Source organism: Streptacidiphilus rugosus AM-16, assembly GCF_000744655.1.
Lineage (GTDB): Bacteria > Actinomycetota > Actinomycetes > Streptomycetales > Streptomycetaceae > Streptacidiphilus > Streptacidiphilus rugosus.
Window position 1 is genome coordinate 6,588,224 of sequence record NZ_JQMJ01000004.1, and the last position, 57,671, is coordinate 6,645,894.

The window sequence follows — 57,671 nt, forward strand, 5'->3', positions numbered from 1 at the left end:
CGGCGGGCAAGGAGGAGACGACCTCAGTGCTCTCCCCGGTCGCCTTCAGGCCGCGGAAGCCGAAGACGCCGACCAGCGCGCCGAGGGCGATCCAGATGAACAGCGCCCCGAAGCCGCGGTGCAGACCCTGGGTGAAGGCCGCGACCGGGTCCATGCCGTGCGCGACCAGGCTCGCGGTGCGGGTCTGCAGCACGGTCGCGGCGACCGTCAGACCCAGCGCGCCGCCGATCTCGCTCGACGAGTTGAGCAGCGCCGACACCACGCCCGCGTCCGACTCGGTGGCCTGGGAGGTCCCCACCATCGAGGCGGTGATCAGGCAGAGCACCAGACCGATGCCGAGCAGGGCGGTGACCGGCAGCAGCAGCGACCAGTAGCCGGCGTGCACCTTCGCGCCCAGCATCAGCGCCAGCGTCGCGCCCAGGGCCACCGTGCCGGCCAGGTAGAGGGCCCGCGGGCCGGTCTTGGCCACCATCTTCGACGCGGCCGGAGCCACGATCATCATGGCCAGGCTGGTCGGGATGTAGGCGAGACCGGTCTGCAGCGGGCTGTAGCCCAGCACCGTCTGCATGAACTGCGGCAGCAGGAAGAAGCAGGGCAGCATCACGCCGGCCGCCAGGATCTGGCCGAGCGCCGCCACGACGAGGCCCCGGCCGCGGAAGAGACGCAGCGGCACCAGCGGAGCGCTGCTGCGCTGCTCGACCAGGACGAAGACGACCAGCAGCGCCGCACCGCCCACGAGCGAGGCCAGGGTGACCGCGTCGCTCCAGCCGCGGCTGCCGATGGCGGTGATGCCGTAGACCAGCAGCAGCAGACCCGCGGTCGAGGTCAGCGCCCCCGCCAGGTCGGCCCGCTGACGCGGTCCGGTGCGGGCGGTCCGGCCGGGGATCAGCATCACCGCCGCGATCGCCAGCACCACGCCGATCGGGATGTTGATGTAGAAGGCCCAGCGCCAGCCGACGTCGATGATCGCGCCGCCCAGCAGGGTGCCGATGCTCGCGCCGATGCCGATGACCGTGCCCCAGATGCCGAAGGCCTTGGCGCGCTCCTGCGGGTCGGGGAAGCTGGTCACCATGATCGACAGTGCGGCGGGGGCGAGGCCTGCCGCGCCGAGGCCCTGCAGCGCCCGGGCGATCAGCAGCTGCTCGGTGCCGTGCGCCGTCCCGGCGAGGACCGAGCCGAAGATGAACAGCGCCATGCCCGCCAGCAGCACGCGCCGACGCCCGACGACGTCGGCGAGACGGCCGCCCATCAGCATCAGACCGCCGAAGAGCAGCACGTAGATGCTCATCACCCATTGGGTGTTGGCGATGGAGAGCCCGATCCCGCGCTGCAGCTGCGGCAGCATCACGTTCACGACCGTCGCGTCCAAACCGACCATGAACTGGACGGACGCCACGACGACCAGAATCCACCAGCGCCGCTTGTCGCCCTGGGCCGCACCTGCCTGGGCGACGAGCGGCGCAGTCCTCTCGTCGATACTCACGTTCGCTCCCTTCGCCCCGGCGCTCTGCCGGCGGCTTCGCCGCGACGGTGACACCCCCCGCTAAAGCCGCGGTTAGGCGACCTCCCGGGGCCCGCTGGGGCCCCGCCAGGGGCGCGGGGAACTGCGCGAGCAACCACCCTGCGCGGATGGCCCTGCGCGTTGAGGACCATCCGCACGCGGGTGGCTTGTCGCGCAGTTCCCCGCGCCCCTGAATGGTCGAGACGCCTCGCGCCCCCGAGGGGGTGCCACCGCTGGCTTCAGGGCCGCTTAAGGGCGTGTGCGTAGCGTCTCGGAGAGAGTGCGTCGCCGCACGGCGACCACCGACGGCACGTACCAGGAGGACTCCATGAAGGCCACCACGCTCTCCTTCCCGATGCACACCCAGCTGATCGCCTTCGGCCTGGAGCTGGCCGCGGTCGCCACCTACGGCGTCTGGGCCTGGCACAGCACCTCCGGCGTGCTGCGGATTCCGCTCACCGTCGCGTTCCCGCTGGCCATCGCCACCGCGTGGGGCACCTTCGCCACCGCCGGCGCGCAGGTCAGCGGGAAGACCGTGGTGGCCACGCCCGGGCCCGTGCGACTGGTGCTGGAGCTGGTCGTCCTCGGCGGCGCCGCATGGGCGCTGTTCGACCTGGGGGCCAAGACGCCCGCCGCGTTCTACACCGCCGTGCTGGTGCTGCAGCTGCTGATGACCCGCGACCGCCTGTGGTGGCTCGCGGGCCACTGACGCCGCGCCACCGACCGCTCCGGACAGCCCTCGCTTTAGCTCCGCCGCGCACCATCGCCCTGGCCCGGAGGCTCCGGGCGTCGGAGCACGGCGGAGGTAAGCACTGGTGAACATCAGACGGATCTTCTCGGCCGCGCCGCGGCCGCGCCTGCGCCCGCGTGCGCGGGTCACCGCAGAGACCACCGCAGCGGCCGCCCCGCCGTCGCGGGAGCCGCGGGTGTCGCCCGCGGCGGCCCCCACGCTGCGGCTGATCGTGACCGCCAGGGACGAACCCGCGGTCGGCATCGCCGCGTTCGAACTGCGCAGCGTCGACGGCGCGGAGCTCCCCTCCTGGGCGCCCGGCGCCCACGTCGAGCTGCTGCTGCCGGTGGACGGCAGGACGCTGCTGCGGCAGTACTCGCTGTGCGGCTCCCCCGCCGACCGCGACCGCTGGCGGATCGCCGTGCTGCGCGAGCCGGAGAGCCGCGGCGGCTCGGCCCAGCTGCACGACGCGGTGGCGGCCGGCGACGTGCTCGCGGTCCGCGGGCCGCGTGACGACTTCCCCTTCGCCGTCGGCGCACGGCATCTGTTCGTCGCCGGCGGCATCGGCATCACGCCGCTGCTGCCGATGATCGCCGCCGCCGAGGCCGCCGGGGCGGACTGGCGGCTTCTCTACGGCGGTCGCAGCCGCGCCTCGATGGCCTTCCTCGACGAACTGGCCGGCTACGGCGACCGGGTGCTGATCCACCCCCAGGACGAGCACGGACTGCTGGACCTGGACGCGGCCCTCGCCGATCTCGGCGAGGGCGCCGCCGTGTACTGCTGCGGTCCCGAACCGCTCCTCACCGCGCTGGAGCAGCGCTTCGCCGAGCTGCCCGACGCGGCGGACCGCGGCCTCTCGCTCCACGTCGAGCGCTTCGCCGCGGCGACGGCCGTGAACGCGGGACCGGGCGAGGAGTTCGAGGTGGAGCTGCGGCGCTCGGGCAAGGTCCTGCGGATCGCCTCGGACATGTCCATCCTGGACGCGATCGAGGAGGCCGGCGTGTCGACCTCCCCGTCGTGTCGTCAGGGCACCTGCGGAAGCTGCGAGACGACCGTGCTGGAGGGCGAGCCCGAGCACCGGGACAGCACCCTCAGCGAGGCGGAGCGCAGCGCGGGCGAGTCCATGCTCATCTGCGTCTCCCGCTGCCGCGGCGAGCGTCTGGTGCTGGACCTCTGACCCGGTCGACCTGACGCGCAAACGCTGTGAACCCCGGGCCGGAATTCCGGCCCGGGGTTCACCGTCTCACCAGGGAGACGTCAGCCGTCCGTGTTCACACGCGGCTGCCGGCGAGCGGGGTCGTCTCCGCGCCGACGGCCGGGACGCCGGTCTCCGCGGCGCTCGTGTGCTCCTCCTCCGGCTCACCGCCCTCGCTGACGCCGAACCGCTCGTGCAGCCTGCGCAGCGGCCCCGGCGCCCACCAGGCGCCGCGGCCCAGCAGCGCCATCACGGCCGGCACCAGCAGGGTGCGGACCACGGTCGCGTCGACCAGGACGGCGAAGGCCGCGCCGATGCCGAGCTCCTTGATGAAGGTGAGCCGCGAGATCCCCAGCGCGCCGATCGCCACGACGAAGAGCAACGCCGCCGAGGTGACGATGCCACCGGTGCGGGAGATGCCGACCGCGACGGCGGTGCGCTCGTCGGCGCCCTTGGCGCGGGCCTCCTTGATCCGGCCGAGCAGGAAGACGTTGTAGTCGGTCGAGAGGCCGAAGGCGAGCGCGAAGAGGATGACCGGCGAGGTCTCCTCCAGTGCGCCAGTCGCGGTGAAGTTCAGCAGGCCGCCGAGGTGGCCGTCCTGGAACACCCACACCAGCATGCCGAAGGCGGCGCCCACCGAGAGCGCGTTCATCAGCAGGCCCTGCACCGAGAGCCAGAGCGATCCGGTGAACAGGAAGAGCAGCAGCATGGTCAGCGCCGCCAGCAGCAGGCCGGCCGGCAGCAGGTGCGCGCCGATGCTCGCCCGCTGGGCCAGGAAGTCGGCGCTCGCGCCGGTGAACCTGGCGGTGGCCGGGGCGGGCACGTGCTCGAGCTGCTGCACGGTGGCCAGCGGACCGGCCTGGAGCGGCTGGCCGGAGAGCGAGGCGTCGATCTCCCAGTGGTTCGCGCCGAGGCGGACCGGCGCGGTCACGGCCCGGACGCCGGGGACCCGGCCGAGCGCGGTGGCGTAGTCGGCCATCGCGGCGGCGCTCGCGCCGTCGTCCAGCACGATCCGCGCCGAGGCGGGCTGCTGCGCGAAGGCGGTGGAGAGCTGCTGGGCCACCTGGCCCGAGCTGGTGGAGAGCGGCAGCACCGAGGAGTCGACGCCGCTGAACTTGATGCCGGCCGCCGGAGAGGCCACCAGCAGCAGCACCGCGACGCCGCCCACCGCGTAGAACGCCGGACGCCTCATCACGCCACGGGCCAGCCGCTCCCAGCGGCGCACCACGCGCTCGGCGCTCGTCGCCCGGCCGCGGCCGAAGGAGAGCGCGTCGATCCGGTGACCCAACGCCGCGAGCAGCGCCGGCAGCACGACCAGGGCGAAGAACGCGGCCGAGAGCACGGTGAGGATGCCGGCGCTGCCGAGCGAGCGCAGGTACGGCAGCGGGAAGACGAGCAGCGCGGACAGCGCCACGGCCACGGTGAAGGCGCTGAAGGCGACGGTGCGACCCGCCGTCAGCACCGTGCGCCGCACGGCCTCCCCGGTGCCCGCGACCTCGCGGGCGCGGTCGGCGGCCAGCTCCTCGCGGAAGCGGGAGACCATGAGCAGACTGAAGTCGATGCACAGGCCGAGTCCGAGCGCGAAGATCAGGTCCATGGCGCTCGCGGAGACCGAGGTGACGACGGTCAGCAGGCGGACCGCGGCCATCGCCAGCATCATCGCGAACACCCCGCCGAACAGCGGGATCAGCGCGGCGACCAGCCCGCGGAAGACGAAGAAGAGCAGGATCAGCAGGATCGGCATGGCGACGGCCTCGCCGAGCCCGAGGTCCTTGGTGGAGACCTGGGCGACCTGCACGTGGCCGGGGGTGGCCCCGCCCAGGAGCGTGGTGTCGCGCAGCAACGGATCGGCGGCGATCGCCTTCTGGAGCGCCGTCACCGCGTCGACGTCGTGCGGCGAGGCGATCGGGCCGACCTCGGCGACGACGGCGGTGCTGCGGCCGTCGGTGGAGATCAGTGCGGGCAGGTGTGCGCCGGCGTAGTCCAGCACCTGCTTCACCTCGGGCCGGGCGCGCAGCACCCGGATCGCCTCGGTCACCGAGGCGGGCACGGGCGAGTCCGCGCTGATCGGCTGGTCGGTGCGGACCAGCAGAACGTAGCCCTGCTGCGGGTCGATGCCCGTCGCGTGCTGGATCACCGTGCGCGCCGCGACGTTGCTGCCGCCCGGGTCGTCGTAGTCCGACGCCCCGTTGGTGAGCTTCTGCTGGAGCGAGCCGCCGACGGCGGCGGCCAGGAAGAGCAGGACCAGCGAGGCCAGCAGAGCCAGGCGGCGCCGGCGGTGGAGAACGGAGGCAAGTGTCTCGAACATGTCCTCAGCGCTTTCGTTCGGGGACAGTCAGTGCGGTCGGTCTTTGCATGCTTATGACAAGCAATGCCGGAAGGGCCGGGCACGGTGCGGGGGAACACCGTGCCCGGCCCTGGTCTCAGGCGGCGGTCAGTACGTCGTAGATGCCGCGCAGGCTGCGCTCGGCGAGCACCCGGCCCACCGGCACGCGGTTGCCGGTCTTCTTCTCCACCGCGGCGACCAGGCGCAGCGTCTGGAGCGAGTCCCAGGCGACGACGCGGTCGAAGTCGGACTCGAGGTCGCTCTCGGCGAGCGGCAGGGCCAGCTCGTCACGGACGAGCTCCAGGAAGGATTCCTCTGTGAGCATGGTTTACGACCCTCCGAGGGCGACGTCGAGCTGGACATAGGCGGGGGCTTCGGGCAGGTCGGCGAGCGCGTGGGTGAAGCCGAGCTCGCCCTCGTCGGTCGCGCTGGTCTGCTCGAAGCCGAGGGTGGGCCAGAAGTCCTTGACCCGGTGGTTCTTCTTGGTGGGGCGGTAGGCCGCGGTGGCCTCGGTCACCCCGAGGTGGTCGCGGGCGTGGGCGAGCACGGCCGCCACCGTGGACTGCTCGATGCCGCGCGCGAAGACCCGGCAGCTGAGGATCATGTTGTCGATGTGCAGCCGCTCGCCCTCGCGGTGCGCGAAGAGCGCGCCGACGACGCCGTTGTCGCCGAAGCGGTCCCCGGAGCGGACGGAGACGACCAGGTGCTCCGGGTCGTCGATCCTGGCCCGCACCTCCGCGGGCTGCAGGCGCTCGGTGGTGAGGTTGAACTGGTTGGTGCGGAGCGTCAGCTGGGCGACGCGGGCGAGGTCGCCGTCGCCGACGGCGGACACCTGGACCCGCACCCCGAGCTTGTCCAGGTACTCCTCCATGGAGCCGCTGCTGTCCAGCAGGTCCTGGCGGTCGGACTCGACCCGGTACAGCGCGGCCCGCTCACGGTCCTCCGCCGTCAGCTCCCGCACGTCGAACCAGCCGTCGGCGAGCAACCGCTCGATGTGCAGGGCCGGCTCCTCGTCGAGCCTGACCACCGCCACCTCGGGGAGGCTGGAGGCGACCAGTCCGGTCTCGAACGGCGAGTCGTCGACGAAGACGAAGCTGTCGACGCCCAGGTTGAGCCGGTCGGCGATGTCGCGGAGGTTGCCGTCCTTGGGATTCCAGTTGGCGTTGACCCGCACGAAGTCGGTGTCGCGCAGCTGCATGTCGGGGTGGGTGCGCAGCACCTCCAGCACCGGCTCCAGGTCGTTCTTGCTGCACACTGCGAGCAGCACGCCCTGGGAGCCGATCTGCTTGACGACCTTCTGGAAGTTGCCGAACGCCTCGCCGCGGAAGGTGGTCGCGGCGGCGATGCCGTCCGCGCCGTCGTCCCCGAGCACGCCGTCCCACATGGTGTTGTCCAGGTCGACGACCAGGACCTTCTTGGCCCGGCCCTTGAGCGTCCTGGCCAGGTGGCCGATCTCGCGGGCGTAGCGGCCGAGCAGTTCCTCGCCCAGGTTGGCCTTGGCGTACGAGGCCATCCGCGGCTCGTTCAGCGGGCCGCCGTGGGCGACCAGCGGGTCCAGGTCGACCACGACCAGACGCTCGTGGGTCGTGGCCAGCCGCAGCAGGCCCGCGTTGAACTCGCGCCAGGCCGCGCCGAGCACCGCGCGGGACCGCAGGTCGACCAGCTGGTGGGTGTGGTGCCGGTGCAGCGGCAGGGTGTTGAGGACCAGCGTCGCGCCGCCCTCGTGCGCGACGAAGCGCTCGACCAGCGTGGTCAGCTGCGCCAGTTTGGCGGCGGCGGCCTGCTCCAGGTCCTCCACCCGCCAGACGGGCGGCAGTTCGTCGAAGACGGCCTCCGCGTCCAGGACCACCAGCGCCAGGTCGAGGCCCGCCGCGTAGAGGTGGCTCCCGGTGTCCTGCAGCTCGCGCAGGTAGCCGTCGAAGTCGCCGAGGGCCAGCCGCAGCGCGAAGCCGTGCCGGGCCAGCTCGGCGGTGAGCGGGCCGGCGATCGGGCCGACGGTGGAGTGACCGGCCACGGCCACGCTGACGGTGGTGGTGCCCGGGTGCTCGGCCAGGATCTGCTCGGGGTCGAGCCGGGCCAGGAACTGCCCGGCGCGGGCCAGGTCGGCGGCGCCGTTCTCGCCGGAGGCGAGCTCGGCCAGCAGGCTCGGCAGCGCGGGGAAGTCGGCGGCGAGCCGGCCTGCCGCGTTCAGCTCACGGAGCCGGTCCATCGGAGCTGCCGGCTGCGGTGATGCCGGCCCGCTCGCCTCCGCGCCCGGCGGGGTGGTCGCGACCGTGGTCATGATGTGTGCTCTCCTCACGTCAGGAGTCGGATGGGCTCAGAGGTCGGATGGGCTCAGAGGTTCGACAGGCCGTCAGGCCGGGACGTCCAGCAGTTCGAGCAGGGCCGCGCTCCACACCACGCCGGTGCCGACGCCGATGACCAGCACCCGGTCGCCGACGGAGAGCGGTGCGGTTCGTACGAGGTGGTCGAGGTTGACGAACTGGTCGGCGGCGCCCATGTGTCCGAGGCCGCACCCCCAGTCGTGGACGGTCCGTTCAGGGTCCACGCCCAGGGGTTCCCACAGACCCCAACGGGCGACCGGGAGACCGACGTTGGCGTGGACGACCCAGTCGACGTCGGCGCGCTTCAGCCCGCCGGCGTCCTCCAGCGCGCGGTCGACCACGCCGCACAGGCGGTCGGCCATCCGCGCCATCGCCGCGCGCAACCGCTCCTCGTCGCCGCCGAAGTGGGCGCGCCTGCGGTCGGCGAGCGAGACCCGGAGACCGTCCGCGAAGGGAGCGGCGGTCCAGGACGGGCCCCGGTACACCGCCTCCAGCGCGGAGTCGGCGACCGAGGCGGTGCTGAGCAGCCGGGCGAAGCCCGCCCGCCGGCTCAGCACGACGGCTCCCGCGCCGTCACCGAAGACCTGCTGGTCGTCCAGGATCCAGCGGTCCACGTAGGGGAGGTGGAAGGAGTCCCCCGCGGTGACCAGCGCCGCGGGTTCGGGCCGGGAGGCCAGCCAGGAGGCGGCCAGTTCCAGGGCGACCAGCCCGCCGACCGAGCCCTGCCGCACCTCGGCGGTGGGAGCGGCCCCGCCGACGGTCTCGTGCTGCACGAACGAGGCGGGCGTCCACAGATCCTGGCCCTGGTGACCGGAACCGGCGTGCACCACCAGACCGAAGTCGGCGGGCCCGTGGCCCGACCGCTCCACGGCGGCGCGCCCGGCGGCGGCGGCCATCCACGCGGGGCTCTCCACGGCCGGATCGCTGACGCGGACCGCACGGATGCCGTTGGCCGACTGGGCCTCCGGGCTGTAGCGCCCGGCCGCGACGGCCTCCTCGGCGGTCTCCTCCCGCTGCGGGAGGTAGGCCCCGAGTCCGGCCAGATACAGGTTCTCCCAGCGCATGGCCACCTCCTCGGCGTGATCGGTCCCGACGCGGTCGACTGTCGCAGCGGCTGCTAAAGCTGGTCTTGCGCCGCCTGCGCCGCCGCCACGGAGACGGGCGCCGGCGCGGCGCTCTCGGCGGCCAGACGCAGCTCGGACATCCAGTCGACCAGCCCGGCGCGCAGCTTCTCCGCGTCGTAGTAGAGCGGCAGGAGCGGCCCCGACATGCACTCCTCGGCGGTCACCAGGGTGCCGCCGCCGTCGGCGACCAGGAGCTGCCGGTGCACGGCCCGCGCCAGGAACCCGCCGCAGACCCCGCTCCAGCTGATCTCCTGCTCCGGGAGGACGACCGCGATCCGCGAGTCGATCCGGTGCCCGTGGTTGCGCCAGCGGAACGGCTGATCCACCGCCACTCCCCCGGGCAGCTCGACCCCGCTGATGCCCGCGCTCCAGGCGGGCCAGCCGCCGATGTCGGCGAGCAGCCGCCACACCACCGCGACGGGGGCCTCGATCCGCAGCCGGTGGACCGCCTGCACCTGGGCGTCAGGGTCGAGCCTGCCGCGCTTGGCGTAGTCGTAGTGCAGGTCGGCGATCGCGCGACCGGAGCTCAGCAGCGTCCTGATCCCCATCGCGTCTCAGCCCCTCGCCTGCGCCGCGGCCACCCGTCGGCCGGCCGTCGCCTCGGCGGTCCTGGCCAGGTCCAGGTCCAGCGGGTCGATCTCGTGCTGGGCGTTGATCACCCGGTCGAAGAGGCGGTACTTGACCGGCAGCTTGTCCAGCAGCCAGTAGCGGATCCGGCGGCGCACGCGCTCCGCCGGACTGTCCATGGCGAGCGCGGCCTCCTGCATCCGCTGGAACTTGGTGACGAAGCGCTTGTGCGTCCGCCGCGTCTCGACGAACCCGGCCAGCTGCCGCTCCCTGACCGGGCCCTGGCTCTCGGCCAGCGCGGCGGCGATCACCGGCGTGAGCACGACGGCGTCCTGCAGCGCGACGTTGACGCCCTGTCCCAGGATCGGCGTGCAGGTGTGCGAGGCGTCGCCGATCAGCACCAGGCCGTCCCTGGTCCAGCGGTCGAGTTCGGCCGTGAAGATCTCCAGGAAGGACGTGTCGTCCCAGGAGGTGAGGTGCTCGCGGAGCAGCGGCGCGAGTCGGGGGTCGAGCGCGGCGATGCCGTCCCTGAACGACTCGAAGCCGGCCCGGCGCAGGTCCGTCAGACCCCGCTTGGGCAGGTTGTGGCCGATCCGGAGCAGGTCGGGGAAGGTCGGCAGCACCATGATGTGGCGCTCGCCGTCGGCGATCAGCTCGGCCTCCTGCTTCCAGCCCGCGGGACGCGGCAGCTTGAACGACAGGAAGTCGCGGGCCATCGGCTTGACGTCCGCCTCGAGGCCTGCGGCCCGCCGCACCTTCGAGAACCGCCCGTCGGCCCCGACGACCAGCCGCGCCCGCACCTCGGCCCGGGTGCCGTCCGGCTCCTTCAGCACGGCGCCGAGGACGGTGCCGTCCTCGATGATCAGCTCGCTGAAGGCGGTGCCGGACGCGTAGGCGAAGCTGGGCAGGTCGAGGGCCGCTTCGTGGAAGATGCCGATCAGACTGGGCTGCGGGATGTCGATGGGCAGCGTTCCGATGGGGAACCTGCGGTAGTCGACGTGCAGGACGTCCCGGCCCTCCATCCGCATGGTGACGGCCTCGGTCTCCAGGAACCCGTGCGCGTCCAGCGCCGGCCCGAACCCCAGCCGCCGCAACGCGACGACGGACGGCGCGGCCAGCGTCTCCCCCCGGAACTCCCGGTCGAACGAGGTCTGCCGCTCCACCACCAGCACGTCGATCCCACGCCGGGCGAGCAGTGTCCCCAGCAGCGCCCCTGCGGGGCCACCACCGACGATCAACACATCGGTTTCGGTCGCGACTGTCATCCTCAACTCCCTGACGTGGACAGGCTTGGGGCTCGGCCTCCGACGTTAGGAAGGGGCTCTTGCGGAGAGCTAAAGACGCGCGACGGCGGGGCCCCTTGCACCACCCCAGGGGCGCGAGGAACTGCGCGCCTCCGGCGCGCGGGCGCGCCACGTCACGGCACAAGGGAAGTTGCACCATCAAGGGGGCGCGGGGAACTGCGCGACAAGCCACCCTGCGAGGTGGAGCCCCGAACGCGCAGGGCCGTCCGCACAGGGTGGCTGTTCGCGCAGTTCCCGCGCCCCTGGAGGGGCCCTACCGGGCCGCTGCGGCGAGGAGGTGGGTGAGGGAGTGGGCGAGGTCGGGGAGGAAGAGGTCCTCGTTCTCGCGGAGGAAGAAGTGGCCGCCGGGGAGAGTCCGCATGGCGAAGCCGGCGGAGGCGTAGCCGACCCACTCGGCCACCTCCGCCGGGGTGACCAGGGAGTCGTCGCGGCCCGCGTAGGCCTGGATCGGGACCGGCAGGGGGTCGCGGCGTGTGGGGCCGGGGCCGGAGCAGAGGCGGAGGTCGTCGCGGGCGATGGGCAGGAGCGCGCTCAGCCACTCCGGGTGGTCGAGGAGAACCTGCGGAATGCCGCCCAGCCCCACCAGCGAAGCGACCAGCTCGTCGTCCGACGCGTCCGGCGGCGCCAGCCGCGGCGGCGGCAAATGCGGTGCCCGGTACGCGCTGAGGATCAGCGCCTCCGGCAGGCGCTCGCCGCGCTCCTCCCGGTACTCGGCCAGCGAGAAGGCGATCAACGCGCCCATGCTGTGGCCGAACAGCACATGCGGACGCTCCAGCTCGGGCCCCAACTCGCGGTCCAGGTCCTCGATCAGCAGCGGGAGATGCGTGAAACGCGGGTCCAGGGACCGGCCCTCGCGGCCGGGCAGCTGCACCGGCAGCACCTCCACCCGGTCGCCGAGGCGGCGTTGCCAGCCCGCGTAGGCGGACGCCCCGCCGCCGGCGTAGGGGAAGCAGAACATCAGCAGCCTGTCGTCGGGCGCCCGGCGCGTCGGCAGATAGCGCGTCATGCGGACCTCATCAGTACGTTGGCGAGACGCTGCGCCCGCGGGTTCGGCTTGCGGCCGCGCAGCAGCATCCGCCACTCCTCCGGCTTGAACCCGGCCGGCTCCGTGGTGCGGATGAAGTCGTGCACGACCTGGACGAAGCGCTGCGGATCGGAGTGGAAGGGGAAGTGACCGGCGTTCTCGAAGAGTTCCAGGCGGCTGCCCGGCATGGAGACGTGGGCGATCCCGGCGTGCAGCGAGGGAACCACCTGGTCGCGCTCGCCCCAGACCAGCATCGTGGGCATGCCCTCGGTGAGGTAGCAGCGGTCCAGCAGCGTGCCCACCTGCCCGCGGTGGTCGACGACGGCCCGCAGAGTGCGGATGAACGCGCTGCGCGCCGCCGCGTCGGGGAGGGCGTCGACGGTACGCAGCAGGTCGGCCGCGTCCAGGCCGAGACCGGTGTCCAGCCACTGCAGCAGCCGGGTCACCAGGCTGATCTGATAGCGCACGGTGGGCAGTCGCAGACCTGCCAGGACGATCTCCGCGCCCGGCAGCGACGCCGCCTTCAGCAGCGGGGTGACCTCGCGCCCGACCCCGCCGGTGCCGACCAGCACCAGCCGCTCGGTCCGCTCGGGGAACTGGTAGGCGAACTGCATCGCCACCGCCCCGCCGAGCGAGTGCCCGACCAGGGTGACCCGCTCGATGCCCAGCACCGACAGCAGGTCGCGCATGCCGTTCGCGTAGCCGGCCACGGAGTAGTCGCCGCGCGGCTTGTCGGAGGCCCCGTGCCCGAGCAGGTCGGGGGCGATCACCCGGTAGTGCCGGGCGAGTCCGGGGATCACCGGGGACCAGGTCTCCGAGGAGTCGCCGATGCCGTGGATCAGCAGGACCACCGGTCCCCGTCCGGCCATCCGGAACGCCCGCCGGTATCCGTGCACCACGCGACTGCGCAGGCGCACCTCGGGCACCGGCCGGACGGCTGGGCGACCGGGGCCGCGCCCCGGTGTGCTGCTCGCTGCCACAGCCCGCTCCTTCCCGAGACCGCTCAAGGTCTCACTCACTGACGCTTCACCACTCGCAGGGTGACCTGCGGGAATTGCGTGCGGCTAAAGTCCTGCGGGAGCCGTGGTGCGGGCCGGGAAGAGGGCCTCGGACGTGGCTGGGGAACCCCGTTCCGGCCCGGCTCCCTCGGCCGACAAGCAGGGCTTTAGGAGGTCGGCGCAGGCTGGACCACGTATCCCCGTTGGAGGTGACCGTGCACAGGACCGCGCACTGGACCGCTCAGGACTTCCCGCTCGCCCAGGACTTCCCGGTTGCCCCCGCACCGCGGACGGCCGACCCCGCCGGACTGCCGGCGGCCGGTCATCGTCCCGAGCGCGGCGTCGTGGAGTACTGGCTGCTGCGCACCGACCCGGAACAGATCGCGGCGGCCCGGCAGCTGCGGTGGCTGCTCGATCCGGAGGAGCAGGCCCGGATCGACCGCTGCGGCGACGACGCGGGCCGGGCCTCGCTGCTGGCCTCCCACGTCGCGCTGCGGCTGCTGCTCGGCGCGTACCTGGGCATGGCCCCGGAGCAGGTGCGGACCGAACGGGCGCCCTGTCGTGGCTGCGGCCGTCCGCACGGCCGCCCGGTGCTCTCCGCCCGACCGCCGCTGCACTTCTCCCTCTCCCACACGGCCGGCCTCGCGCTGTGCGCCTTCGCGGCCACCCCGGTGGGGGCGGACGTGGAGAGCCTGGCCTCGGTGCCCGGCACCGAGCTGGTGCCGCTGCTCCACCCGCAGGAGCAGCGCGCCATCCGGGCATTGCCGGAGGCGCAGCAGGAACGGGCCTTCCTGCACTGCTTCGTGCGCAAGGAGGCCTATCTGAAGGGGACCGGGGACGGACTCTGGGCGGAGCTGGACAGTTTCTCGGTGGGACTCGGCCCGGCCTTCGACGACGGGTCCACGGAGCTCTCGGTGGCCGAGCACTGGAGCTTCGCCGACGTCCCCACGCCGCCCACCCACGGTGGCGCGGTGGCCCTGCTGATGCCGGAGGAAGGGCTCGCTCCGCAACTCCGATCGCACACGGCCGACTTGTCCGCTTGGTGGACGAGTTGGGGAAACGTCGGGTAGATCTCTTCCGTACCGCTCCGTACCGGAACCTGACCTACCGCCATTCCGTGCCAAAAGTATTCGCAGTTGAACACATGACAACTCCCTAGCGTCCCTCGAGCCTCCTATACTCCGTGCCTGAGCAGCGGCGATCAAAGTGGTTCCACCCCTGCTACCGGGGGTGGCAGGCGGGAGGATCGGTCGTGGTGGGGGCGGACGTACCGGATGGGCTTTCCTTCGCAGTACTCGGACCACTGGAGTGCCTGCACAACGGCAGGCGCGTCGCGCTCGGCGGACCACGGCAGGAGCGCATGCTCGCGGCGCTGCTGCTAGAGGTCGGCCGGACCGTCACGCTCACCCGGCTGGTGGATTCGGTGTGGGACGGAAGCCCGCCGGCGACCGGCATGCACCAGATCCGCAAGATGGTCGCCGACCTCCGTAGACGCATCCCCGGTGGCCACCGGGTACTGCAGCACGAGGGTCTGGGCTACCGGATCGTGCTGGCCCCCGAGCAGTTGGACCTGAGCGTCTTCACCGTACGGGTGCGCCGCAGCCGCGAGGCCGCCGCCGCCGGGCTGCGCGAGAACGCCGTCGAACAGCTGCGCGCGGGACTTGATCTGTGGCGCGGCCCGCTGCTGTCGGGTGCCGGCGGTCCGGTGCTGGACACGGGCTTCGCCGAACTCACCGAGGCGCGGCTGTCCGCCGTCGAGGAGCTGATGGGGCTGCGCCTGGAGCTCGGGGCCGGGCCCGAACTCGTCGCCGAGCTGCGCCCGCTCGCCGCGGAGCACCCGCTGCGGGAGCGGCTGCGCGGCCACCTCATCCTGGCGCTGTACCGCTCGGCCCGGCAGGCCGAGGCGCTGGAGGAGTACACCAGGCTCAGGGAGCAACTGGCCGACGAGCTCGGCATCGATCCCTGCCCCGAGCTCGCCAGGCTCTACGCCGACATCCTGCGCGGCAACCCCGAACTCTCGGGCCCCGTCGCCGGCGTGGAGCCTGCCCACCCCTCCGTCCCGGCCGGCCCCGGTCGGGGCGACTCCTCCAGGGGAACGCACGGCGGTGCGCTCGGCCACCCGCACGGTGCCACGCACAGCCACACGCACACCCACACCTCGGCCGAGGCCGCCGCCCCCAGTTCGCTCCCCTATGACCTCCCCGACTTCACCGGGCGTCGCCAGGAGCTGGCCGATCTCCTCGAACGGGGCGAGCCCGGCCCGCGGACGACCATCATCTGCCTGGAGGGGATGGGCGGTTCGGGCAAGACGGCGCTGGCCGTCCACGCCGCGCACGCGCTCGCGGACCGGTTCCCCGACGGCCAGCTCTACATCGACCTGGCCGGCTTCACCCCGGGCCAGGCGTCCCTCGATCCCGGCGCCGCCCTCGACGTGCTGCTGCGGACGCTGAACGTGCCGGGCGACCGCATCCCCGACGAACTGCTGGGGCGGATCGCCCTGTGGCGGGTCGCGACCGCACAGCGAAGAATCCTGCTGCTGCTCGACAACGCCTTCGACGCCGAGCAGGTGCGCCCACTGCTTCCCGCCTCCTCCGGCAGCCTGGTGCTGATCACCAGCCGGGTCCGGCTCAGCGACCTGGACGGGGCGCAGGCCATGCCCGTCGACGTGCTGACCCCCGAGGACAGCCGACGGCTGCTGGTGCAGCTGCTGGGCGAGGAGCGGGTGGCCGCCGAGTCCGAGGACGCGCTCCGGCTGATCGACCTGTGCGGGCGACTGCCGCTCGCCCTGCGCATCTCCGCCGGCCGCCTGGCCGACCGACCCCGCTGGACCCTGGCCCACCTGGTCGAGCGGCTCGGCGACGAGGCCCGCAGGCTGCACGAACTGCGCGGCGGCGCCCGGAGCGTGGCGGCCAGCGTCAGCTTCTCCTATCTCGCGATGCGCAGGGAGCTGCAGGTCGCGTTCCGTCGCCTGGGCATGCTCCCCGGCCGGAGCTTCGACACGGACACCGCCGCCGCGCTCCTCGGCCTCGACCGCTACGCCGCGATGGAGCAGCTGGAGGACCTGGTCGACGTGAACCTGCTGGGCCAGCACGCGCAGGACCACTACGCCTGCCACGACCTGGTCCGCAGTTACGCCCGCCACCTGGTCGAGTCGGTGGACTCGGCGGAGGACCAGCAGGCCGTCGAACGGCTGCTTGACCACTACTACCTCGCCCTGACCGCCGCCTCCGACCAGCTCTACCCGGGCAAGCAGACGCCCCGCCCGCCAGGGGCCGCACCGGCCGGAGAGCGCCCCGAGTTCGCCGACCCCGACACGGCCCTGGCCTGGCTGCACCGGGAGCAGGGCAATCTGGTCGCCGCCGTGCGGCTCGCCCGCGAACGCGGACTGCACTGGCACGCGGTGATGCTGCCGCGCTACCTCAGCGAGTATCTGGCGCTCTACGGCTACCTGGCGGAGAACCTTGAGGTGGAGCAGGCCGCCGTCGCCGCGGCCGAGGACGCCGACGACCCCGTCCTGCTGGAGATCGCCACCACGAACCTCGCCGTGGCGCTGTGGAACCTGAGCCGGTACCAGGAGGGTACGCAGCAGGCCCAACGCTCCCTGCGGCTGGCGGTCCAGCTCGGCGATCCGGGGATCGAGGCGTCCTGCCTGAGCCGGATCGGGCTGTTCCACAGCCAACTCGGCGAGTTCGCCGAGAGCCTGCGGCACCTGGAACGGGCCCAGGAGCTCCAGCGCCGCCACGGGGGCCCGCGCGAGCAGGCGGCGATCGCCGTCTCCATCAGCTCCGCCTGCGGCTTCCTCGGCGACTACGACCGCTCCGCCGCGTCCGCCCGTGAGGCGATCCGCCTGTACCAGGGGCTCGGTGAGGTCCAGGGCGAGACCCTGGCCCTGGTGAACCTCGCCAACGCGGACGTCGGGCAGGGCGATCCGCGGTCGGCCCTGGGACACCTGGAGCGTGCCTGGAGCCTCAGCCAGCAGCGGCGGACCCGCGCCTACACCGCGATGGTGGCGGCCAGGCTCACCCAGGTGCACCTGCTGCTGGGCGACCGGACGCAGGCCAGGCGCTGCGCGGGCGCCATCCGGCAGATGATGCCGTCCGGACTGAAGCCGTCACGGACCATCACCATGAACAACGTGCTCGGCTCGGTCCACTACGCCTGCGCCGAGTACGCGGACGCGCGCCGCTGCCTGGAAGGGGCGCTGGACCAGTCGGAGCGCCTGGACTTCCGCCTCGGCGAGGCCGAGGCCCGGCAGTTGCTCGCGCTGGTCGCGACGGCCGAGGGCGACCCGGAGGAGGCCCGCACGCACAGCGTGCGGGCCAGGGAGCTCTTCGAGGGGATGCGGATCCCGGTCGGGCACATCCGCACCCGCTGAGCCGCGGGCGCGGGGGCGCGGAGGCGCGGGGCCGGACACGCGGGACGCCCGGCTTCCGGGGAAGTCGGGCGTCGGGGACGCGCGCCGCGGGCGTGCTGCGGGGGTGTTGCCGGGGTGTCGCGGGGCTTTCTCAGCCGCCGGACACCTGGGACGTCCCCGGGTTCGCCCCCATCGGGCTGAGGTGGTCGTCGGCAGACGCCGAGCCCGCGCCGGCGAGCATTCCCAACAGCACAGCGCCGAACAGAGCCCCGAGTCGAACGGCCATGGTCTGCTTCCTCATTGCCTGAACCTCCTTGGTATCGAACGTTCCTGGCGGACGCCAACCATCGTGCGTTCCTCCGTTCCCCGAGCCGTTCCTTCCTGGTACGCCCTATGGGGATCGAGTTACGACCGAAACGGTATCGAGCGCGAGCAGACTCATGGCATGCACTCACTCAATCGGCCGGAACCGGACACCGCGAGCGAGGGACGACCGGCCGGCGGGCTGGACCTCCGCGGTCTCCACCTGCCGCAGCGGGAGGGCCGACCGCCGCTCGTGTCGACCCGAGGGCGTGTCGAACAGATCACCCAGTCCGCCCCGGCCGACCTGCAGCGGGTACTGCTGCAGATGGCCGCCGCCCTGCCGGGGGTGCGCATCGGCCCCTCGCTCGTCTGCCTGCCCGGCACCCGGGCCTGCCACCTCTCCCACAGTCTCGCCGCCGGCCCGGCCCAGGCGTTCTTCGCCGGGACCGAGTTCGGTCATCTGCACCCGGTCTACGACGGAAGTCTCCATCTCATGCTGCCCGCGCCGGTGGCCGAGCAGGTGATCGCCACCGGCTGGGGCGCCGCCTCCGAGCCGGAAGGCTCCGTGCTGGTCTTCGCACCGCGCGACGAGGCCGAGGTGGAGATCGTCTGGCAGCTGCTCCTCACCGCCTACCGCCACGCCGCTTCGGCGCAGACGCGCCGCCCGGGGCACGACGGTCCCGACAGGCCCTGACCGAACGACTGGGAGAGTCCGATGACGCAAACGCAGATCAGCAGACCGGCCCCGGCCCTCACCTACCACCTGGCCCACCGGCCGGACACGCTCGAAGGGCTGATGAACGGCACCACGGCCGCGCTGCCCCAGGAGTTCGGGCTGTCCCTGTCGCTCCCCGAGGACCACCCGCTCTACACCGACGGCGACAGCCGCCACCACGACCTGCACGTGCCCGTCGAGGTGCTGCGACGCAGCGCGCTCTTCGTGGCGCACCGCTACTTCAGGGTTCCCGCCGAGCGGCCGGTGGTCTTCGCCGCCACCGAGATCGAGGCCGCGCCCGTCGACGCCTGGCGGCGCGGCGCCGGCGCCGGTCCGGCCCATCTGGAACTCGACCTGGTCCTCGAACCGGCGGACGTCGTGGGCGGCGTGCCCCGCGGCCTGGAGTGCCGGGCCGCGCTGCGGATCGACGGGGCCGACTCCGGCAGCGCCGCCGCCCGACTCGTCTTCCTGATGCCGAAGGTCTACCAGAACCACCGTCGGCGGGGCCGGGCGCTGAGCTCCGCCGACGGCGAGACGTCAGGCTCGGCCTCGTCGGCGGCCTTCCTCACCGGCGTCCCCGCTCCCGTCGAGGCGGGCAGGGTGGGCCGGGCCGACCCCGCCAACGTCGTCGTCGGCGACTGCGAGGAGGGGCCCAACGACACCCTGGTGCTGCAGGTGGCGGCCGAGCCGGGGCATCCCGTCTACGCCGAGGGCGCGCCCGACCACGTGCCCTCGGTGGTGCTGCTGGAGGCGAGCCGGCAGACGTCCTTGCTGCACGCCGCGACCCTGGGGGGCTTCTCTCCCGCCGACTCGGTGCTGACCAGGTGGTCCGCCTCCTTCCAGGGCTTCGCCGAACCGGACCTGCCGCTGACCTGCACGTCGACCGGCGGCTGCGCGACCAGGGACGCCCAGGGGCGGCCGGTGCGTGAGTTCGTGCTGCACTTCGCCCAGGGTGCCCGGCGGATCGGCGTGATCAGGACGTCGGTGCTGCAGCTCTGCTGACCACCGCGACAGGACGGACGCGACGGGCTCGACAGGTACGACGGGTACGACGGGTACGACGGGTACGACGGGTACGACGGAGCACAACAGGGGGACGGGGGACCGGATGCGATACCGGGTGCTGGGACCGGTGACCATGAGACCGCGCACGCCCACCGCGGCCAAGGTGCGGGTGCTGCTGGCCACCTTCCTGGTCAGGAAGGGCGAGGTGGTCTCCACCGAGGCCCTCATCGACGAGCTGTGGGGCGACGAACCGCCGCGCACCGTCACCACCACGCTTCAGGTGTACATCTCCCAACTGCGCACCCTGCTGTCCGGCGGAGCCGACGGCATGGCGCCCAGGGACGGGGTGCTGCAGACCCAACCGCCCGGCTACCGCCTGACGGTGGGTCCGGACGAGCTGGACCTGACCCGGTTCGAGGCTCTGGCGGCGAGCGGCCGCCGCGCGTACGAGCGCGGCGACCACGAGGAGGCGCGGTCCTGGCTGCGCGAGGCGCTGGGCCTGTGGACCGGCGCCGCCCTCTCGGGCGTCCCGCACGGCTCCCTGCTCTCCGCCGCCGCCGTCCATCTGGAGGAGTCGCGTCTGTCGGCGCTGGAGCTGCGGATCGCCGCCGAGCTGCGGATCGGCCTGCACCGCGAACTGACCGCCGAACTACTGGCCCTGGCCGCCGAGCACCCCTACCGGGAGACCCTGCACGGCCATGTGATGGTCGCCCTGTACCGCTCCGAGCGGCAGTCCGACGCGCTGCAGGCGTTCCGCGACCTCCGAAGCGCCCTGATCGACGAGCTCGGCGTCGAGCCGGGCCCCGGTCTGACCCGACTGCACGAGCGCATCCTGCGCTCCGACCCCGGGCTGGCCTGGCACGGCACGGACCGCGGCGCCGGCCGGGCCCCGGTCTTCTGGCTGCCGCCCGCCGCACCCGAACTGGTCGGCCGGGACCGCGTCCTGGCCACCGCCGACCGCCTGCTGACCGGCAAGGGCGACGTCGCGCCGACCCGCACGCTCGCCGTCTCCGGCCGGTCCGGCGTCGGCAAGACGGCCTTCGTGGTGGAGCTGGCCCGCCGCCACGGCGACCACTTCCCCGACGGACAGGTGCTGGTCAGGCTGCGCGACGCGGACAACCGCTCGCTCGATCCCGCGGCGGTCGCGCTGGCGGTGCTGCGAAGGGTCGAGTCGGCGCGCCTGCTCGCCGAGGCGGACGTCGACGTGGAGGCGGACGCGCAGCGGGAGTTGGGCCGGGCGCTGCGCGGACGACGGCTGCTGCTGATCCTCGACGACGTGGTCTCCGAGGAGCAGGTGCACCCGGTGGCGGGCGCCCTCGACCGCGGCGTGCTGCTGGTCACCAGCCGGCGGGCCCTCGTCGGCCTGGAGTCCGCCAAGCACCTGACGCTGGACGTCCTGACCGCCGGTGAGTCCGAGCGCCTGCTCGCCGACGCGGTCGGGGAGCGCATCACCGACGATCCCTCGGCCGCGGGCGGGATCGTCCGGCTCTGCGGTCGGCTGCCCCTGGCCCTGCGGGTGGCGGGCGCGGCACTGGGCGCGCGTCCGCACTGGTCGGCGGCGACCCTGCGGGAGCGGCTCGCCGACGAGCATCACTCCCTCGACCTGCTGTCCGTCGGCGATCTGGACGTGCGGGCCGCCCTGCTGGTCGGCTACCGCGAGATCGGCGCGGCCGAGCAGCGGGCCTTCCGGCTGCTCTCGCTCGCTCCCGAACCCGGCTTCACCCTGTGGGCGGCCGCCGCACTGCTGGGCGGACGTCCAGGTCCGACGGAACGGCTGCTGGAGAGGCTGGTCGAGGCCCGGCTGCTGGAGGTGTCGGCCCCCGGTCACCAGGGCGCGCCGCGCTACGCCTACCACCGACTGCTGCGCGCGCTGGCGCGCGAGCAGTTGGCCGCCACGGAGACCGAACGGCAGCGCGCCGCGGCCGGCGACCGGCTGGCCCGCGCCTACCTGGCGCTGGCGCGCCATGCCGACCGCCTGCTCCTGCCCGGCCGGACCCCGCTCCGCGGCCGGCCGGCCGACCCCGACTCCCCGGACGCCCTGCACGACGTCGAGGGCGCGCCGATCGACGCGGCCCGCATCGTCGGGCCGTCCCCTGCGCGCTGGTTCCAGGAGGAGAGCACCGGCCTGCGCGACGCGATCCGCCACGCGTACGCCGCCGGACGCCGGCAGCTGGTGTGCTCGCTGGTCGAGGCCTTCGGGGGCTTTCTCGAGGCTTCCGCGCGGACCCAGGAGTGGGCCGAGCTCCTCGACCTGGCCCGGCACGCGGCCGAGCGGGCCGACGACGGCCACGGCCGCGCCGGAGCCCGGCTGGCCCTCGGCGACCTCGCCTGGCAGCAGCGCCGCACGGCGGAGGCCGCGGCCCACTACGCCGAGGCACGGCGCCTGTACGAGGACCTGGACGACCCGTCAGGAATCGCCCGCTGCCTGATCGGAAGCGGCGACACCGCGCTCAGCGACGGCGACGTCGCCCTCGCGGAACGCTGCTACACCGCCGCCGCCGGCTACGAGCCCGACCGGCGCACGGCCATCGACATCGACCGCGGGCTGGCGCTGGTGGATCTGATGAGCGGCCGCGCGGAGGACGCGCTGCGTCGCTTCCAGGACTTCTCCTTGGCCGCGGAGCACTTCGGCGACCAGCGGTGGAGCAGGTTCGGGCAGCGCAGCGTCGTCCGGATCCTGGAACACCTGGTCGACTGGTACAACAGCCAGCGCCATCCGGCCCCCTCGGCGGTGGAGCTGCGTCCGGGCGTCTGGCTGCTGCGGTCGCCCGCCGGCGTGGGAGTGCCCTCATGACCGGGCCGGCCTTCGGTTCGGTCCGGGTCAGGGCCAGGGAGGGCGTCGTCCTGGAGATCAAGGCGGCCGCCTGGCGGCAGGTGGCCGCGCACGGACAGGAGAACCTCTCCCTGCGGGCCGTCGCGCGCGAACTGGGCGTGGTCTCCTCGTCCCTGTACCGCTACTTCCCCAGCCGCGAGAGCCTGTTGGAGGCTCTGGCCGCCGACGCGCACCAGTCCCTCGCCGAACGTCTGGCCCCGGCGGCCGAAGGCCCGTCCGCCCCCGCCCGCTGGCACTCCCTCTGCGCCGCCGCCCGCGCCTGGGCCCTGGACCACCCCCACCAGTTCGCCCTCCTCGACGCCCACCCCCTCCCCGACACCGCCGCCCCCTCACCCACCTCGCCCACGCCACCGGCCCCCACCGCGCCGTCCTCGCCTGGGCCCTCCTCCTCGGCCTCCTCCGCTTCGACCTCCACCTCCGCCCCCACGCGGCAGCCGACTGCCCCTACTCGGCCTCCTTCTTCACCGAGGGCGCGGAGGCCCTGGGGGCGTTCCTCTGCCCGTGACCATCGGCCGGCCGGTGCATCGGGCACCATGGTCGCCGGTGCGTTGGGGCATGCGAGAGGCAGGGTGCTGCGGGTGGCCGGAGTCGAGCAGGCAGTGTTGACGGAGCTGTGGGAACGGCGATGGCCCTTCTGCCCTCCCGTCGGATACAAGCTCCGCGGTCCCTACCGTGACGTCTGGGTACGCTTCCACAGTCTCCCGGAGTCGAAGCGCTATGCAGAGGACGAGGGTGAGTACGCCATCGTCCTGGAGCGGTACAACGCCGTCCTCGACGAGCTGTTCGCCGGGACGGACGTGTACGTCATCACTCCCCTGTGGACCAACGAGCCCGACCTCCCGGCGCACCGACCGGGCGGCGACTACTGGCAGAGCCTGCTCGTGGAGGACGACCCCGACCCGGAGTTCCGCGCCTACTGCCACCTCTTCGTCTCCAGCCGGCCGTGGCGACACGGCTGCATCGACGGGATGCTGCGAGACATCGCCGATGACAGGCTGGCAGGCGTCCTCATCACCGACACTCAGATGCAGCGCATCCACCATCCCTACGACGGCGGTGCCGACGTCCTCGTCGCCACACCCCAAGAGCGGGATCGGCTGCGCGATCGGCACGCCGCCTGGCTGTCCAGCCATCCGAGCGGTCTCTGAGCGCCCCGCGTCGGGCGCAAAGCCGACGGCGACGCGGATCACTGTCCACTACAACAGTCGGTACGGTGGGCACGCGCAGAGCATGGCACCGTATGGGGCCGCTTCTCCCCGTGACTTCGAATCGATGCTGAAGAACGAGAATGCTTCGCTGGGCCCCGAGTGCCGACATCGTCGTGATCGGCCATCCCTACGAATACCCGCCTAACCCGACCAGTCCCGGTAGTTCAGGAACATGGTGGAGCCGACATCCAATATGTCAACCCGCAGCCGGCATTCATCGGGCATGCCCTTTGCGACAGCAGCCCCTGGCTCATAGCACCGTCGCTCACCCGGGCCAGAGCGGGCTTCTTCCACCCGAACCAGGCCGGGCAAGCGGAATACGCCACCCTCATCAACCAGTGCCTGACCGGAAAGATCTCGTGCTGACGAGGCACGCTCCGGCGTTGCCAGCCGCCTGAGCAACCGTGGGCGTCAACGAGTTCGGCCGATGGCCGAGTTCGTTGACGTCCACGCCAGTAGGCTGCCGATCAGCCCTGCCGACGATCCCATGATCAGCACGCAGGAAACGGGGACCGCCCGCCAAGGAGGACTGCTGACATGCAACTGTCCCCTCTCATGATCCAGACAATCAATGCCCCCGCACGGGTACTCGGGGCCGCTCTGCTCAGCAGAAGGCAATTCAACCTGTCTCGATGGACCCGCGGGCAGGAATTTATCGACCTTCACGCCTCCGCAGTGTCCTGGCTGGATGAGAACCTGAACATTCTCGAATGCGAATCCCCTTGGCTGCACCGGTTCGGCGTCGACACGTGGGACTACTGCCACGGCGCCGTGCGCTCGATGTTTCACTTTTCCGTCGCAGCGCCCCGACACGTACCGAGCGTGGGATGCACTCGCAACGTCATCGCGGTCTACGGGTTCGATGGAGACCCGGGCGAGCGTCTCGAAAAAATTGCCGAGACCATGTCGGCGGCAGGATGGAAGAGAATCGCGCCGTTGCCAATGAGGCCGTGGGAGGGCGACAACGGCTATGCAATGCTGGAGTGGCAGCCTATCCCCGTGGCGGGCCCTCGACCCGCCGAGGATGTCGTAGCGCCGTGGGGCGGGCGTAATTCCTCGCCTTACATAGCGCTGTCCTGGTGCAGTCGCGGAGAACAGACCCCACTGGATCAAGACCCCAGTCGGATGCATATCAACACGCGGAATTACCTCGCACTCGAGTCCAGCGGGACTGAATACTGGAAGATTCCAGATGCCGTCCTGGAAGGTCATGAGCACGTGCTCGCCGTGAATATCAACCTCGGGTACTACTCAAGCCTGGACTCAATGCGAAGTCAGCGACGGATCCCTCGTCATCTTCTCCCGACAAAGCCAAAGCCGTGGGGTTCCACGCAGTAGCAATCGAAGGGCGGCGACCTCGACGAAGCGCACGCGACCTTGCTGGCCGCACGCCAACCCACGTTCCCCTGCGGCTGGCTCCAGCTCAATGGCTCCATCGGGGCGCCAACCAGCTTCGTGAGCTTCATGCCTGGCCCCCTTCTCGCCCGGTGTCGAGTTCGATGCTCCCGACCCTGTGCCGGATGGTGCACGTGGGAGGAGTTTCGATGACTGGAAACTGATCATCGCCGGGCGCCTTCAGGAAGCTGATACGCCGCCAGGCCAGTCGCCACCACGTCACCACCGTGCCCGGAAGCACACAGGAACGGCCCGGAACACTCCGAAGAGTGGCCGGGCCGCCAGGGCTCTGAACAGCATGTTCGATTCTCATGGCCTGGCCTGCAAGACCAGCCCAGGCGTCAGACGTTGAAGCGGAACTCCACCACGTCGCCGTCCTGCATCACGTACTCCTTGCCCTCGATGCGGGACTTGCCCTTGGCGCGGGCCTCGGGAATGGAACCGCAGTCGACCAGGTCGTCGAAGGAGACGACCTCGGCCTTGATGAAGCCCTTCTGGAAGTCCGTGTGGATCACACCGGCGGCCTCGGGGGCGGTCGCGCCCTTCTTGATGGTCCAGGCGCGCACCTCCTTCGGGCCGGCCGTGAGGTAGGTCTGCAGGCCGAGGGTCTCGAAGCCGACGCGGCCGAGGGTGGCCATGCCGGCCTCCTCCTGGCCCATGGACTGGAGGAGCTCGAGGGCGTCGCCCTCGTCCATGCCGATCAGCTCGGACTCGATCTTGGCGTTGAGGAAGATCGCCTCGGCCGGGGCCACCAGCGCGCGCTGGGCGTCCTTGAACTCCTCGTTGGTGAGCTCGTCCTCGTCGACGTTGAAGACGTAGAGGAAGGGCTTGACCGTCAGCAGGTGGAGGTCGCGGATCGACTCCTTGTCGAAGCCGACCTCGAAGAGGGTCTTGCCGGACTCCAGGACCTTCTGCGCCGCCTCGACGGCGACCAGCTGGGCCGCCGACTCCTTCTTGAGGCGGGACTCCTTCTGCAGCCGGGGCACCACCTTTTCGATGGTCTGCAGGTCGGCCAGGATCAGCTCGGTGTTGATGGTCTCGATGTCGTCCTTCGGCGAGACCTTGCCGTCGACGTGCACCACGTCCGGGTCCTCGAAGGCCCGGATGACCTGGCAGATCGCGTCCGACTCGCGGATGTTCGCGAGGAACTTGTTGCCCAGGCCCTCGCCGACGCTCGCGCCGCGCACGATGCCCGCGATGTCGACGAAGTCGACCGTCGCCGGGAGCACCCGCTGCGAACCGAAGATCTTCGCCAGCACGGCCAGCCGCGCGTCCGGCACGCCGACGACGCCGACGTTGGGCTCGATGGTGGCGAAGGGGTAGTTGGCCGCGAGCACATCGTTCTTGGTCAGGGCGTTGAACAGGGTCGACTTGCCGACGTTCGGCAGGCCGACGATTCCGATCGAGAGCGACATGTGGCGGAGTCCCGGGTTCGAGGGGCGAGCGTACAGCCCCCCAGTCTACGGTTCGCCGCGATGCCGCCCGAACGGCTCAATCGGGTGACCCGAACGAACTCTCGGCGTGTCCGTCCCCTTATGTGGCATTAATCCGACCTTACGTTGGTGTTGTGGAGTACCGAAGCAGCAGCACTCAGCCAGAGCGGGAGCGGAACGTGGCCCTGCCGAAGCCTGCGCGCTCCCCCGAGGCCGCGGCGCGCGCGGCCCGTCCGCAGACCGCCCCCGCCCGGACCCCCCAGCGGCTCACCGCTGTCGGCTGCGGCCTGTTCGTCCTCGTCGGCGTGCTGGCCGGCGGCGGCCTGGACGAGCTCCTGTTCGACAGTTCGGGCGTACTTCTGGGCCTGGCCTACCTCGCGGTCTGCTTCCAGGCGTCGGTACGCGTCCGGTCCTCGGACCTGGCGGCCGCGCCGATCAGCGGGCCCATCTGCTTCGCCGTTGCGCTGCTGCTCTTCGGCAAGGACCCCGGGGGTGGCTGGGGCGGTCGCGTGATCGGTCTCGCCGAGTCCCTCGCGGTCGACGCGGGCTGGCTCTTCGCCGGCACCGCCCTCAGCGTCGCCATCGCCCTGGCCCGCCACTTCTCGCTGGCGCACGCCCGCCGCAAGGCGCCCTGACGGGTACTGTCCCCAGATATTGAACATGTTCAAAAACCTTGGCAGGATGATGCCGTGCAGCGCGGGGCCCGCGGAACCGGAGCCTCACGTCGCCGACCGCCGCCGAGCCCGGCCGCGGCTCCCCGGGGGACTCGGAGTGCCTGCCATGATCTTCTTTCTGCTGCTCTTCCTGGCCGTGGGCCTCGCCGTGACCGTCGGGCCCGCGATCGTGCTGGGCCTGACCGTGGCCCTGCTGGCCGCGTCCCTGCGGCTTCCGACGCGCATCGCGCTGCTGCTGGTGCCCGCGATCGGCCTGTCGCTGGGGTGGATCGCGGTGCTGCACGGGTCCTCCCTGCTGCCCGTGGCCCTGGCCCTCGTCATCGGGGCGACCGCAACCTCCGGAGCCGCAGGCATGGCCTGGACGGCGCACCGCCGTCGCTCCGCGAGGCCCCGGGTCGTGGTCTGGGGCGGCCGGCAGCCCTGGGCCGTACCGGGAGTCTGAGCGACCTCGGCAGCCGTGCCGTGAACGGACGCTGCGCGACAGGCCATCTGGCTTGTCGCGCAGTTCGCCGCAGGCGGAGGATCAGTGGGGGCTCGCGCCGCTCGAAAGAGGGGGCAACGGACCGTCAGGCCTGCACGGCCAGCCTGGAGGCCTGCATCGCGGCGCCGATGATGCCGGCGTCGTTCTGGAGCTGGGCCGGGACGATCTCCGCCCGCAGGGGCTTCAGCAGGGGGAGGAACTTGTCCGCCTTACGGCTGACGCCGCCGCCGATGATGATCAGCTTCGGTGAGAACAGCATCTCGACCATGCCGAAGTAGTCGTCGAGCCGCTCGGCCCACTCCTGCCAGGACCAGTCGTGCTTCTCCCGCGCCGCCGAGCTCGCATGCCGCTCGGCGTCCTTGCCGTGGAGTTCCAGGTGGCCCAGCTCGGTGTTCGGGACCAGCGCGCCGTCGACGAAGAGCGCACTGCCGATGCCCGTGCCGAGCGTCAGCATCAGCACGACACCCTCGCGCCCGCGACCCGCGCCGAAGCGGACCTCGGCCAGGCCCGCCGCGTCGGCGTCGTTCACCACGGCGACCGGGCGGCCTCCGAGCCCCTCGCTGAAGAGCGCGGCCGCGTCCGTGCCGATCCATCCCTTGTCGACGTTGGCCGCCGTCCGCGTGGTGCCGTCGACGACGACGCCGGGGAAGGTGAGCCCGACGGGGCCGGCCCAGTCGAAGTGGCCCACGACCTCGCGGACCGCCTCGACCACCGCTTTGGGCTCGGAAGGCTGTGGGGTGAGCACCTTGAAGCGCTCACTGGCCAGCTCACCGCGGTCGAGATCCGCGGGAGCGCCCTTGATGCCGGAACCGCCGATGTCCACTCCGAAGACATTCACGCGCTCCACGCTACGTCGGGCGCCCTCCGCTCGCCCGCTACTCGGGACTTCCCGGCGCCGCGTCGAGCTCGGCGCGCAGGTCGCGGCGCAGCTCCTTGGGGAGCGAGAACTGCAGGTGCTCCTCCACCGAGCGCACCTCCTCGACGTCGCCGAAGCCGCGCTCGGCGAGCCAGGCGAGCACGCCCTTGACCAGGATCTCCGGCACGGACGCGCCGCTGGTGACGCCGACCGTGGCCACACCCTCCAGCCAGGCCTCGTCGATCTCGTCGGCGAAGTCGACCAGGTGGGCGTCCTTCGCGCCGGCCTCCAGCGAGACCTCGACCAGGCGGACCGAGTTGGAGGAGTTCTTCGAGCCGACCACGACGACCAGGTCCGCCTCGGCCGCGATCTGCTTGATGATCACCTGGCGGTTCTGCGTCGCGTAGCAGATGTCGTCGCTGGGCGGGCTGGTCAGCAGCGGGAAGCGCTGCTTCAGGGCGCCGACCGTGGCCATCGTCTCGTCCACCGAAAGGGTGGTCTGGGAGAGCCAGACGACCTTGGACTCGTCCCTGACCTTGACCTTGGCCACGTCCTCGGCGCCGTCGACCAGGTGGGTGCGCTCCGGCGCCTCGCCCATGGTGCCGATGACCTCTTCGTGGCCCTCGTGGCCGATGAGCAGGATGTCGTAGTCCTCCTCGGCGAAGCGGACGGCCTCCTTGTGCACCTTGGTGACCAGCGGGCAGGTCGCGTCGATCGTCGCGAGCTTTCCGGCCTTCGCCTCGTCGTGGACGGACGGCGCGACGCCGTGGGCGGAGAAGACCACGATGTTGCCCTCGGGCACCTCCTCCGTCTCGTCGACGAAGATCGCACCCTGCTTCTCGAGCGTCTGCACCACGTACTTGTTGTGGACGATCTCCTTGCGCACGTAGATCGGCGCCCCGTACTGCTCCAGGGCCTTCTCCACAGCGATGACGGCGCGGTCGACGCCCGCGCAGTAGCCGCGCGGAGCGGCGAGCAGGACACGACGTGCAGCGGTAGCAGACATGAGGCCCAGCCTACCGCCAGGTCTCGCCCGGCTCAGGGCCCGACCGGGCGCCCCGGGGCGCGCCCGCGCAGCCGAGCGGACCGCGGGAGCACCAGGCCGGTGACAAGTGACCGGGAGCTTCCCCTCCACCCGCGCCAGACCCCCAGCCAGCTCCCGCCCGAGCGCCCGCCCCACCGTCCCGAGCCTCCACCCCGTCCCGGGCCTCCACTGCACCGAGCCGGCTGCCCGCCCGAGCCTCCTTCCCCGTCCCAGGCCTCCGCCCGAGCCTCCTCCCGCGTCCCGGGTCTCCTCTCCCGTCCCGGGCCCCGCCCCACCCAACTGGCTCCGACCGAGGCTCCTCCGCCGTCCCGGACCCCCGCCCGAACCTCCTTCCGACCGATCCGGCTCCCCCGCCGAGCGGAGGATCAGGCGGGTGGAGAACCGGCGGGGCCGCAGCTGACGCGGTGTCGGTTCCGGGGCCGTTCTGTCGGCGGCTGGCCGTAGGCTCGGGGCATGGCACTCGAGACCTCCCCCGACGCCCCGATCCCGGTCAGCCGCGTCTCCCAGCTGATCGGCGGCTGGATCAGCCGCCTCGGCGCGGTGTGGGTCGAGGGCCAGATCACGGAGCTGAATCCGCGGCCGGGGGCCGGGGTCGTCTTCCTGACGCTGCGTGATCCCTCGCAGAACGTCTCGATCTCCGTCACCTGCTACCGCTCCGTCTTCGATCCGGTGGCCGGCCTGGTGCAGCCCGGCTCGCGCGTCGTCGTGCAGGCCAAGCCCGAGTGGTACGCACCCCGCGGCACGCTCTCCCTGCGGGCGGCCGAGATCCGCCTGGTGGGGTTGGGTGATCTGCTGGCCCGGCTGGAGCTGCTCAAGCGCGGCCTGGCCGCCGAGGGCCTGTTCGCCGCCGAGCGGAAGCGCCCGCTGCCGTTCCTGCCGCAGTGCATCGGGCTGGTGACGGGCCGGGCCAGCGCCGCCGAGCGCGACGTGCTGCAGAACGCCAGGCGACGCTGGCCCGCGGTCCGCTTCGAGGTGCGCAACGTGCCGGTGCAGGGCGTCTACGCGGTGCCCGAGGTGATCGGTGCGATCAAGGAGCTGGACGCCCACCCGGACGTGGACGTCATCATCGTGGCGCGCGGCGGCGGCAGCGTCGAGGATCTGCTGCCCTTCTCCGACGAGGCGCTGATCCGCGCGGTCGCCGAAACCCGGACACCGCTGGTCAGCGCGATCGGGCACGAGCCCGACCAGCCCCTGCTCGACTTCGTCGCCGATCTGCGCGCCTCGACGCCGACCGACGCGGCCAAGCGGGTCGTGCCCGACGTGCGCGAGGAGCTCGCCCGGGTGCACGCGCTGCGCGACCGGGCACGCCGGACGACAGAGGGGCGGCTGCACCGGGAGGAGGCGGCTCTGGCGAGCCTTCGCAGCCGCCCGGCCATGTCCGCACCGCACCGTCTGGTCGACGACCGGGCGGCGGAGGTGCGCTCGCTGGTGGAACGCTCCCGGCGCACGCTGGGCCACCGCCTGGACCGCGCCTCCACGGAGCTGCACCACACACTGGCGCGGGTGGTCGCCCTCTCCCCCGCGGCGACGCTGCAGCGCGGCTACGCGGTGCTCCAGCGCGCCGAGGACGGCGCGGTCGTGCGGGCGGCGGACGAGGTCGCGGCGGGCGAGACCCTCCGTGCGCGGGTCGCGGAGGGCGAGTTCACCGTGACGGTCACCGGGAGCTGACACCCGGCCCCGGTTCCGCCGCGAGCGACGGAGGCGGCCGAAGCGAGCGCGGCGGCGTCAGCGCAGGGTGGTGCGCGAGAGCGCGACCGAGTGCTCGTGGAAGCCCAGGCTGCGGTAGAGGTCCTGGCCCAGCTCGCTGGCGTGGAGGTCGAGGCGGGTGGCGCCCCTCGCGTCGAACCAGGCGAGCAGCGCCTCCGTGCAGGCGCGGGCGTGGCCGCGACGCCGGCGGTCGGGGTCGGTGCAGATGTTGAAGATGAAGCCGAAGAGGCCGTCGGGGTGCCCCGGCGCCGGCAGGCGCTGTTCCAGCGTCCCGACCGCGCAGGCCGCGAGGCGGCCTGGCCGCTCCTCGTCGTCCACGACGAAGACGCCGAAGGCCGGCTGTCCGCCCTCCCCCTCGGCCAGGCTCTTCCGCAGGATGCTCTCGGCGAGCGGCTTCCAGCCGTCCGGCGCGTCCGGGTCGAGCATGCCGCCCTGCATCGCGGCGAACATCACCTCCCTGAGGCGGACCAACTCGGGGGCGTCGTCTGGCACTGCTGCGCGTACGGAGGTCATGGCGCGGACCCTAGCCGCGCCCTCACACGATGTCAGTCGGGTTTCATAAGCTGGGCTCATGGCGAAGCAGGCAAAGCAGGAGGCCACGGCGGACGACGCGGCCGCCGCGCAGGACGCGATGGGCTACGAGCAGGCTCGGGACGAGCTGCTCGACGTCGTGCGCAGGCTGGAGACGGGTGGCGGCACCCTGGAGGAGTCGCTGGCGCTGTGGGAGCGCGGCGAGCAGCTCGCCAAGGTGTGCGAACGCTGGCTCGACGGTGCCCGGGCCCGGCTGGACGCGGCGCTCGCCGAGGGCGAGGCGGCGGACGCAGGCGCAGGCGACCTGGTGGAGGCCGACGAGGACGAGTGACAGGGATCACTTTCCCGTTATCTGTTTTGGAAATAGTTGAAGCATCACCTACGTTGGATCCCGAAGGCGGCGCCCCCGAGCCGCCTTCATCCAGATCTTTCAGAGGTGTGACCATGACTTCCGACGTCCTCGCTCTCGACACCGCCGCCCAGGACCTGCTCTTCCGTGAGGCCCGCACGGCCAACACCTTCACCGACGAGCCGGTGACCGACGAGCAGGTCCAGGCGATCTACGAGCTGGTCAAGTACGCGCCGACGTCGATGAACATGCAGCCGCTGCGCATCGTGCTGGTCCGTTCTCCCGAGGCCCGCGAGCGTCTGGTCTCGCACCTCATGGACGGGAACAAGCAGAAGACCGCCCAGGCCCCGCTGGTCGCCATCCTGGCCACGGACCACGAGTTCCACGAGGAGCTGCCGACGCAGTTCCCGCACTTCCCGCAGGCCAAGGACGCGATCTTCGGCGAGCGCCCGGTCCGCGAGGCGGCCGGCTCGTTCAACGCCGCGCTCCAGGTCGGCTACTTCATCATCGGCGTCCGCGCCGCCGGCCTGGCCGCCGGCCCGATGACCGGCTTCGACGCCGAGGGCATCAACAAGGAGTTCTTCACGGACGGCGACCACCAGGTCCTCGCCGTGGTGAACATCGGCAAGCCGGGCGAGAACGCCTGGTTCCCGCGCAGCCCGCGCCTCGCCTTCGACGAGGTCGTCACCACCGTCTGATCCCCGGCGGCAGCAGCCCACCGCAGCACGAACGAACAGAACGGCCCCGACCGAGTACCGCCCGGTCGGGGCCGTTCTGTGCTGCCTGCTTCCTGCGGCGTCAGTGATCGGTGAGCTTCGCGGCGAAGTCGCCGAGCTTGGCGAAGGTCTCGGTGCCGAAGACGACCGTGGTGCCCTTCGGGCCGACCAGGACCAGCGCCTGGTAGCGGCTGCCCTGGTAGTGGGTCCAGGCGACGCCGTTGACCAGCGTCGTCGCGGACTGCTTCTCGCCGTCGACGGTCGCGTCGTGGATGAACGCGTCCGCGGCGCCGTTGCTCTGCTTGATCGCGACGTACTGCTTGTCCGGGTCGATGAAGCCGAGGGTCCAGACCGCGCCCTGCGGGTTGGAGCCGTCGTAGTTCACCGCCGTCGCGTTCCAGCCCGAGGACAGGCCCTGCGGCGCGAGCAGCGGGTAGGGCGCGGCACGGCGGGCGGAGAGGACCGAGTCCTGGTACGCGACCGGGTGCACGCCGTCACCGCCGCTGTGCGGGATGAAGAAGTAGATCACTATGCCCGCCGCCAGCACCGCGGCCAGCGACAGCACCATGTCGCGCACGGATTTGGCGGCCATCCCCGGCCGCTTGCGTACTGTCACGTTCTCGGTTGCCACCCCACCATGGTGACCCATCGCCCCAGGCCACCCCGCCACCGGGTCCCCCGCTGCGGTGCCGCCACGGCCGGGACGTGCCGGGCGCCACAGACATTTTCCCAGGTCGCGGATACGATCGCAGGACCCTCATTCCGGCCGTCGGCGTACAGAGAGGTACGAAATTCGATGACCGAGCAGCACCAGCACCGTCTGCCCTCGTCTCTGGAGGTCGCCCCGGAGGCGCCTGATCGCAACCTCGCCCTCGAACTCGTCCGGGTGACCGAGGCCGCCGCCATGGCCGCCGGTCGCTGGGTCGGCAAGGGTGACAAGAACGGAGCGGACGGAGCGGCCGTCCGCGCCATGCGCACCCTCGTCCACACCGTCTCGATGAACGGCATCGTCGTCATCGGCGAGGGCGAGAAGGACGAAGCCCCGATGCTCTTCAACGGGGAGCGGATCGGCGACGGCACCGGTGCGGAGTGCGACGTCGCGGTCGACCCGATCGACGGCACCACGCTGACGGCCAAGGGCATGCCCAACGCCGTGGCCGTGCTCGCGGTGGCGGACCGCGGCACCATGTTCGACCCGAGCGCGGTCTTCTACATGGACAAGCTCGTCGCGGGCCCGGAAGCGGCCGGTCTCGTCGACATCAACGCCCCCGTCGCCGACAACGTGCGTGCCGTGGCGCGCTCGAAGGGGATAGGGCCGGAGGACGTCACCGTCGTCCTGCTGGACCGCCCGCGCCACGAGAAGCTGGCGCAGGAGATCCGTGCGGCCGGCGCGCGGATCAAGTTCATCTCGGACGGCGACGTCGCGGGCGCGATCATGGCGGTCCGCGAGGGCACCGGCGTCGACCTGCTGCTGGGCGTCGGCGGCACGCCCGAGGGCATCATCGCGGCCTGCGCGATCAAGTGCCTGGGCGGCGTGATCCAGGGCAAGCTCTGGCCCAAGGACGAGGCGGAGCGCCAGAAGGCGCTGGACGCCGGACACGACCTGGACCGCGTGCTGCTCACGGACGACCTGGTCAGCGGCGAGAACGTGTTCTTCGTGGCGACCGGCATCACCGACGGCGAGCTGCTGCGCGGCGTCCACTACCGCCAGGAGACCGCGACGACGAGCTCGCTCGTCATGCGCTCGAAGAGCGGCACGATCCGCCAGATCGACAGCGTCCACCGCCTGTCCAAGCTCCGCGCGTACAGCGCCGTGGACTTCGACCGCGCCAACTGACGCGCTTCCGCGCCGCAGGCGCGCCAAGGGGCGCGGGGAACTGCGCGAGCAACCACCCTGCCGGGATGGCCCTGCTCGTGCGGCGACACACCACTCCGGTGGCTTGTCGCGCCGTTCCTCGCGCCCCTGGGTAGTGCAACTGGGCCACCGTCGCGAAGCGCACCCACCCGGTCGCGCCCACGCGCCGGAGGCGCGAAGGCAAAGCCTCGCGCCTCTGAGGCGGTGCAACCGGCCGGCGTCAGCCGGCGATGCGGAGGTCCTGGTCGTGGCGGCGCCGGCGCGCGAGGACGACGCGGCGTTCCGCCGCGGTGAGGCCGCCCCAGACGCCGTAGGGCTCGGGCATGATCAACGCGTGCTCGCGGCACTCCAGCAGCACCGGGCAGCGTGCGCAGACCCGCTTCGCCTGCTCCTCACGGGCCAGCCGCGCGGCGGTCGGCTCCTTGGAGGGCGCGAAGAACAGTCCCGCCTCGTCACGCCGGCATGCGGCACCCGTGTGCCAGGGGTTGTCCTCCGTGTCCGGGCCGCGCTGCGCGGGCACTGCACTCCCCGCTACGCGGGGGCGGAAGACATCCTGACTGGCTTCGATCGGATGCAGCACGGCGCACTCCTGACGACGGGCCTGGGGAGGGTGCACGCTCACGCACGGCAACGTCGCGGTGAGTCGGTGTGAACCTGGATCTACCCCGGCTCAAGCGGATTCATGCACACGGCACACAATCCGATCGCCTGATCGTCATACGTGAACCCGCTTGACGCGGCGTCAGATCTTGTGCAGCGGAACCACTCCGTCCGCGGCCCGTCCGCCCCGGTCAGTCGAGGGACTTGCGGTCCTGGCCCCGGTCCAGCTCGGCGCGGTGCCGGCGTGCGGCGACGCCGCCGAAGATGGCCTTGCCACGGATGGTGACCACCGGGCCGGAGGCGTCGGTGCCGGCGGACTCGGACACGTCGAAGCCGCCGAAGATGCCCGTGCCGCCGCCGCGCAGGCCGACCGTCTCCGGCACCTTGATGTCGATGCCGCCGAAGATCGCCCGGCACTCGATGACCAGCTCGGGACCGTCGAAGACGGCCTCGGTCAGATCGATCTCGACGCCGCCGAAGACCGCTCGCGCACTGAGCCTGCGGCCGGCGCGGAAGCGTCCCTTGCGCTGCGCGCCTCCGAAGATCGCCACCAGCTCGTTGGAGTCCGGCGTGATGTAGTCGCCTCCCGCCGGACTCTGCATCGACGCGGGCGCGGAGGTCGCACGGGCGCCCGTCGCGGGGAGGTCCCGGGTGAGCGGGACCAGTTCGCCCATGGTCTTGGCCGCGTAGGCGGCGTCGAGGCGCTGGCTGTGCTCCTCCGCGTCGAGGCGGCCCTCCGCGTAGGCGTCGCGCAGGGCCTCGGCGACGCGCTCGCGGTCGGCGTCCGAGGCGCGCAACTCGTCGGCCGGGTCCGCGTGCGGCTTCCGCAGCGACGCCTGCGGCAGACGGTCCGGATCGGGAGACTGCGGGGACTGCGGGGACTGCGGCGACGAGGAGTTGTCCACAGCCCCGAGAATAGTCAGCGCCTCCGCGCCCGGGCCAGAGATCCGCGTCCCCGACCTCGGCCGCGCCGCGCCTCCGGGGCGGCGACCCCCGCCACCGCCCCGGACTGTGATCCCCGGCACCCTCCCCCGCACCGCCGACCGGTCCGGCCGCGGCGGTCGATACCCTGGAGGGCGCGCCGACGACGACGCCCGACCGTGAAGGACTGTCCGCTGATGCCCGAGTTCGCCTACACCGACCTGCTGCCGCTGGGCCAGGACGAGACCCCGTACCGGCTCATCACCGCCGAGGGCGTCAGCACCTTCGAGGCGAACGGCCGGACGTTCCTCCAGGTCGAGCCGGAGGCACTGCGGCTGCTGGCCGCCGAGGCCATGCACGACATCTCGCACTACCTGCGCCCGGCGCACCTGGCCCAGCTGCGCCGCATCCTGGACGACCCCGAGGCCAGCCCGAACGACAAGTTCGTCGCACTCGACCTGCTGAAGAACGCGAACATCGCCGCCGCCGGCGTGCTCCCGATGTGCCAGGACACCGGCACCGCGATCGTGATGGGCAAGCGCGGCCAGTCCGTGCTGACCTCGGGCCGGGACGAGGAGGCCCTGTCCCGCGGCGTCTACGACGCGTACACCAAGCTGAACCTGCGCTACTCGCAGATGGCCCCGCTGACCATGTGGGACGAGAAGAACACCGGCTCCAACCTGCCCGCGCAGATCGAGCTGTACGCGACCGACGGCGGCGCCTACAAGTTCCTCTTCATGGCCAAGGGCGGCGGCTCCGCCAACAAGTCGTACCTGTTCCAGGAGACCAAGGCGGTCCTGAACGAGGCCTCGATGATGGCCTTCCTCGAGCAGAAGATCCGCGCCCTCGGCACGGCCGCCTGCCCGCCGTACCACCTGGCCATCGTCGTCGGCGGCACCAGCGCCGAGTACGCGCTGAAGACCGCCAAGTACGCGTCCGCGCACTACCTGGACAGCCTGCCCACCGAGGGCTCGCCGACCGGCCACGGCTTCCGTGACGTGGAGCTGGAGCAGAAGGTCTTCGAGCTGACCCAGAAGCTGGGCATCGGCGCGCAGTTCGGCGGCAAGTACTTCTGCCACGACGTGCGCGTGGTCCGCCTGCCGCGTCACGGCGCGTCCTGCCCGGTGGCCATCGCGGTCTCCTGCTCCGCCGACCGTCAGGCGCTGGCCAAGATCACGCCCGAGGGCGTCTTCCTGGAGCAGCTGGAGCGCGACCCGGCCCGTTTCCTCCCGGACACCACCGACGAGCATCTGTCGGACAACGTGGTCCGGGTCGACCTCAACCAGCCGATGGCCGACATCCGCGCCGAGCTGAGCAAGCACCCGGTCAAGACCCGCCTCTCGCTGACCGGCACGCTCGTCGTGGCGCGCGACATCGCGCACGCCAAGATCAAGGAGCGGCTGGACGCGGGCGACGGCATGCCGCAGTACCTCAAGGACCACCCGGTCTACTACGCGGGCCCGGCCAAGACCCCCGAGGGCTACGCCTCCGGCTCCTTCGGACCGACGACGGCGGGCCGGATGGACTCCTACGTCGACCAGTTCCAGGCGGCCGGCGGCTCGATGGTGATGCTGGCCAAGGGCAACCGCTCGCAGCAGGTCACCGACGCCTGCGGCAAGCACGGCGGTTTCTACCTCGGCTCGATCGGCGGCCCGGCGGCGCGTCTGGCGCAGGACTGCATCAAGAAGGTCGAGGTGCTGGAGTACGCCGAGCTGGGCATGGAGGCGGTCTGGCGGATCGAGGTCGAGGACTTCCCCGCTTTCATCGTGGTCGATGACAAGGGCAACGACTTCTTCACCGACCCGGGCCCTGTCCAGCCGCTGATCACGAACATCCCCGTCGGCCCCAAGAGCTGACGCCCTCGGCGTGTCCGGGGCGGGAACAGGTTCCCGCCCTGGGACGCTGATCGGGACATGGAGAACTACCGGATCGAGCACGACTCGATGGGCGAGGTGCGCGTCCCCGCCGAGGCGAAGTGGGGCGCGCAGACGCAGCGCGCGGTGGAGAACTTCCCGATCTCAGGACAGCGGCTGGAGCGCGCGCACATCGCCGCGCTGGCGCAGATCAAGGCCGCCGCGGCCAAGGTGAACGCGAAGCTGGGCGTGCTGGACGAGGAGACCGCGGCCGCCGTGCGCAGTGCCGCGAAGGAGGTCGCCTCCGGCCGCTGGGACGACGAGTTCCCGATCGACGTCTTCCAGACCGGCTCCGGCACGTCCTCCAACATGAACATGAACGAGGTCGTCGCGAACCTGGCGTCGGAGCGGCTCGGCCGGGCGGTCCACCCGAACGACCACGTCAACGCCAGCCAGTCGTCGAACGACGTCTTCCCCAGCTCGATCCACATCGCGGCCGCCTCCGCCGTCGTGCACGACCTGATTCCGGCGCTGAACCACCTCGCGGACGTGCTCGCGCGCAAGTCGGAGGAGTTCGCCAGCGTCGTGAAATCCGGCCGGACCCACCTGATGGACGCCACGCCGGTGACCCTCGGGCAGGAGTTCGGCGGCTACGCGGCCCAGGTGCGGCACGGCGTCGAGCGGCTGCGGGCGACGCTGCCCCGGGTGGCCGAGCTGCCGCTGGGCGGGACGGCGGTCGGCACCGGGATCAACACGCCGCCCGGCTTCTCCGCCGCCGTGATCGCGGAGGTGGCGCGCGCGACGGGCCTGCCGCTGACCGAGGCCCGGGACCACTTCGAGGCGCAGGGCGCGAGGGACGGGCTGGTCGAGCTGAGCGGGCAGCTGCGCACCATCGCCGTCGGCTTCACCAAGATCTCCAACGACCTCCGTTGGATGGGCTCGGGCCCGCGGACGGGTCTGGGGGAGATCAACCTCCCCGATCTGCAGCCCGGCTCCTCGATCATGCCGGGGAAGGTCAACCCGGTGATCCCCGAGGCGATGCTGATGGCCGCCGCCCAGGTCGTCGGCAACGACGCGACGGTGACCCTGGCCGGCGCGAGCGGCAACTTCGAGCTCAACGTGATGCTGCCGGTGATCGCGCGCAACGTGCTGGAGTCGGTGCGGCTGCTCGCCAACGTGGCCCGGCTGCTGGCGGACCGGACCGTGGACGGGATCACCGCCAACGTCGAGAGGCTGCGGGAGTACGCGGAGTCCTCGCCCTCGGTGGTCACCCCGCTCAACCGCTTCCTCGGCTACGAGGAGGCGGCGAAGATCGCCAAGCAGGCCCTGGCGGAGCAGAAGACGATCCGCCAGGTCGTGCTCGACCGCGGTCATGTCGCGCAGGGGCGGATCACCGAGCAGCAGCTGGACGAAGTCCTGGACGTGCTGCGGATGACCCGCCCCTGAGGTGCTGTTCAGTTGTGGCGCCGGTCGATCCCCCTGGCTAGTTCACCGCGAAGTCGTCCGCGTTGACGTTGCCCTGGCCGTACCAGCCGTGGACGAAGACGGTCACCGTCCCGCTCGCGCCGGTCGTGAACGGCACGGTCAGCTTGTTCCAGCTGCTGGAGCTGGACCAGGTGCTGGCGCTGGCGCCGCCGGTGACGCCGATGTAGGCGTAGGGGCCCTGCACCCAGCCGGTCAGCGTGTAGCTGTGGTTGGGCAGCAGGGTGACCGTCTGGTCGCACTCACCGGTGGTGCTGTTGGACGGCGCGACCAGCGCCGCGTGGCTGCCGGAGTGGACCGGGCTGCTGACCACCGAGCTGCCGCTCTGACAGGTCCACGGGCTCAGGCTGCCGGTCTCGAACCCGCCGTTGACCAGTGAGCCGCCACCCCCACTGCTGGGGTTGACGGTCCAGGTGAAGGACGTCGTGCCGGTCGCGGTTCCGGAGGACGCGGTCACCGTCACGTTCGAGGTGGCCGCCGTGGTCGGCGTACCCGAGATCAGACCCGCCGAGGAGATGCTCAGCCCCGCAGGCAGACCCGTCGCCGAGTACGTCAACGACTTGCCCGCCGAGTCGGAACCCGACACCTGCACCGACGCCGCCGTGCCCACCGTCCCGGTCTGGTTGCCCGGGTTGGTCACCGTCACCGTCTCCGTACCGCCGCTGTTCGGGTTGACGGTCCAGGTGAAGGACGTCGTACCGGTCGCGGTTCCGGAGGACGCGGTCACCGTCACGTTCGAGGTGGCCGCCGTGGTCGGCGTACCCGAGATCAGACCCGCCGAGGAGATGCTCAGCCCCGCAGGCAGACCCGTCGCCGAGTACGTCAACGACTTGCCCGCCGAGTCGGAACCCGACACCTGCACCGACGCCGCCGTGCCCACCGTCCCGGTCTGGTTGCCCGGGTTGGTCACCGAGACCGTCTCCGTACCGCCACCGCCGGTGGGGCAGCTGCTCGCCGAGCCGTTGATGTCGGTGACGGCGGAGTTGAAGAGCGTGGTGGCCGGATCCAGGTCGTAGAGCGAGAACATCATGAAGCCGCCCAGGCCGTTGCAGTGCGCGTAGTCGGCGCGGACCTGGATGGACTGGGCGGACTCGCCGCCGTAGAAGTTGTTGCCGTCGTAGAAGTACGCGGACTGGGTGATCGGGTCCCAGAAGGTGTCGGCGGCGTTGTTCACCGTGCCGCTGAGCTCCTTGTACATCGCGACGCCGGGGACGTTGCCGGAGAGCGTCTGTCCTGCTGATCCGCCGGTGGCGCTCTGGTAGAGGCCGTGGTTGGACCCGGCCGGCACGCCGGTCCAGCCCCGGTAGTAGAAGGGGATGCCCAAGGTCAGTTTGTTCGCCGGGAAGCCGCCGGTGATCCCGTACTGGGAGTCGCCGACCGTCCAGGATCTGATCGCGTTGTCGATGCTGTAGGTCTCGTTGCCCGGCGCGACCTTCGGCTCCGGCGAGTTGGGGTTGGCGTAGAGCGGGTCCTGCTCGTCCGTCGGCCCGGTCGCGTTCCAGGCGCCGTACATGTCGTACGTCATGACGTCGCCGAAGGTGAGGTACTGGCCGATCTGGCCGGTCTGGATCTTGTTGATCTTCTCCTGGCCGGAGGGCAGCGCGGCGGAGAGCGCGTAGGTCTTGCCGTCGGCCGCCCCCTGCGCGTTCAGCTCGGTGCGGAACTCACTGAGCAGCGCGGTGTAGTTCGCGGTGTCGTTGGCCGAGACGTGGTTGCCCAGGTGGCCGCCGGTCGAGCCGGGGTACTCCCAGTCGATGTCGAAGCCGCTGAAGATCCCGGCCGCAGTGCCCGCGCCGCCGAATCCGCCCTGGGAGGGGATGTTGCCCTTGATGAACATGTCGATGCAGGAGGAGACGAACTTCTTGCGCGACGCGTCGGTGGCCGCCACGTCGGAGAAGTACTTCGAGTAGGTCCAACCGCCGAGCGAGAGCAGGATCTTGAGGTTCGGGTACTTCTTCTTCAGCTCCTGGAGCTGGTGGAAGTTGCCCGCGATCGGCTGGTTGTAGACGTCGGAGGTGCCGTCGACGCTGATGCTGGAGTCGTAGGACTTCTGGTAGTCGGCGAAGGAGTCCTCGGCGCCGTCACCCGCGTTCGGATCGTTCTCCCCGGCCGGATCCGGATCGGTGGCCTTGGTGGTCTCGAAGCAGGTGAGGTTGGTCGGGTCGATGTTCTCGAAGTCGTAGATCAGGTAGTCGAGCTTGCCCGCGATCCCCTCGGTGTCGAGGTTCTTCGGGTAGAAGGCGTTCTGGTAGATCGACCACTGGTCGTAGTAGGCGACCTTGATTCCGCCACTGGTGGCGGCAGCACCCGTCGTATTGCTCGCCGCGGCGGCGTTCGCAGTGCCGCCGATCATGGAGGCGGCCAAGCCGAGCAAGGCTGTGGCCGCCCCCGCGAGCGTGAGTCCGATCCGTCTGGAGCCTGGCATGTGCAACCTCCGCATGGTCGTGTACCCGACACGCATCACGTTGGTACATACCAATACTGCCGTCAAGGGTCTGGACCAATTTAAGCTGACCTTAAGTCAGAACCCCTCGTCGGAAGGCCCCTTGGGAAATCTGTCAGTACAGACTCTGCCCCAGCGACTCCGCCAGGCGCAGCTGCGTCGCCGCCTCCTCGGCCCGTCCGCCCCGGCGCTCCAGGGTCCGGCCGAGCAGCAGCCGGGCGTAGCCGTCGACCGGGTCGCGCTCCAGCACGCGCTCCAGCTCGGCCTCCGCCCGGCCCAGCTGCGCGGAGTGGTAGTACGAGCGGGCCAGCAGCATCCGGGCCGCGCCGTGGCCCGGCTCGGCCTCGACGATCGGGGCGAGGATCAGCGCGGCGTCGCTGTACGCCTTCGAGTCGAAGAAGAGCCGCGCACGGGCGTACTCCTCGGCAAGCGTGTGGTCGTTCACGGGCTCCCCTTTCGTTGTGCGGCCCGGTCGGCTGTTCGCCCCTGTAACGCAAGGCTGTGAGCAGGCATTCCCTCCGAAGTGTCGCCTTGCTCACCCGCTCGTTCCGGCCGGGGGGAGTTACGCTCGATGCATGACACTGCTTGTCTCCCGCCGCCACGTGGACTTCGTCCGCGTCACGAGCATGTCCTGTCGCGCCGAGGCCTGACCCCAGCGTCCCCCTCCCTGCCGCGCACTCCCAAGGACCGACATGTCCGTCCAGACCGCTTCCGTCTCTCCCTCCACTCCCGCCCTTCCGGTCATCGACCTCGCGCATCTCGACCGCGAGGCGCTCCACCGGGCCGCCCGTGACGTGGGTTTCTTCCAGTTGGTCGGCCACGGCATCAGCCAGGCCGAGATCGACGGGCTGCTCAGCGCCTCCCGCGCCTTCTTCGCCCTGCCCGAGGCCGACCGGATCGCGCTCGACAACCGCAACTCGCCGCACTTCCGCGGCTACACCCGCACCGGCAAGGAGCTGACCCGCGGCAGCCGTGACTGGCGCGACCAGCTGGACATCGGCGAGGAACTGCCCGCGCACACCCCGGGCCCCGGCGAGCCGGCGTACTGGTGGCTGGAGGGTCCCAACCAGTGGCCCGACGCCCAGCCGGAGCTGCGCGAGACGGCGCTGCACTGGATCGCCAGGCTCAGCGCGGTCGCCGACCACCTGCTGCACGAGCTGCTCGCCTCGATCGGCGCGCCCGCCGACTTCTACGACGACGCCTTCGCGGGCCACCCGCGCAGCCACCTGAAGCTGATCCGCTACCCGGGGCGGGCCCCGGTCGGGGACGACCAGGGCGTGGGGGTTCACAAGGACTACGGCTTCCTCACCCTGCTGCTGACCGACGGCGTCGGCGGGCTGCAGGTGGAGTCGCCGGACGGCGAGGGGTACATCGACGTGCCGCACATTCCGGGCGCGTTCGTGGTGAACCTCGGCGAGCTGCTGGAGGTGGCGACCGACGGCTACCTCAAGGCCACCAACCACCGCGTGGTCAGCCCGCCGGGAGCGCGTGAGCGCTACTCCGCACCGTTCTTCTACAACCCGCGCCTGGACGCCCGCATCGAGCCGCTGCCCTTCCCGCACGCGTCCCAGGCCACCGGCGTGACCCAGGACCCGGACAACCCGCTGCACGCCGAGTTCGGCTGGAACGAGCTCAAGGGCTGGGTCCGCGCCCACCCCGAGGTGACCCGCCGCCACCACCCCGAGCTGCTCCCCTCCGGGCCCAAGCCCCCGACCCCCGGTACCGCGCACGCGGCCTGACGCGCAGCGCTCCCGCGGGTCCGGACGGACCGGACACCGGGGCAGGTCCCGCACGCCCCCCTGCGCCACGTTCGCCGCCCGCCCCCTCGCTGCCCCGCCGCGGGGCGCACGCGACGTGCCGACGCGCTCCCCCGCTCCGGCCCCTGGCCCTGGCGTCCGCGGCCACGGGGATGGACCATCGGGTGAGGCGAGTTGGGGGGCGCGCGTCGATGAGGAGCCCGTCGGTACCCGTAACGGCACCATCGGTCTGCTCCGCCGTGTCCGCGCCAGAACCACGCCGAAGCGGTGCCCGGGGGCGTCGCCGCCTTCCACCGGCCAGGCCGGATCGTCACCCGCGGCCCGTCCGGCCGGACCGGCCACGGACCGATCCGGCCTGCGCTGCTTTCCGCGGCTCCCCCGACGGCACCCGCCATCACGCGCACCGCGTCTGGAGGCTGTGTGACGACCGAGGAGACACATGTCGGGACCCTCGCCGACACCGAGGGCGATGAGCAGGAGGAGGCCGAGAGCCTCAGGTTCGTCCTCCAGGGCGAGGACATGGAGGGCCACGCCGACCGGATGACCACCGCCGGCATGGCCCGCCGGCTGCCGCACCTGGTGCGGGAGGCGCTGACGCTGGCGTGGCGGGTGGACCGGCGCGCGGCCGTCGCCCTGCTGCTGTGCCAGCTGGTCTCCGCGGTCAGCGGGGCGTTCGGCCTGCTGGCGACGAACAGCACGATCACCGCGCTGATCGCGTCGGGGCACATCACCTCGCGGCTGCGCCAGGCCCTGCCCGCGATCGCCGTGCTCGCGCTGGCCGCCGGAGTGCGCGCGCTGCTGGGGATCGCGATCAGTTCGCTGTCGCAGCGGCTGTCGCCGATGATGGCCCGCGAGGCGCAGTACATGATGCTGGACGCCGCCACCAACGCCGAGCTCAGCGCCTACGACCACCCCGGCTTCAACGACCGGTGGGATCTCGCGGACCGGGGCGCCGCGGTCGCCGCCGACATCATCGGGGAGGCGCAGAACCTCATCGCCTCGACGGCCACGCTGGCCTCGGCCGCCGTCGTGCTGGCGCTCATCCATCCGCTGCTGTTCCCGCTGACGCTGATCGCGGCGGTGCCGCAGGCGATGGCGGCGGTGCGGGCCGCCCGGATCTCCTACGAGGCGATGATCTCCACCAGCGCGCAGCAGCGCGTGATGAACATGCTCCGCTGGTACCTGGCGGACAAGTGGCAGGCGGACCAGGTGCGCTCCGACACCGTGGCGCCCGTCCTGCTCGGCAAGTACGCCGAGGCCGGGGAGGCCGTGGACCTGGCGATGCGCCGGGCGGTGTGGCGCGGCGCGAAGATCGGGCTGCTGGGATCGGTCGCCTCGGGCTTCGCCTCCGCGGTGGTGTGGGCGGCCGTCGCACTGCTGCTGTCCGGCGGACGGATCTCCGTCGGGGCGGCCGGCACCGCGGTGTTCGCCCTGCGGGCGGCGTCCCAGGGGCTCCAGGGCCTGGTCGGCTACGGGGCCCAGATCTTCCGCTCCGGGCTCTATCTGGACCACTGGTCCTCGTTCGTCGCCGAGGCGTCGGGGATGCGGCTGAACCGCGGCGCCGTCGTGCCGGGGCGGCCGGAGCTGGTGTGCGCCAGGAAGGTCAGCTTCACCTACCCCGAGTCCGAGCAGGAGACGCTGCACGAGATCGACCTGGAGATCCGCCGCGGCGAGATCGTCGCCCTCATCGGCGAGAACGGCTCGGGGAAGTCGACCCTGATGCGGCTGCTCTGCGCGCTGACCCTGCCCACGTCCGGCGCGGTGGAGTGGGACGGCGTCGACACTCGCGAGCTGGACCCGCACGAGGCGTGGCGGCAGTGCGCCGTGGTGCCGCAGGAGTTCGCGCGCTGGCCGATGTCGGCGCGGGAGAACATCACGCTGGGCCAGCCGCTGCCCGAGGGGGACGCCGCGGTGCTGCGCGCCGCACGGGCCAGTGGCGCGGACGAGGTGATCGCCACCCTCCGCTCGGGTCTGACGACCTTGCTGGCCCGGGAGTTCTGGGGCGGCCAGGCCCTGTCCTCGGGACAGTGGCAGCGCATCGCCGTGGCCCGGAGCATCCACCGCCCCGGCGGACTGCTGGTGCTGGACGAGCCCACGAGCGATCTCGACCCGCGGGCGGAGCACCGGATCTTCTCCGGACTGCGGGAACTGGCCCGCGACCGTGCGGTGATCCTGGTGACGCACAACCTCAACAACGCCCAACTGGCCGACCGGATCGTCTGCATGGAGAAAGGCCGGATCACCCAGAGCGGCACCTTCGCCGAACTGGTCCAAGCTCCGGGGCTGTTCCGCTCCCTGTGGGACCTGCAGAACGACCGCACCGTCCCCGCCCCGCGTCGTCCCGGCGACGCCCCGGCCCCGTGATCAGGTCCGCGCGTCGTCCCGGATCGCGACCGGGGCGACGGGCCGGGGCGTCAGCGCTCCCGCCCGCGTGGCTTCAGTCGCAGCGCGGGCAGCTCCGGCGCGGGAATCGGGGCCCCGTCGAAGCCGTGCACGACGCCGAAGCGCTCGCCGTGCATCCACTCCGCACGCGCCGCCGCGATGTCCTCGTGGCTCCTGGCCACGAAGTTCCACCACATGACGAGCTTCTCCTCGAAGGGCTCGCCACCGAGCAGCATCACGCTCGCCGGACCGTCGTCCGCGCGGAGCGGCAGTTCGCGGCGGCCGCAGCCCAGGTAGAGCATCGAGCCGGGCTCCACCCGGACGCCGTCGACGACCGCCGCGCCGGACATGGCCAGCACGGCGTACTCGAAGTCGGGGTGCAGCGGGAGGCGGGCGTCCGCGCCGTCGGCGAGCGTGAGGTCGGCGCCCATCAGCGGGCTGAAGACGCGGCCGGGCGAGGTCGCACCGTCCAGGGAGCCGAGAATCAGTGTCGCGTCGACGCCCTGCCCCTGCACCCGGGGCAGCTCGGCGTGGTGCTCGAAGGCCGGCTCGGTGAACCGGTGCTCGTCGGGGAGCGCGACCCACAGCTGCGCGCCGTGCAGCCACTTCCCGTGCGCGGCGGGGGACTGCTCCGAGTGCGAGATCGCCCGGCCCGCCGTCATCAGTCCGAGCTCCCGCGGGCGCACGGTCTGGACCGTGCCGAGGCTGTCCCGGTGTTCGACCAGGCCGTCGTGCAGCCAGCTCACCGTCTGCAGTCCGATGTGCGGATGCGGCGCCACCTGCATGCCCGGCTCGCGTTCGATGTCGTCGGGCCCGTACTGGTCGACGAAGCACCAGGCGCCCACCATCCGGCGCCCCAGATTCGGCAGCAGCCGCCTGACGACCGTGCTTTCACCCAGGGGGACCTGTTTCCCCGTCAACAGCTCCCGTACCGGTTGAGCGGCGACATCCTCACGGCCGCCGCAGACGCTCGGCTCGGGCTTCAGGTCGAGGTTGCTCATGGGGCTCAGCGTAGGCCCCGGCGGTTCACGGCCGGATGATCCGCACCGGCAGTTCCGCCACCGCCTCGCGCAGCGACTCCGCGAAGCGCTCGTACTCCGCCGTGCGCGCGGAGGAGGGACGGTGCGCGAGGCCGATCCTGCGGCCGGGCGGAGGAGCGGAGAAACCGGTCGCGGACAGGCCCGCCGCCCGCCCGGTCTCCACGGCCACCGCCGTCGCGGGCAGCAGCGTCACGCCCAGGCCGCCCGCCACCAGCTGCACCAGCGTCGACAGCCCCGCCGCCCTGGTCGCGCCCGGCTCGGCGCCGACCTCGCGACAGAGGTCGAGCGCCTGGTCCCGCAGGCAGTGGCCCTCCTCCAGCAGCAGCACGTCCAGGTCGAGCAGCACGTCGCGGGGGACGTCGTGGCGACCGGCGAGCTCGTGGTCGGGCGGGGTGACCAGGACGAAGTCCTCGTCGTAGAGCGGGATGTCCACCAGTCCCGCCCCGGCCGGAAGGGCGAGCAGCAGCAGGTCGAGACGGCCGGTGGCCACCCCGTCCAGCAGCTGGTGCGTCCGCTCCTCGTGGACGTGCAGGTCCAGGTCCGGGTAGTGGTCGCGGGCCAGGCGCAGCACGGTGGGCAGCAGGTAGGGCGCGATGGTCGGGATCACCCCGAGGTGCAGCGGCCCGGTGAACGGCCGCCGCGAGGACTCGACCTCCTCGGTCAGCGCGTTCAGCGCGCCGAGGACGGCGCGGGCGTGCACGGCCACCCGCTCGCCCAGGGGTGTGATGATCACTTTGCGGGTGGTCCGCTCGACGAGCTGGACCCCGAGCGACTCCTCCAGCGCCGCGACCGCGCCGGACAGCGCGGGCTGGCTCATCCGCAGGCCGGCCGCGGCCTCACGGAAATGGCGGTGTTCGGCCACCGCGGCGAAGGCGCGAAGCTGGGCGACGCTGGGCGTGCGGGCGGTACGGGTGGTGCGGGCCTTGCTGATAACTTCCTCCGATCAACTGCTTCCACTGTAGCTATTTCACTGATCAATGTCCGACATGCGAGATTGAGCGGGTACCTCACTCATCCCTCAGAGGAGATCACCCCCGTGCTCACGATCGGCGACAAGTTCCCCGCGTACGACCTGAACGCCTGCGTCTCGCTGGAGGCCGGCAAGGAGTTCGAGTCGATCCACCACAAGTCCTACGAGGGCAAGTGGCGCGTGATCTTCTTCTGGCCGATGGACTTCACTTTCGTGTGCCCGACGGAGATCGCCGCCTTCGGCAAGCTGAACGAGGAGTTCGCCGACCGCGACGCCCAGGTCCTCGGCGTCTCCGGCGACTCCGAGTTCGTGCACCACGCCTGGCGCAAGGACCACAAGGACCTGCGCGACCTGCCCTTCCCGATGCTGGCCGACATCAAGCACGAGCTGATGCGCGACTGCGGCGTCGAGGCCCCGGACGGCACGGCGCAGCGCGCGGTCTTCATCGTCGACCCGAACAACGAGATCCAGTTCGTGATGGTCACCGCCGGCTCCGTGGGCCGCAACCCCAAGGAGGTCCTGCGGGTCCTCGACGCGCTGCAGACCGACGAGCTGTGCCCGTGCAACTGGAACAAGGGCGAGCAGACGCTGGACGCCGGCGCGCTGCTCGCGGGCGAGTGACCGGATGGCACTCGACGAACTGAAGGCGGCCCTGCCGGACTACGCCAAGGACCTCAAGCTCAACCTGGGCTCGGTCGTCGGCAACGCGGACCTGCCCCAGCAGCAGCTCTGGGGCACCGTCCTGGCCTGCGCGATCGCCTCGCGCAGCGAGCGCGTGCTGGCCGAGCTGGAGCCGGAGGCCCGGGCGAACCTCAAGCCGGAGGCGTACGACGCGGCGAAGGCCGCGGCGGCGATCATGGCGATGAACAACGTCTACTACCGGACGCTGCATCTGCTCTCCGACAAGGAGTACGGCACGATGCGGGCCGGACTGCGGATGAACGTCATCGGCAACCCGGGCGTGGAGAAGGTCGACTTCGAGCTGTGGTCGCTGGCGGTCTCGGCGATCAACGGCTGCGGCCAGTGCCTGGACTCCCACGAGCAGGTCCTCCGCGGTGCGGGCGTGGACCGCGAGGTCGTCCAGGCCGCGGTCAAGATCGCCGCAGTGATCCAGGCCGTCGGCGTGACGCTGGAAGCGGAATCCCGCCTCGCCTGAGGCGGGTCAAGGGGCGCGAGGCTCTGCTCGATCAATCGAGCAGAGCCTCGCGCCCCTTCGGAAGTGCAACCGGCCCACCGCCGCGAAGCGCGCCTACCGGCTCGCGCCCCTGAGCGGCTTGCAGCTGAGCGTGGTCACTCGGGTGCGGCGGCAGCCGCCAGCGCGGCGCGGACGTCCTCGTCGACGTGGTAGCGCTGGCGCAGGTAGCCCACCACCGTGTTGGTCACCGCGACCAGCGGCACCGCGACGATCGCACCGCCGATGCCGCCGACGATCGAGCCGCAGGCCACCGCCAGGATCACCGCGAGCGGGTGGATCCGGACCGCGCGGCCCAGGATCAGCGGCTGGAGCAGGTGGCCCTCGATCTGCTGGACGCCCAGCAGCACCGCGAGCACCAGCGCCGCCGTGATCACCCCGTGGGTGACCAGCCCGATCAGCACCGCGATCGTGCCGGTGACCAGAGCGCCCACCAGGGGGACGAACGCGCCGAGGAAGATGAGCACCGCGATCGGCATCGCCAGCGGCACACCCAGCAGATAGATGCCGATGCCGATCGACAGAGAGTCGATGAACGCCACGAGCACCGTGCCCCGCACGTACGCCGTGAGCGTCGCCCACGCCCGCGGGCCCGCGCCCGTCGCCGCGATCCGGGAGCGGACCGGCATCAGCCTGAGCACCCAGCCCCAGATCTTCTCGCCGTCGTAGAGCAGGAAGAACGTGCAGAACGCGGCGAGGAAGACACCGGTCACGATCTCCACCACCACGCTGACCGTGGAGAAGCCGAACGAGGTGATCTGGTCGCTGTTGGTGCCGACCACCTTGGTCAGCTGGTTCGCGAAGTCGTTGATCTGCTTGTCGGTGAGGTGCATCGGCCCGGTCTCCAGCCAGTGCCGGATCTGTGCGATGCCCTGCTGCACGTGGTCGGTGACCTGGTTCAGGTTGGTGCTGACCTGCCAGACCACGAACCAGGCGACCAGCGCGATGCCGACCAGACCGCCCAGGAAGGTGATGGCCGTGGCCAGGCCGCGCGGCACGCCGTGCCGGCGCAGCCAGGAGACGGTGGGCTGCAGCAGCGCGCTGATCAGCAGCGCCGCGACGAAGGCGAGCGCCACGATCCTGAGCGTGCCGACCACCTGGAGCAGCACCCAGAGCCCGGCGCCGACGACCAGCAGCCGCCAGATGCCCTCCGCCGCCACCCGGAGGGTCCACGGCACGGCCTCGGAGGCGTGCGCGGGCCGGGCCGGATAGATCGGCTCCCCGCCGGGTCCGACCGGCGGGGTGACCGGGTGGGGCACGGCCGGCACGTGGACCACCGGTTCGGGCCGGTCGTCCTTCGCGGCCTCACGCCGCTTGGCCATCCGCCCACGCCAGGCCGCCCAGCCGCCGCCGTCGCCGTCGCCTGCCATGCCGTCCGCCCCTTCGCTCATCCAGCCTCGGGCTCGAACGCTACCGGTTGGCCGTGAACCGCTGCGGGCAGCCCCACCGATTCGCACGCGTGCGCTGGCATGACTGTGCATGACCGCGGATCACCGCGGGTGACCAGATCAGCATCTTTTGGGCAAAACGGAAGAAACAGGTTTACCCCGTGGTCGGGCCGGGGATCGTGCTCCACGAGGCCGTCCCGCACACGCGGCCTCTCCGTGGGAGAAGTAGGAAGCCCCCGATCGGACAGGGATCGGGGGCTTCCACGCGCTCGGTGCAGGCCGGTACGCAGGCGAGGTCTCCGCGGCGGTGCCGCGGACCGCCTCCTAGTACCAGCTGTGGGCCTGCCAGAAGGACCAGGCGCCGCAGGGGCTGCCGTAGCGGGAGTTCATGTAGTTCAGGCCCCACTTTATCTGCGTCGCGGGGTTGGTCCGCCAGTCGGCGCCGGCCGAGGCCATCTTGCTGCCCGGCAGGGCCTGGACCAGGCCGTAGGCGCCCGAGGCGGCATTGGTGGCCGTGTAGCTCCAGCCGCTCTCACGCTTCACGATCTGGCTGAAGCAGGCGAACTGGTTGGTGTTCCCGATGATCGAGGCGGCCAGGGCCTGCACCGATCCGGGAGAGTAGGAAACCAGCTGCTGGCGCTGCTGCTCCGCAGCACGCGACGCGGCGGCCGCCTGCTTGGCGCGCTGCTCGGCTGCGGCCTTCGCGTGGGCGGCGTCGGCCGCCTTGGCGCGGGCCGCTTCGGCGGCGGCCTTCTGCGCGGTCACGAGCGCGGCGGACTGCTGCGCGTCGCTCTGGCGCGACAGGTTGTCGGCGACGATCTGCGAAGAGGAGCCCGCAGGGATGTCGGCAAGCAGGGTCGATCCTGCGACATCGGACACCTGGGTCGGCTTCTCGTCGCCAGAGGCGACACCGACGACGGCGCCGACAGCAGTCACAGCGGTGGCGGAGGCCACGGCCATTCCCCGAACCGAAATCCGGTTCACATGGTTTCCTTCCAGCGTCGCCCGCGTGGTGACCGAACGGACGAACCCCGCCCCTGACGCTGGCCTCCCCGGTGCACTGGTCACGGAAGCGCGGGCCCGCAACGCTCCGGTCTCCCGGGGCGTCTACTGATCGGGCGGCGTGCGGCCTCACGTTGTTCAGTTGTGGTGAGCGGAACGCAAGCTGGGTGGTACTCAGCTGACGCTGATGGGTGGTGCGCTTGCACGCCATGCCGCACGCAGGGCCTGACAGACCCCACACACTGCCGCACCGCGGCGCGCAAGCGCAATTCCCGGCTGAGTGGCGAAACTCACACGGCCCAGTGCACCGCTAAATCCCGCCAGTCACTCGCCTATCGTCTGACGAATCGTTACGATGCTGTGCCCTTCCGGCTCAGAGGGTCGATTCGGGGCGACTCAGGGGTGAATGTCCTCCAACATTTCGGTCACCAGTGCGGCGATCGGAGAACGCTCCGAGCGGCTGAGCGTCACGTGCGCGAAGAGCGGATGGCCCTTCAGCTTCTCGACGACCGCGACGACACCGTCGTACCGACCGACCCTCAGGTTGTCGCGCTGGGCGACATCATGGGTCAAAACGACCCGCGATCCCTGGCCAATTCGGGACAAGACGGTCAACAGCACGTTCCGCTCCAGCGACTGCGCCTCGTCCACGATCACGAAGGCGTCGTGGAGCGAGCGACCGCGGATGTGGGTGAGCGGGAGCACCTCCAACATCCCGCGGGAGAGCACCTCCTCGATCACGTCCGGAGTGGTCACCGCCGAGAGCGTGTCGAAGACGGCCTGGGCCCAGGGGCCCATCTTCTCCGACTCGGAACCGGGCAGGTAGCCCAACTCCTGACCGCCCACCGCGTACAGCGGCCGGAAGACCATCACCTTGCGGTGCTGCTGCCGCTCCAGGACGGCCTCCAGGCCGGCGCAGAGCGCCAACGCGGACTTGCCGGTGCCGGCCCGCCCGCCCAGCGAGACGATGCCGACCTCCTGGTCCATCAGCAGGTCCAGCGCGACGCGCTGTTCGGCGCTGCGACCGCGCAGCCCGAAGGCCTCACGGTCCCCGCGTACAAGGCGCACCCGACCGTCCGCCGTGACCCGCCCGAGCGCGCGACCGCGCTCCGAGGTCAGTACCAGACCGGTATGAACCGGGAGTTCCCGGGCGTCCGCGATGTCCACGACGTCACTCGTGAACAGTCCGTCAACCTCCTCGGCACTGACGGCCAACTCGGACATTCCGGTCCAACCGGAGGTGATGGCCAGCTCCGCCCGGTACTCCTCGGCCAGCAGGCCGACCGACGAGGCCTTCACCCGAAGCGGCAGGTCCTTGGAGACGACGGTGACGTCGTACCCCTCGGCCTGCAGGTTCCTCGCCACCGCGAGGATCCTGGTGTCGGCGTCGCCCAGCCGGTAGCCGGCGGGGAGAACGGAGGGATCGGTGTGGTTCAGCTCGACCCTGATCGTGCCGCCGAGGTCGCCCACGGGGATGGGCGCGTCCAGCCGGCCGTAGCGGACCCGGTAGTCGTCGAGCAGACGCAGGGCCTGCCTGGCGAAGTAGCCGAGCTCCGGGTGGTGCCGCTTGGCTTCCAACTCGGTCACCACGACCACGGGCAGCACGACCTCGTGCTCCTCGAACCTGGTCATGGCGCTCGGGTCAGCCAGCAGGACACTGGTGTCGAGGACGTACGTGCGCCGGTCGTGCATGCTCCGGCGGCTCTTGGAACTGACCACAGGGCCTCCCGGGCGAGTGGCCCGCTGCCACCCGCGGTCGCCGTGCCCCCCTGCCCCGATGGCCGAGGTCACGGTCTGACTCGGGTATTCCCCTCGATCGGCAAAGCCATGCAGAAGTCGGAATCTTGCTGATTACTGTTCACGAACCGGCCAGCCGCACCCACCCCAGGGCACGGAGCGCACCTCGCGACGGTCCGGTGGCGGCACCTTCAGGGGCGCGAGGAACTGCGCGCCTTCGGCGCGAGGGCGCGACACCTCACAGCAGAGGCCTGGTTGCACTGCCCAGGGGCGCGAGGCCCTGCCGATTGGCGGCTCCGCCGCGTGGGCGCGACAAGCCACCCACGCAGGTAGAGCCCCGAACGCGCGGGGCCGTCCGCATGTCAGTGATTTCTCGCGCAGTTCCTCGCGCCCCTGGGCAGCCGCAACTGGGCCGGCGTCGGAAAGAGCGGCGTCAGCCGCCGTAGCGGCGGTTGCGGGCGGCGTAGTCGCGCAGGGCGCGGAGGAAGTCGACCTTGCGGAAGGCCGGCCAGTACGCCTCGCAGAAGTAGAACTCCGAGTGCGCCGACTGCCACAGCAGGAACCCGGAGAGGCGCTGCTCCCCGGACGTTCGGATGACCAGGTCCGGGTCCGGCTGGCCGGACGTGTACAGATGACGGGCGATCTGCTCCACGTCGATCATCTCGGCGACCTGCTCCAGCGGCGTCCCCGCCGCCGCCTGCTCCTGGAGCAGCTTGCGCACCGCCTCGGCGATCTCGTGCCGGCCGCCGTAGCCGACGGCGACGTTGACGATGAGTCCGTCACGGTCCGCCGTCTCCTGGTCCGCCGCCTTCAGGACCGCGGCGGTCGACTCGGGGAGGAGGTCCAGTGCGCCGACCGGGTGGACCCGCCAGCGGCCCTCGGCCGCCATGCCGCGGACGGCCTCCTCGATGATGCCGAGCAGCGGTACCAGCTCGTCGGCCGGGCGGGTCAGGTTGTCCGTGGACAGCAGCCAGAGCGTGACCACCTCGACGCCGGTCTCCTCGCACCAGCCGAGGAACTCGGGGATCTTGTCCGCACCGGTCTGGTGGCCGTCCGCCGTGGACATGCCCGCCGCGCGGGCCCAGCGGCGGTTGCCGTCCAGCATGACGCCGACGTGTCGTGGGACCCGGGCACGGTCGAGGTGGGCCTCGACGCGCTGACCGTAGAGACCGTAGACGGCGTTCCGGAGCAGCGGCGTGCGCCGGACCAGCTTTCCGAGATCCATGACGTCGGCCCCTCCAAGTGCTCGCCCGTGCGGGGTCACCCTACTCCCCGCCGGTTAATGTTCAGTGAGGAGACAAATTCCGATGGAGAGGCCCCCATGATCCCCGCTCCCTATCGTCCTGCCGAGACCCGGTACGACGGCTCGATGAAGTACCGGCGGACCGGCCGCAGCGGTCTCAAGCTGCCCGAGATCTCGCTCGGCCTGTGGCACAACTTCGGCGACGACCGCACCCTCGACTCCCAGCGCGCGATCCTGCGCCGGGCCTTCGATCTCGGGGTCACGCACTTCGACCTGGCCAACAACTACGGACCGCCCTACGGCTCTGCGGAGGCGAACTTCGGCCGCCACCTCGCCGCCGACTTCCGCCCCTTCCGTGACGAGCTGGTCATCTCGACCAAGGCCGGCTACGACATGTGGCCCGGACCGTACGGCGAGTGGGGCTCGCGCAAGTACCTGACCGCGAGCCTGGACCAGTCCCTGACCCGGATGGGCCTCGACTACGTCGACATCTTCTACTCGCACCGCTTCGACCCGGAGACCCCGCTGGAGGAGACGATGGGCGCGCTCGCGTCCGCCGTCCAGCAGGGCAAGGCGCTCTATGTGGGCATCTCCTCCTACAGCGCGGAGAAGACCCGCGAGGCCGCCGCGATCCTGCGCGACCTCGGCGTCCCGCTGCTGATCCACCAGCCGTCCTACTCCATGCTGAACCGCTGGATCGAGGACGACGGCCTGCTCGACGTGCTGGAGGCCGAGGGCGCCGGCTGCATCGGCTTCGCACCGCTGGCGCAGGGCATCCTCACCGACCGCTACCTGCGGGGCATCCCCGCGGACTCGCGGGCCGCGCAGGGCAAGTCGCTGGACCCGAAGTCGATCGACGAGCAGACGTTGGCGAAGCTGCGCGCGCTGAACGAGATCGCCGCCGGCCGCGGTCAGTCGCTGGCCCAGCTCGCGCTGAGCTGGCTGCTCCGCGATCCGCGGATGACCTCGGCACTGATCGGGGCCTCCTCGGTGGCGCAGCTGGAGGCGAACGTCGGCGCGGTGCAGGGCGCACCGCTGACCGCCGAGGAGCTGGCCGAGATCGAGCGGTACGCGACGGACGCCGACCTCAACCTGTGGGCCAAGTCCAGCGAGGACTGAGCGACGGGTGCAACACCTGGTCCGGGCCACGACTGAAGCGATGCTTCCAGTTGTGGTCTGGACCATATTTGTGCGGATCGGAGCGGTAGGTACCGCTCTGATCAGCCAACTTCTTTCCGCAGCGGGACCTTAACTCGGCATTAAGGACCGAACTGACCCCTTGACAGGCCTACTGGTCTAGTCCAACTTGTGTGGCGGGCTTCACTTCTCGTCTTTCCCCGCTTCCCCCACAGTTGGGCAGACTTCCTATGCCATCCCCCCGTCTTGTGAACGCTGCGCTGGCCTCCGTGGCCGCGATCGGCCTGGGCATCACCGGCCTGGTCGCCCTCGGTGGCGGTGCCGACGCCGCCACCAACAACCTCGTGGTCAACCCCGGGTTCGAAACCGGTTCACTGGCCAACTGGTCCTGTGACGCCGGAACAGGAGCCGTCGGCACGACGACGGTTCACACCGGTTCCTATGCGCTCGCGGCCACCCCCACCAGCTCCGACGACGCGCAGTGCACGCAGACCATCAGCGTGCAGCCGAACTCCTCCTACACGCTGAGCGCCTGGGTCAACGGCCCGTACGTCTACCTCGGCACGCAGGGCGACGGCACCACCGACGTCAGCACCTGGTCCAACACCAGCGCCTGGAACCAGCTGAGCACGACCTTCACGACCGGCGCGTCCACCAGGAGCGTCACCGTCTACCTGCACGGCTGGTACGGCCAGTCCGCCTACTACGCGGACGACGTGGTACTGAGCGGCGCCGCCGGCTCCAGCCCGAGCCGGACGCAGAGCAGCTCGCCGAGCTCCAGCCCGTCCAGCTCCCCCTCGTCGAGCCCGTCCTCCTCGCCGTCGAGCTCGCCGTCCTCGTCCCCGTCCTCCTCGCCGTCGTCCAGCCCGAGCTCCTCGCCGAGCTCCAGCCCGACCGGCGGCACCGGCGGCAACCCGAAGCACTGGGTCACCGGCTACTGGCAGGACTTCGACAACGGCGCGACGGACCAGAAGATCAGCGACGTCAACAGCCAGTACAACCTGATCGCCGTGGCCTTCGCCAACGCGGACTCGACCGGTGACGGCGGCATCACCTTCTCGCTCGACCCGACCCTGCAGGGCAAGCTCGGCGGTTACACCGACGCCCAGTTCAAGGCGGACATCGCCGCCAAGCAGGCGCAGGGCAAGAAGGTGATCCTCTCGGTCGGCGGCCAGAACGGCACGATCTCGATCACCAACGCCTCGCAGGCCACCGCCTTCGCCAACAGCGCGTACTCGATCATGCAGCAGTACGGCTTCAACGGCGTCGACATCGACCTGGAGAACGGGCTCAACCCGACCTACATGGCCTCCGCGCTGCACCAGCTGGCGGCCAAGGCGGGCTCGGGCTTCATCCTCACGATGGCCCCGCAGACGATCGACGTGCTCAGCGCCTCGTCCGACTACCTGGCCACCGCGCTGCAGGTGAAGGACATCCTCACCATCATGAACACCCAGTTCTACAACTCGGGTTCGATGAACGGGTGTGACGGCGGCGTCTACGCCGAGGGCAACGTCGACTTCATCACCACCATCGCCTGCACCGCGATCAAGGCGGGCCTCAGCCCGAACCAGGTCGGCATCGGCGTCCCGGCCTCCAGCCGGGCGGCGGGCAGCGGCTACGTCTCCCCCACGATCGTGGAGGACGCGCTGAACTGCCTGGCCAAGGCCACCGGTTGCGGCACCTTCAAGCCCAGCACCACCTGGCCCACCATCGGTGGCGTGATGACCTGGTCGACCGCCTGGGACGCGAGCAACGGCAACGAGTTCGCGAACAACGAGGGCGCCTTCACCAACGCCATGCCGTAACCGGCCCGGCGCCAAGAACGCCTCGCCCGCCGCTTCCCCCGAGGGAGGCGGCGGGCGACGGCATGTCAGCCGCCGGTGACGGCCAGCGCGTCGATCTCGACGAGCAGGCCCGCCGGCAGGCCGACGTAGACGGTGGTCCGGGCCGGGTGGCCGCCCTCCGGCA

Annotated in this window: 49 protein-coding genes (2 of these 49 running past the window's edge); 23 read left to right on the plus strand and 26 right to left on the minus strand. The window is 71.4% G+C overall.

Annotated elements, in window-relative coordinates:
* On the minus strand, positions 1-1,483 hold the 5' portion of the coding sequence (locus tag BS83_RS38715) for a DHA2 family efflux MFS transporter permease subunit (protein WP_051945021.1). Its footprint begins 44 nt before the window's first position; only the first 1,483 of its 1,527 coding nucleotides appear in the window; the start codon lies at positions 1,481-1,483; its stop codon lies beyond the left edge, outside the window.
* 298 nt (positions 1,484-1,781) lie between these two features.
* Between BS83_RS38715 and BS83_RS38720 the strand changes: the two genes are divergently transcribed.
* Both BS83_RS38720 and BS83_RS38725 read left to right on the plus strand, forming a co-directional pair.
* Complete coding sequence (locus BS83_RS38720; protein ID WP_232248633.1) at positions 1,782-2,210, plus strand: YrdB family protein; 429 nt, start codon at positions 1,782-1,784, stop codon at positions 2,208-2,210.
* A 217-nt stretch (positions 2,211-2,427) separates the two neighbouring features.
* Positions 2,428-3,408, plus strand: a complete 981-nt coding sequence (locus BS83_RS38725) for a PDR/VanB family oxidoreductase (protein ID WP_037610910.1) — start codon at positions 2,428-2,430, stop codon at positions 3,406-3,408.
* A 94-nt stretch (positions 3,409-3,502) separates the two neighbouring features.
* Here the strand turns inward: BS83_RS38725 and BS83_RS38730 are convergent, their stop codons facing one another.
* From BS83_RS38730 to BS83_RS38765, 8 genes are all read right to left on the minus strand, one after another.
* Complete coding sequence (locus BS83_RS38730; protein WP_037607975.1) at positions 3,503-5,734, minus strand: MMPL family transporter; 2,232 nt, start codon at positions 5,732-5,734, stop codon at positions 3,503-3,505.
* 115 nt (positions 5,735-5,849) lie between these two features.
* Entirely contained in the window at positions 5,850-6,077 is a 228-nt protein-coding gene (locus BS83_RS38735; protein WP_037607976.1) for an acyl carrier protein, read from the minus strand.
* 3 nt (positions 6,078-6,080) lie between these two features.
* The gene (locus BS83_RS38740) at positions 6,081-8,033 is read right to left on the minus strand and encodes an HAD-IIIC family phosphatase (protein ID WP_037607977.1); all 1,953 of its coding nucleotides are present in this window, start codon (positions 8,031-8,033) and stop codon (positions 6,081-6,083) included.
* A gap of 72 nt (positions 8,034-8,105) precedes the next feature.
* Entirely contained in the window at positions 8,106-9,140 is a 1,035-nt protein-coding gene (locus BS83_RS38745; protein WP_037607979.1) for a ketoacyl-ACP synthase III family protein, read from the minus strand.
* A gap of 53 nt (positions 9,141-9,193) precedes the next feature.
* Positions 9,194-9,748: an SRPBCC family protein gene (locus tag BS83_RS38750; RefSeq protein ID WP_051945024.1), complete on the minus strand. Its 555-nt coding sequence runs from the start codon at positions 9,746-9,748 to the stop codon at positions 9,194-9,196.
* 6 nt (positions 9,749-9,754) lie between these two features.
* Positions 9,755-11,032, minus strand: a complete 1,278-nt coding sequence (locus BS83_RS38755) for an FAD-dependent monooxygenase (RefSeq protein WP_063774318.1) — start codon at positions 11,030-11,032, stop codon at positions 9,755-9,757.
* A 292-nt stretch (positions 11,033-11,324) separates the two neighbouring features.
* Positions 11,325-12,077: a thioesterase II family protein gene (locus tag BS83_RS38760; RefSeq protein ID WP_232248634.1), complete on the minus strand. Its 753-nt coding sequence runs from the start codon at positions 12,075-12,077 to the stop codon at positions 11,325-11,327.
* Positions 12,074-13,075: an alpha/beta fold hydrolase gene (locus tag BS83_RS38765; protein WP_051945027.1), complete on the minus strand. Its 1,002-nt coding sequence runs from the start codon at positions 13,073-13,075 to the stop codon at positions 12,074-12,076. The genes BS83_RS38760 and BS83_RS38765 overlap by 4 nt, the downstream gene beginning before the upstream one ends.
* Positions 13,076-13,302: 227 nt before the next feature.
* Between BS83_RS38765 and BS83_RS42635 the strand changes: the two genes are divergently transcribed.
* Together BS83_RS42635 and BS83_RS38775 are read left to right on the plus strand one after the other, a co-directional pair.
* Positions 13,303-14,163: a 4'-phosphopantetheinyl transferase family protein gene (locus BS83_RS42635; RefSeq protein WP_157597489.1), complete on the plus strand. Its 861-nt coding sequence runs from the start codon at positions 13,303-13,305 to the stop codon at positions 14,161-14,163.
* Between the two features lie 290 nt (positions 14,164-14,453).
* Positions 14,454-17,468 (plus strand): AfsR/SARP family transcriptional regulator, encoded by a 3,015-nt coding sequence (locus BS83_RS38775; RefSeq protein ID WP_037607981.1) that lies wholly within the window; start codon positions 14,454-14,456, stop codon positions 17,466-17,468.
* 130 nt (positions 17,469-17,598) lie between these two features.
* Here the strand turns inward: BS83_RS38775 and BS83_RS46025 are convergent, their stop codons facing one another.
* Positions 17,599-17,748, minus strand: a complete 150-nt coding sequence (locus BS83_RS46025) for a hypothetical protein (protein ID WP_157597490.1) — start codon at positions 17,746-17,748, stop codon at positions 17,599-17,601.
* 144 nt (positions 17,749-17,892) lie between these two features.
* Here BS83_RS46025 and BS83_RS38780 point away from each other — a divergent pair, with 144 nt between their 5' ends.
* From BS83_RS38780 to BS83_RS46040, 5 genes are all read left to right on the plus strand, one after another.
* On the plus strand, positions 17,893-18,444 hold the full coding sequence (locus tag BS83_RS38780; protein WP_051945033.1) for a luciferase domain-containing protein: 552 nt from the start codon (positions 17,893-17,895) through the stop codon (positions 18,442-18,444).
* A 21-nt stretch (positions 18,445-18,465) separates the two neighbouring features.
* Positions 18,466-19,467: an AfsA-related hotdog domain-containing protein gene (locus tag BS83_RS38785; protein ID WP_051945036.1), complete on the plus strand. Its 1,002-nt coding sequence runs from the start codon at positions 18,466-18,468 to the stop codon at positions 19,465-19,467.
* 136 nt (positions 19,468-19,603) lie between these two features.
* Positions 19,604-22,264: an AfsR/SARP family transcriptional regulator gene (locus BS83_RS38790; RefSeq protein WP_232248635.1), complete on the plus strand. Its 2,661-nt coding sequence runs from the start codon at positions 19,604-19,606 to the stop codon at positions 22,262-22,264.
* Positions 22,261-23,451, plus strand: coding sequence for a TetR/AcrR family transcriptional regulator (locus BS83_RS48110; RefSeq protein ID WP_084714776.1), 1,191 nt, complete (start codon positions 22,261-22,263; stop codon positions 23,449-23,451). Before BS83_RS38790 ends, BS83_RS48110 begins: the two co-directional genes overlap by 4 nt.
* Positions 23,452-24,066: 615 nt before the next feature.
* A complete protein-coding gene (locus BS83_RS46040; protein WP_198035396.1) occupies positions 24,067-24,849 on the plus strand; it encodes a hypothetical protein in 783 nt (260 codons plus the stop codon).
* A 398-nt stretch (positions 24,850-25,247) separates the two neighbouring features.
* On the opposite strand, the gene ychF is transcribed toward BS83_RS46040, so the two are convergent.
* Positions 25,248-26,321, minus strand: coding sequence for a redox-regulated ATPase YchF (gene ychF, locus BS83_RS38805; protein ID WP_037607987.1), 1,074 nt, complete (start codon positions 26,319-26,321; stop codon positions 25,248-25,250).
* 197 nt (positions 26,322-26,518) lie between these two features.
* On the opposite strand from ychF, the gene BS83_RS38810 reads away from it, so the two are divergent.
* Entirely contained in the window at positions 26,519-26,974 is a 456-nt protein-coding gene (locus BS83_RS38810; protein WP_051945040.1) for a DUF6542 domain-containing protein, read from the plus strand.
* 145 nt (positions 26,975-27,119) lie between these two features.
* On the plus strand, positions 27,120-27,455 hold the full coding sequence (locus BS83_RS38815; protein WP_037607989.1) for a hypothetical protein: 336 nt from the start codon (positions 27,120-27,122) through the stop codon (positions 27,453-27,455).
* 124 nt (positions 27,456-27,579) lie between these two features.
* Here BS83_RS38815 and ppgK read toward each other — a convergent pair whose 3' ends face one another.
* Both ppgK and BS83_RS38825 read right to left on the minus strand, forming a co-directional pair.
* Positions 27,580-28,332 carry a polyphosphate--glucose phosphotransferase gene (gene ppgK / locus BS83_RS38820; protein ID WP_037610919.1) on the minus strand — a complete coding sequence of 251 codons (753 nt, stop codon included), beginning with the start codon at positions 28,330-28,332 and terminating at the stop codon, positions 27,580-27,582.
* A gap of 37 nt (positions 28,333-28,369) precedes the next feature.
* Positions 28,370-29,356 (minus strand): 4-hydroxy-3-methylbut-2-enyl diphosphate reductase, encoded by a 987-nt coding sequence (locus BS83_RS38825; RefSeq protein WP_037607990.1) that lies wholly within the window; start codon positions 29,354-29,356, stop codon positions 28,370-28,372.
* A gap of 492 nt (positions 29,357-29,848) precedes the next feature.
* Here BS83_RS38825 and xseA point away from each other — a divergent pair, with 492 nt between their 5' ends.
* Positions 29,849-31,063, plus strand: a complete 1,215-nt coding sequence (xseA, locus tag BS83_RS38830; RefSeq protein WP_037607992.1) for an exodeoxyribonuclease VII large subunit — start codon at positions 29,849-29,851, stop codon at positions 31,061-31,063.
* A gap of 57 nt (positions 31,064-31,120) precedes the next feature.
* Here the strand turns inward: xseA and BS83_RS38835 are convergent, their stop codons facing one another.
* Positions 31,121-31,615, minus strand: a complete 495-nt coding sequence (locus BS83_RS38835; RefSeq protein WP_037607994.1) for a GNAT family N-acetyltransferase — start codon at positions 31,613-31,615, stop codon at positions 31,121-31,123.
* Positions 31,616-31,673: 58 nt separating this feature from the next.
* Here BS83_RS38835 and BS83_RS38840 point away from each other — a divergent pair, with 58 nt between their 5' ends.
* The gene (locus tag BS83_RS38840; protein WP_037607995.1) at positions 31,674-31,964 is read left to right on the plus strand and encodes an exodeoxyribonuclease VII small subunit; all 291 of its coding nucleotides are present in this window, start codon (positions 31,674-31,676) and stop codon (positions 31,962-31,964) included.
* Between the two features lie 113 nt (positions 31,965-32,077).
* Positions 32,078-32,680, plus strand: coding sequence for a malonic semialdehyde reductase (locus BS83_RS38845; RefSeq protein WP_037607997.1), 603 nt, complete (start codon positions 32,078-32,080; stop codon positions 32,678-32,680).
* Between the two features lie 100 nt (positions 32,681-32,780).
* Here BS83_RS38845 and BS83_RS38850 read toward each other — a convergent pair whose 3' ends face one another.
* Positions 32,781-33,329 (minus strand): DUF4245 domain-containing protein, encoded by a 549-nt coding sequence (locus tag BS83_RS38850; protein ID WP_198035397.1) that lies wholly within the window; start codon positions 33,327-33,329, stop codon positions 32,781-32,783.
* A 165-nt stretch (positions 33,330-33,494) separates the two neighbouring features.
* Between BS83_RS38850 and glpX the strand changes: the two genes are divergently transcribed.
* Positions 33,495-34,535, plus strand: a complete 1,041-nt coding sequence (glpX, locus tag BS83_RS38855) for a class II fructose-bisphosphatase (protein ID WP_037608003.1) — start codon at positions 33,495-33,497, stop codon at positions 34,533-34,535.
* 238 nt (positions 34,536-34,773) lie between these two features.
* On the opposite strand, the gene BS83_RS38860 is transcribed toward glpX, so the two are convergent.
* Both BS83_RS38860 and BS83_RS38865 read right to left on the minus strand, forming a co-directional pair.
* Positions 34,774-35,133, minus strand: a complete 360-nt coding sequence (locus BS83_RS38860; protein ID WP_408641076.1) for a WhiB family transcriptional regulator — start codon at positions 35,131-35,133, stop codon at positions 34,774-34,776.
* A gap of 211 nt (positions 35,134-35,344) precedes the next feature.
* Entirely contained in the window at positions 35,345-36,058 is a 714-nt protein-coding gene (locus tag BS83_RS38865; protein ID WP_037608006.1) for a DUF1707 SHOCT-like domain-containing protein, read from the minus strand.
* A gap of 213 nt (positions 36,059-36,271) precedes the next feature.
* On the opposite strand from BS83_RS38865, the gene BS83_RS38870 reads away from it, so the two are divergent.
* Together BS83_RS38870 and BS83_RS38875 are read left to right on the plus strand one after the other, a co-directional pair.
* On the plus strand, positions 36,272-37,930 hold the full coding sequence (locus BS83_RS38870; protein ID WP_037608009.1) for a fumarate hydratase: 1,659 nt from the start codon (positions 36,272-36,274) through the stop codon (positions 37,928-37,930).
* Positions 37,931-37,987: 57 nt separating this feature from the next.
* Positions 37,988-39,373: a class II fumarate hydratase gene (locus BS83_RS38875; RefSeq protein ID WP_037608012.1), complete on the plus strand. Its 1,386-nt coding sequence runs from the start codon at positions 37,988-37,990 to the stop codon at positions 39,371-39,373.
* Positions 39,374-39,410: 37 nt separating this feature from the next.
* On the opposite strand, the gene BS83_RS38880 is transcribed toward BS83_RS38875, so the two are convergent.
* Together BS83_RS38880 and BS83_RS38885 are read right to left on the minus strand one after the other, a co-directional pair.
* Positions 39,411-41,834: a glycosyl hydrolase family 18 protein gene (locus BS83_RS38880; protein ID WP_037608015.1), complete on the minus strand. Its 2,424-nt coding sequence runs from the start codon at positions 41,832-41,834 to the stop codon at positions 39,411-39,413.
* 133 nt (positions 41,835-41,967) lie between these two features.
* Positions 41,968-42,297 carry a tetratricopeptide repeat protein gene (locus BS83_RS38885; RefSeq protein ID WP_037608017.1) on the minus strand — a complete coding sequence of 110 codons (330 nt, stop codon included), beginning with the start codon at positions 42,295-42,297 and terminating at the stop codon, positions 41,968-41,970.
* 247 nt (positions 42,298-42,544) lie between these two features.
* On the opposite strand from BS83_RS38885, the gene BS83_RS38890 reads away from it, so the two are divergent.
* Both BS83_RS38890 and BS83_RS38895 read left to right on the plus strand, forming a co-directional pair.
* Complete coding sequence (locus tag BS83_RS38890; protein ID WP_051945043.1) at positions 42,545-43,591, plus strand: isopenicillin N synthase family dioxygenase; 1,047 nt, start codon at positions 42,545-42,547, stop codon at positions 43,589-43,591.
* A 438-nt stretch (positions 43,592-44,029) separates the two neighbouring features.
* Complete coding sequence (locus BS83_RS38895) at positions 44,030-45,973, plus strand: ABC transporter ATP-binding protein (RefSeq protein ID WP_232248636.1); 1,944 nt, start codon at positions 44,030-44,032, stop codon at positions 45,971-45,973.
* 50 nt (positions 45,974-46,023) lie between these two features.
* Here the strand turns inward: BS83_RS38895 and BS83_RS38900 are convergent, their stop codons facing one another.
* Entirely contained in the window at positions 46,024-46,992 is a 969-nt protein-coding gene (locus tag BS83_RS38900) for a pirin family protein (protein WP_037608020.1), read from the minus strand.
* Positions 46,993-47,017: 25 nt separating this feature from the next.
* Positions 47,018-47,962, minus strand: a complete 945-nt coding sequence (locus tag BS83_RS38905; protein WP_084714779.1) for a LysR substrate-binding domain-containing protein — start codon at positions 47,960-47,962, stop codon at positions 47,018-47,020.
* 105 nt (positions 47,963-48,067) lie between these two features.
* On the opposite strand from BS83_RS38905, the gene BS83_RS38910 reads away from it, so the two are divergent.
* Complete coding sequence (locus BS83_RS38910; RefSeq protein WP_037608026.1) at positions 48,068-48,622, plus strand: peroxiredoxin; 555 nt, start codon at positions 48,068-48,070, stop codon at positions 48,620-48,622.
* Between the two features lie 4 nt (positions 48,623-48,626).
* On the plus strand, positions 48,627-49,157 hold the full coding sequence (locus tag BS83_RS38915; protein ID WP_037608029.1) for an alkyl hydroperoxide reductase: 531 nt from the start codon (positions 48,627-48,629) through the stop codon (positions 49,155-49,157).
* A gap of 134 nt (positions 49,158-49,291) precedes the next feature.
* On the opposite strand, the gene BS83_RS38920 is transcribed toward BS83_RS38915, so the two are convergent.
* The 4 genes from BS83_RS38920 to BS83_RS38935 all read right to left on the minus strand — a co-directional run bounded on the left by BS83_RS38920 (position 49,292) and on the right by BS83_RS38935 (position 54,545).
* Positions 49,292-50,563, minus strand: a complete 1,272-nt coding sequence (locus tag BS83_RS38920) for an AI-2E family transporter (RefSeq protein ID WP_051945046.1) — start codon at positions 50,561-50,563, stop codon at positions 49,292-49,294.
* A gap of 342 nt (positions 50,564-50,905) precedes the next feature.
* On the minus strand, positions 50,906-51,565 hold the full coding sequence (locus BS83_RS38925) for a lytic transglycosylase domain-containing protein (protein ID WP_037608031.1): 660 nt from the start codon (positions 51,563-51,565) through the stop codon (positions 50,906-50,908).
* A 414-nt stretch (positions 51,566-51,979) separates the two neighbouring features.
* Entirely contained in the window at positions 51,980-53,302 is a 1,323-nt protein-coding gene (locus BS83_RS38930; protein ID WP_037608033.1) for a PhoH family protein, read from the minus strand.
* A gap of 451 nt (positions 53,303-53,753) precedes the next feature.
* Positions 53,754-54,545: an isoprenyl transferase gene (locus BS83_RS38935; protein WP_051945047.1), complete on the minus strand. Its 792-nt coding sequence runs from the start codon at positions 54,543-54,545 to the stop codon at positions 53,754-53,756.
* A gap of 96 nt (positions 54,546-54,641) precedes the next feature.
* Between BS83_RS38935 and mgrA the strand changes: the two genes are divergently transcribed.
* Both mgrA and BS83_RS38945 read left to right on the plus strand, forming a co-directional pair.
* Positions 54,642-55,682: an L-glyceraldehyde 3-phosphate reductase gene (mgrA, locus tag BS83_RS38940; RefSeq protein ID WP_037608035.1), complete on the plus strand. Its 1,041-nt coding sequence runs from the start codon at positions 54,642-54,644 to the stop codon at positions 55,680-55,682.
* Positions 55,683-55,930: 248 nt separating this feature from the next.
* Entirely contained in the window at positions 55,931-57,508 is a 1,578-nt protein-coding gene (locus BS83_RS38945; protein WP_037608038.1) for a chitinase, read from the plus strand.
* Positions 57,509-57,573: 65 nt separating this feature from the next.
* On the opposite strand, the gene BS83_RS38950 is transcribed toward BS83_RS38945, so the two are convergent.
* Positions 57,574-57,671: the 3' portion of a RidA family protein gene (locus tag BS83_RS38950; RefSeq protein ID WP_037608040.1), read on the minus strand. 301 nt of this gene lie beyond the right edge of the window; 98 of the gene's 399 nt are visible here — the last part of the coding sequence; its start codon lies beyond the right edge, outside the window; its stop codon occupies positions 57,574-57,576.

Excerpts from the sequence above, each read along its gene's own strand:
- BS83_RS38730 (WP_037607975.1), bottom strand. The coding sequence starts at position 5,734 with ATGTTCGAGACACTTGCCTCCGTTCTCCACCGCCGGCGCCGCCTGGCT.
- BS83_RS38735 (WP_037607976.1), bottom strand. The coding sequence starts at position 6,077 with ATGCTCACAGAGGAATCCTTCCTGGAGCTCGTCCGTGACGAGCTGGCC.
- BS83_RS38740 (WP_037607977.1), bottom strand. The coding sequence starts at position 8,033 with ATGACCACGGTCGCGACCACCCCGCCGGGCGCGGAGGCGAGCGGGCCG.
- BS83_RS38745 (WP_037607979.1), bottom strand. The coding sequence starts at position 9,140 with ATGCGCTGGGAGAACCTGTATCTGGCCGGACTCGGGGCCTACCTCCCG.
- BS83_RS38750 (WP_051945024.1), bottom strand. The coding sequence starts at position 9,748 with ATGGGGATCAGGACGCTGCTGAGCTCCGGTCGCGCGATCGCCGACCTG.
- BS83_RS38755 (WP_063774318.1), bottom strand. The coding sequence starts at position 11,032 with ATGACAGTCGCGACCGAAACCGATGTGTTGATCGTCGGTGGTGGCCCC.
- BS83_RS38760 (WP_232248634.1), bottom strand. The coding sequence starts at position 12,077 with ATGACGCGCTATCTGCCGACGCGCCGGGCGCCCGACGACAGGCTGCTG.
- BS83_RS38775 (WP_037607981.1), top strand. The coding sequence starts at position 14,454 with ATGCTCGCGGCGCTGCTGCTAGAGGTCGGCCGGACCGTCACGCTCACC.
- BS83_RS46025 (WP_157597490.1), bottom strand. The coding sequence starts at position 17,748 with ATGAGGAAGCAGACCATGGCCGTTCGACTCGGGGCTCTGTTCGGCGCT.
- BS83_RS38780 (WP_051945033.1), top strand. The coding sequence starts at position 17,893 with ATGCACTCACTCAATCGGCCGGAACCGGACACCGCGAGCGAGGGACGA.
- BS83_RS38785 (WP_051945036.1), top strand. The coding sequence starts at position 18,466 with ATGACGCAAACGCAGATCAGCAGACCGGCCCCGGCCCTCACCTACCAC.
- BS83_RS38790 (WP_232248635.1), top strand. The coding sequence starts at position 19,604 with ATGAGACCGCGCACGCCCACCGCGGCCAAGGTGCGGGTGCTGCTGGCC.
- BS83_RS48110 (WP_084714776.1), top strand. The coding sequence starts at position 22,261 with ATGACCGGGCCGGCCTTCGGTTCGGTCCGGGTCAGGGCCAGGGAGGGC.
- BS83_RS46040 (WP_198035396.1), top strand. The coding sequence starts at position 24,067 with ATGATCCAGACAATCAATGCCCCCGCACGGGTACTCGGGGCCGCTCTG.
- ychF (WP_037607987.1), bottom strand. The coding sequence starts at position 26,321 with ATGTCGCTCTCGATCGGAATCGTCGGCCTGCCGAACGTCGGCAAGTCG.
- BS83_RS38815 (WP_037607989.1), top strand. The coding sequence starts at position 27,120 with ATGATCTTCTTTCTGCTGCTCTTCCTGGCCGTGGGCCTCGCCGTGACC.
- BS83_RS38825 (WP_037607990.1), bottom strand. The coding sequence starts at position 29,356 with ATGTCTGCTACCGCTGCACGTCGTGTCCTGCTCGCCGCTCCGCGCGGC.
- xseA (WP_037607992.1), top strand. The coding sequence starts at position 29,849 with ATGGCACTCGAGACCTCCCCCGACGCCCCGATCCCGGTCAGCCGCGTC.
- BS83_RS38835 (WP_037607994.1), bottom strand. The coding sequence starts at position 31,615 with ATGACCTCCGTACGCGCAGCAGTGCCAGACGACGCCCCCGAGTTGGTC.
- BS83_RS38840 (WP_037607995.1), top strand. The coding sequence starts at position 31,674 with ATGGCGAAGCAGGCAAAGCAGGAGGCCACGGCGGACGACGCGGCCGCC.
- BS83_RS38845 (WP_037607997.1), top strand. The coding sequence starts at position 32,078 with ATGACTTCCGACGTCCTCGCTCTCGACACCGCCGCCCAGGACCTGCTC.
- glpX (WP_037608003.1), top strand. The coding sequence starts at position 33,495 with ATGACCGAGCAGCACCAGCACCGTCTGCCCTCGTCTCTGGAGGTCGCC.
- BS83_RS38870 (WP_037608009.1), top strand. The coding sequence starts at position 36,272 with ATGCCCGAGTTCGCCTACACCGACCTGCTGCCGCTGGGCCAGGACGAG.
- BS83_RS38875 (WP_037608012.1), top strand. The coding sequence starts at position 37,988 with ATGGAGAACTACCGGATCGAGCACGACTCGATGGGCGAGGTGCGCGTC.
- BS83_RS38880 (WP_037608015.1), bottom strand. The coding sequence starts at position 41,834 with ATGCCAGGCTCCAGACGGATCGGACTCACGCTCGCGGGGGCGGCCACA.
- BS83_RS38890 (WP_051945043.1), top strand. The coding sequence starts at position 42,545 with ATGTCCGTCCAGACCGCTTCCGTCTCTCCCTCCACTCCCGCCCTTCCG.
- BS83_RS38900 (WP_037608020.1), bottom strand. The coding sequence starts at position 46,992 with ATGAGCAACCTCGACCTGAAGCCCGAGCCGAGCGTCTGCGGCGGCCGT.
- BS83_RS38915 (WP_037608029.1), top strand. The coding sequence starts at position 48,627 with ATGGCACTCGACGAACTGAAGGCGGCCCTGCCGGACTACGCCAAGGAC.
- BS83_RS38920 (WP_051945046.1), bottom strand. The coding sequence starts at position 50,563 with ATGGCAGGCGACGGCGACGGCGGCGGCTGGGCGGCCTGGCGTGGGCGG.
- BS83_RS38935 (WP_051945047.1), bottom strand. The coding sequence starts at position 54,545 with ATGGATCTCGGAAAGCTGGTCCGGCGCACGCCGCTGCTCCGGAACGCC.
- mgrA (WP_037608035.1), top strand. The coding sequence starts at position 54,642 with ATGATCCCCGCTCCCTATCGTCCTGCCGAGACCCGGTACGACGGCTCG.
- BS83_RS38945 (WP_037608038.1), top strand. The coding sequence starts at position 55,931 with ATGCCATCCCCCCGTCTTGTGAACGCTGCGCTGGCCTCCGTGGCCGCG.